The following is a 49952-nucleotide window of genomic DNA, read 5'->3' as shown; positions in this document are numbered from 1 at the left end:
AACCCCGGCCCTCCCCCGCAAGCGGGAGAGGGAGCGACAGTCTCATCGGCGCCGCCAAGATTGGCGACGGTATTGCGTTTTCGTCCGGCGACTGACGCCCACCTGTTTCACCGAGGCTGCCCTTAAGCCCCGAGCCCGAGATCCTCAGCCATGATCGAAACCCGCGCCACCGACACCTTCTCAGCCCTTCGCCAAGCCGCGTCCGAGCGCATCCTCGTGCTCGACGGCGCCATGGGCACCATGATCCAGGCGCTGAAGCTGGACGAGGCCGGCTATCGCGGAGCGCGCTTTGCCGACTGGCCGCGCGACGTGAAGGGCAACAACGACCTTCTCAGCCTGACCCAGCCCGACGCGGTGCGCGCCATCCACCTCGAATATTTCCGCGCCGGCGCGGACATGGTGGAGACCAACACCTTCTCCGGCACCGCCATCGCCCAGGCCGACTACGGCATGGAAGAGCTGGTCTATGAGCTGAATTTCGAGAGCGCCCGCCTCGCCCGGGAGGCCGCGGACATCGCCCAGGCCGAGGACGGCCGCCCGCGCTTCGTCGCCGGCGCCTTCGGCCCCACCAACCGCACCGCGTCCATTTCTCCCAACGTCAATGATCCCGGCTTCCGCGCCGTGACCTTCGACGACCTCGCCCGCGCCTATCACGAGCAGGCCCGCGGCCTCGTGGACGGCGGGGCGGACATCCTGCTGGTCGAGACCATCTTCGACACGCTGAACGCCAAGGCCGCCGTCTTCGCCATCGAGCAATTGTTCGCCGAGCGCGGCATCCGCCTGCCGGTGATGATCTCCGGCACCATCACCGACCTCTCCGGCCGCACCCTCTCCGGCCAGACGCCCGCCGCCTTCTGGTATTCGCTCCAGCATGCCCGGCCCTTCTCCATCGGCCTCAACTGCGCGCTGGGGGCCAGGGAGATGCGCGCCCATGTGGCCGAGATCGGCCGGGTGGCGGACACGCTGGTGTGCGCCTATCCCAATGCCGGCCTGCCCAACGAATTCGGCATGTATGACGAGAGCCCGGAAGCCATGGCCGCCCTCGTGGGCGAGTTCGCCGCCTCCGGCCTTGTGAACATCGTCGGCGGCTGCTGCGGCACCACGCCCGCCCATATCCGCGCCATCGCCGAGGCGGTGAAGGGCAAGGCGCCCCGCACGGTGCCGCAGATCCCGCCGCGCCTGCGTCTTTCCGGCCTGGAGCCGTTCGAGCTGACGCCCGAAATTCCCTTCGTCAACGTGGGCGAGCGCACCAACGTCACCGGCTCCGCCCGCTTCAGGAAGCTCATCACCAACGGCGACTTTGCCGCCGCGCTGGCGGTGGCGCGGGACCAGGTGGAGAGTGGTGCCCAGGTTATCGACATCAACATGGACGAAGGCCTCCTCGACAGCGAGGCGGCCATGGTCACCTTCCTCAACCTCGTCGCCTCCGAGCCGGACATCGCCAGGGTGCCGGTGATGGTGGATAGCTCCAAGTGGGAGATCATCGAGCAGGGGCTGAAGCGGCTTCAGGGCAAGGGCATCGTCAATTCCATCTCCATGAAGGAGGGCGAGGACGCCTTCCGCGAGAAGGCGCGCCTTGTGCGCAGCTACGGCGCCGCCGTGGTGGTGATGGCCTTCGACGAGGAGGGGCAGGCCGACACGTTCGAGCGCAAGACCGCCATCTGCGCCCGCGCCTACCGCATCCTCACCCAGGAACTGGGCTTCCCGCCGGAAGACATCATCTTCGATCCCAACATCTTCGCGGTGGCCACCGGCATCGAGGAGCATGCGGGCTATGGCGTCGCCTTCATCGAGGCGACCCGCTGGATCCGCCAGAACCTGCCCCACGCCCATGTGTCGGGCGGCGTCTCCAACCTGTCTTTCTCGTTCCGCGGCAACGAGCCGGTGCGCGAGGCCATGCACGCGGTGTTCCTCTATCACGCCATCCAGGCGGGGATGGACATGGGCATCGTCAATGCCGGCCAGCTCGCCGTCTATGACGAGATCGAGCCCGCCCTGCGCGAGGCCTGCGAGGACGTGGTGCTGAACCGCCGTCCCGACGCCACCGAGCGCCTGCTGGAGATCGCCGAAGGCTTCAAGGGCGCGGCCGGCAAGGAGAAGCGCGAGGCGGATCTGGCCTGGCGCTCGTGGCCGGTGGAGAAGCGGCTGGAGCATGCCCTCGTCAACGGCATCACCGACTTTGTGGAGACCGACACGGAAGAGGCGCGCCAGTCGGTCGCCCGCCCGCTCCACGTCATCGAGGGTCCGCTGATGGCGGGCATGAACGTGGTGGGCGACCTGTTCGGCGCCGGCAAGATGTTCCTGCCCCAGGTGGTGAAATCCGCCCGCGTGATGAAGCAGGCGGTGGCCTATCTCATGCCCTTCATGGAGAAGGAAAAGGAGGAGATGGGCGTCACCTCCGCCTCGGCCGCCGGCAAGGTGCTGATGGCAACCGTGAAGGGCGACGTGCACGACATCGGCAAGAACATCGTGGGCGTCGTGCTCCAGTGCAACAATTACGAGGTCATCGACCTCGGCGTCATGGTGCCCATGGCCAAGATTCTCGAGACGGCCAAGGCCGAGAAGGTGGACGTGATCGGCCTTTCCGGCCTCATCACCCCATCGCTGGACGAGATGGTGAACGTCGCCGCCGAGATGGAGCGCGAAGGCTTTTCCCTGCCGCTCCTCATCGGCGGGGCCACCACCTCGCGCGTCCATACGGCGGTGAAGATCTCGCCCCGCTACGAGCGGGGGCAGGCGGTCTATGTCACCGACGCCAGCCGGGCGGTGGGCGTGGTCTCGAACCTGCTCAATCAGGAGACGCGTTCATCCTACGTGGCGGACATCCGCGCCGAATACGAGAAGCTGGCCGAGGCCCATGCGCGCGCCGATGCCAACAAGCAGCGCGTGCCCCTCGCCAGGGCGCGGGAGAACGGCCTGAAGCTGGATTTCTCCACCTATGAGGCGCCGAAGCCCTCATTCCTCGGCACCCAGGTGTTCGAGGACCACGACCTTGCGGACCTCCTGCCCTTCATCGACTGGACGCCCTTCTTCCAGTCCTGGGAGCTGACCGGGCGTTACCCGGCCATCCTTCAGGACCCGGTGGTGGGTGAACCGGCCCGTGCGCTGTTCGCCGACGCGCAGGCGATGCTGGAGAAGATGGTCGCCGAGAAGTGGGTGAGCGCCCGCGCCGTGGTGGGCTTCTGGCCGGCCAATGCCATGGGCGACGACATCGTCCTGTTCCGCGACGACACCCGCAAGACGCCGCTCGCCACCCTCCACACCCTGCGCCAGCAGCTGGCGCGGCGGGAAGGGCGCTTCAACCTCGCCCTCGCCGATTTCGTCGCGCCGCTGGAGACGGGCGTCGCCGATTATGTGGGCGGCTTCGCGGTGACCTCCGGCATCGGCGAGGAGGAGCGGGTGGCGGCCTTCAAGGCGGCCAACGACGACTATTCAGCCATCCTTTTGAAGGCCCTGTGCGATCGCCTCGCCGAGGCGTTCGCCGAGCGCATGCACCATCTGGTGCGCACGAGGCTGTGGGCCTATGCCGCCGACGAAGCGCTCGGCAATGACGACCTCATCGCCGAGCGCTACCGCGGCATCCGCCCCGCGCCCGGCTATCCGGCCCAGCCCGACCATACCGAGAAGGCGACATTGTTCCGGCTGCTGGAGGCCACGAACAAGGTGGGCATCCACCTGACGGAGAGCTTTGCCATGTGGCCGGGGGCGGCGGTGTCGGGCCTCTATTTCGCCCACCCCGAAAGCGCCTATTTCGGCGTCGGCCGCATCGAGCGCGACCAGGTGGAGGATTATGCCGCGCGCAAGGGCTGGAGCGTGGAGGACGCCGAGAAGTGGCTCGCCCCCATCCTCAATTACGATCCGGCGCGGGTGGAGGCGGCGGAGTAGGGCGGGCGCATCGCGCGCCCGGTCCCGGACCCATGCCGCGCGACCCTGGGGATTATCCGCGCAGGGCGGCCAGAACCCCGAAGGGCGGGCGGCCTATACCGCCCGCATAGGCGTTCGCCAGCCTGACGAAGCCGGCCACATGGATCTCCTCGGCTCGCGCCGTCTCCTCCACACCCGCGGCGTCCAGCAGGGCGCCTGCGTCCACCCCCAGGGTCTTCAGGCTCTGGCGCAGCATCTTGCGGCGCTGGCCGAAGGCGGCTTCCGTCACCTTCTCCAGCGCGGAGAGCGCGCACGGCAAAGGTTCCGCCCGCGGCACCAGATGGACCACGGAGGAGGTCACCTTCGGCGGCGGTACGAAGGCGGAGGGGGCGACATCGAAGGCGATGCGCGCCGTGGTCCGCCAGCCCGCCAGCACCGCGAGCCGGCCATAGGCCTTCGAGCCCGGCGCGGCGACGATGCGTTCCGCCACCTCCTTCTGGAACATCAGGGTGAGGGATGAGAACCAGGGCGGCCAGGGATCGGCGGAGAGCCAGCCCACGAGCAGCAGCGTCGCGATATTGTAGGGCAGGTTCGCCACCACCCGCACTTCGCCCGCTCCTTGGCCGTCGCCGACGAGGGGGAGCACGTCCACCTTCAGCGCGTCGCCGGAGATCACCTCCAGCCGGCCGGGATAGTGTTCGGATATTTCCGCCAGCGCATCGAGGCAGCGTTGATCGCGCTCGATGGCGATGACGCGCTTCGCACCCAAAGCGAGCAGCGCCCGCGTCAGCCCGCCCGGGCCCGGGCCGACCTCCACCACCGTCGCCCCCTCGAGGGGGCCGGAGGCGCGGGCGATGCGGCCGGTGAGGTTGAGGTCCAGCAGGAAGTTCTGGCCCAGCGATTTCTGCGCCGAGAGGCCGTGCCGCCGGATGACGTCGCGCAGCGGCGGGAGGTCGTCGAGGGCGCTCACGCCACACTCGCCGCGCGGCGGCCTTCGCGCTCCGCGCGGACGACTTCCGTATCCGCGAGGCGTCGGGCGAGCCGGAGCGCCGCCATCAGGCTGGAGGGATTCGCACGGCCGGTGCCGGCGATGTCGAAGGCGGTGCCATGATCGGGCGAGGTGCGGATGAAGGGCAGGCCCAGGGTCACGTTCACCCCGTCGTGGAAGGCCAGGGTCTTGGCCGGAATCAGCACCTGGTCGTGATACATGCCCACCGCCACGTCGTAGCCGGCCCTTGCCTCGGGGTGGAACAGGGTATCGGCGGGCAGCGGGCCGCGCGCGTCGATACCCTCGCGCCGCAGGGCGTCCACGGCGGGGCGCACGATGGTCTCGTCCTCGGTGCCGAGGGTGCCGTGCTCGCCCGCATGGGGATTGAGGCCGCAGAAGACGAGGCGGGGTCGGGCGATGCCGAAGCGCCGTGCCATGTCGCCGGCGACGATGCGGCCGGTCTCCACCAGAAGGTCGATGGTGAGATGGCCGGGCACGTCCGCATAGGGCAGGTGGATGGTGGCCGGCACCACGGCGAGCTGCTCCGACCAGATCATCATCACCGGATGGGGCGGGGGGCAGCCGGGGCGCGTGGCGCGGGCGGCGAGGAATTCGGTGTGGCCCGGAAACGGGAAACCGCCCGCATACATGACCGATTTCGCCAGCGGATTGGTGACCAGAGCCGCGGCGCGGCCGGCCTGGACGAGGCCGAGCGCCGCCTCCAGGCTGGCCACCACGCAGGGGGCGCTGGAGGCATCCGGCCGGCCGGGCGCGGCGGTGGAGGCGGGGCCGACGGGCAGCACCGGCAGCGCCTCGGCGAAACGGCCGGCGGCGTCTTCCGGCCCGGTCTCGGCGAGGGGCACGGTGAGCCCGAGATGCCGGGCGCGGGCGGCGAGCGTTCCGGGATCGCCCGCGACCATGAAGGCGGGCAGGCGCGCCTCGCGACGCCGAACGAAGGCGGCGAGGACGATATCGGGGCCGATGCCGGCGGGATCGCCGAGGGAGAGAACCAGGGGGGCAGGCGCGACCATCACAACGTTTTCCGCAAAAGTAAGTACCGGCTTTGCGTCACGAAAACGCGCTGCGACGACAGACGGAAAGCCGGTGCTCCGCGCCAGCCCCTCATGACCAAGGTCGGACCGAAGGGCCCGGTTTGCAAGCCGGGCGATGCATGGCCGAAAGCTCTTCCCTTGCGCCGTGGGTCAGCGGCGATACTCGATGAGCGACTGCTTCCGCAGCTCCGCCATGAAGCGCTTGGATTCGGCGGTGAACTGGCTGGACGAAAGCTCGTCCTTGATCTCCTTCTTCTGCGAGCTCTCGCCGCGCACCTCGCGCTTGCCGCACATGGCGAAGGTCTCCACCCCGGATTGCGCGACTTCCGGCGGAGTCAGCCGACCCACCTCGGTCTTGTCGAGGACCTGCTTGAGCGGGGCCGGCATCTCGGAGGACAGGCGCGTCACCTTCGGCCGCACCACCACTTCCTTCAGCGACTTGACCATCTCCGCGCCGGCGTCGCAATCGGTGAAGCGGCCGCGCAGGGCGTTGGCCTCGGCAAGGCGGGCGCCATAGTTGCCGGCATTGCGCGGCACCACGAACACGATGGGCATCAGCGTGTATTCGGTGGCGATCATCTGGGTCTGGCCGCGCTTCTGCAGGGCTGCGATCACATCCGCGTCACGCACGTTCACCGTGCCGGAGCGGGCGCGCACATACTGGCCCCACACATAATCGGCGAGCAGCTTCTGCTTGAAGGTGCGGTCGTCGAGCCCCTGCTGCTTGAAGCCGGCGGAAAGCTGCTCGGGCGTGCGGCCGGAGCGCTCAGCCACGGACGCGAACAGGCGGTCCACGTCCTTCTGGTCCACGTCCATCTTCAGGCGGATGGCCTGCTGGATCTTGATGCGCTCGTCGATGAGATCGTCGAGCGCCTGCTGCGACGTCATGCTCTTGCGCTCGATCATCTGGTTCAGGCGCTGGCGCTGGGAGACATCATAGGTGGTGATCGGATCTCCGTTCACCATCACGATGATCTGCTGGGCATGGGCGGGCGCGCCGGAGCCGAGAGCAAGGAAGGCCAAAGCGAGGGCGGAAAGGAAGAAGTGGCGGAACGTCATGGTCCTGTCCGAAGGTCACTCGGCGACTTGTGTCCCCTTCCTGTGGCGGCATTGCGGCCCGCAGCGCGAACCGCAGCCGAAGCGGCCGTCGTCGCGGCCGGCCTCGGCCTCACTGGCTGGTTTCGCTGCTGGAGCCGAAGGAGGTGGAGAAGCCACCCTCACCAAGCGTTCTCAGCCCGATACGGAACATCACCTTGTTCACCGGAGCCGCATTGGGCCCGTTGACGGTGTAGTCGGTGATGTAGTTCATGGCGAGGGTGAAGCAGTCGTCGATATAGCTCAGGCCCACCAGCGTATAGTCGAAGTCGCCGCCAACGAAGTCATAGCGCACGGCGCCGCGCAGCGCCCAATTGTCGGTGAGCTTGTAGGAGGCGTTGGTGTAGATGCCTTCGCGCTTGTCGTAATAGCCCAGCAGCGGCTGCGCCTCGTAGCGGCCGTAGGTGACCGCCACGTTGAACCGGTCGATCTCCGCCCGACCCTGCAGCTCGAAGCGCTGCATGGAGAGGTTGTCGTTGTCGAACCGGAAGCGGGTCACGAATTCGAGATACTTGGTGGGCGAATAGCCGAACTTGGCGATGTAGTCGGACGCCGTGGTCTCCAGGCCCGATTCGAGGCCCGTATTGGCCATGTCGCCATAGGCGAACGAGTTCCGGCCGAACAGATTGTAGGACTGGCCGATGACCGCGGTGACCAGGCCGGCGCCATGGATGGCGGCGGTGTAGGTGACACCAAGGTTGACGCGGCTGCCACCCTCGACCCGGTCGTAGCCGGAATACTTGTTGACCTCGAACAGGTTGGTGTCGTCGAACACGAGGCTCTGGGCATCCTCGTTCGGGAACTGACCGATGTCGGTCTCGTTGGGGCGGATGATCACCTGGGCGCGGGGCTCGATGATCTGGGTGCCCCAGCTCTCGGCCGAGATGAAGGGGTATTTGTAGTCGAGGCCCACCGCCGGCATGCCGCGGATCAGGTCGTCGCTGCCCGACTGGAGCGCGTTCTGGCCGGGGAGGGTGGCGCCGTACATGTAGCTGTAGGGCAGGAAGCCGGTGTCCACCGAGGCGACGTCCACCCGGGCCGTCACGAACGGGGTCCAGATCTGGCCTGCGGAATCGGTGATGGCCTTCTTCCAGTAGAGCTCGGCCGACAGGCGCGTGTAGTCCCCCGGCGCGCCGCGCAGCAGGCACTGCTCGGGATTGGGGCTCATGAGCGCGCAGGAGCCGGTGGGAATGCCCACGGCGCCGGTGGAGGAGGTGAGCGCGGAGGTGCCGATGAAGTCGGCCTCCTGGCGGGTCAGGCTGGTGAGGTTGACCTTGAGGCCGGATTCGCCGCCCCACAGCGCCTTGTCGAACACCTTGTTGTAGTTGAGCGTGCCGACGATGGGCTGGAGGTCCTGGTTGTCGGTCACCGACATGCCGAGGAAATAGAGCCCGCGCACGTCGAAATAGGAGCGGTCGCCCTGGCCCGTCAGGTAGACGGTCGAGGTCTTGGTGGTGACGCCGTCACCGACGAGGTTGTAGTCGCGCAGGAAGGTGCGGTCGGAGGCGATGGTCGCATCCCAGCCGAAGGTCCAGAACTTGTTCAGCGCGAACGCGCCGGTGGTCTCCACGGCGCCGCGGTTGTCGCGATAGCCGGGCAGATACTCGGTCAGCCCGTAGGACGTGGTGGTGAAGGCGTCCTTGTCCTGCTGCATGATGCCGGCGGCGCGGATGGTGTAGGCGCCGTTGATCAGGCGCTGGCGCCACTCGCCCTGCATCAGCACGCCCTGCTTCGTGGTGAAGGCGGGCGTCAGCGTCAGGTCGCGATCGGGCGCGATATTCCAGAAGAAGGGCGTGGAGACGCCATAGCCGATCTGGCTCGACGAGAAGAATTCCGGCATGAGGAAGCCGGTCTTGCGCTTCACGGTCGGGTCAGGCGAGGACAGATACGGGAAATAGGCCACCGGCATGCCGAAGAATTCTACCCAGGCATCCTGGTAGTAGATCATCTTCTCTTCTTCGTTGTGGACGATCTTCTTGGCCTTGATCTGCCACAGCGGAGGCTTGCTCGGATCATCCTTGCACGGCTCGCAGGCCGTGTAGACGCCGTTCTGGAACACGGTGACGTTGCCGTCGGTGCGGTCGGCACGGGTGGCGGCGAAGTGGGTCTGGTCCGGGGTGTCGAGGCGCAGGGAATCTATGAAGCCCTGCCGGAAGTCCTGGGTCAGCTCCAGATTGTCGGCGGTGACGATCTTGCCGTCCCGGTCCTTGAGCCGGACATTGCCCTGGGCAAAGAGAGTGTTCGCCTTGCGGTCGAGCACCACCCGGTTCGCCTCCAGGGTCGCACCGTCATAATAGATCTGGACGGTGCCGACGGCGGAGACCGTTTCCCTCTGGTAGTCGTATTCGAGCTGGTCGGCGGTCACCAGCATCTTCTGGTTCGGGTCGAGCTTGCGCGCCCCGGCGAAGCCCGCGCCGAGGGTGCTGTTGCCGGTGGGCGCGGCCGACTGCGTCTGCGCGACCGCGGGCGCGGCGGCAAGAGTCGCGGCGGCAATGGTCACGGCCCCAAGGCTCGCAGCCATCAGGAGGAGGCTTGCCGCGGACGCAAGGACACCCCTCCGGCGCGCGCTGCGGCGCCGGGCCCTGGTGGCATTGCCTACGGCGGGGGAAAGCCCGACCGTCATCCGTCCTCCCGGTGCAACAGAACGAGTACCCCCAGAAGAATCCCGGCTACCGCAGGAAACCATGCTGCAGCAACGGGATGAACGAAACCTGCCTCGCCGAGATCCTCAGCGAGCTTGGTCCCAACATAAAGCAGAAAGCCCGCCAGCACGCCACCGAGAATCGTCTGGCCCACCCCGCCGAAGCGGAACACCCGCAGCCCCACCACCGCGGCAATGAGTACCATTGCCACCAGCAGAAACGGCCGCGCCAGAAGGCTCTGGAGCTGGAGGCGGTATTTTGCGGCGCCGAAACCGGATTGTTCTGCACTGCGGATCGCCGCGGGAAGTTGCCAAAACGACACGGTTTCCGGGGCGATCAGGGACTCCTGTATCTGCTTGGGATCGAGATTCGTAGCGATGAGATAGGTATCATAGTGGTGGTTATCGAGGCCGGGAACGAGCACCCGGGCATCGGTAAGAATCCATGCACCATCTCCCAAGGTTGCAGACCTTGCCTCCACACGTTCCACGAGGCGGTCGGCCTTGTCGAACTCGAACACCACCACGCCGTAGAGCTCCCGGCCGCCCTGGCGCGAGGCCTGGGCCTGGATGATGGACTGGCCGTCCACGCTCTGCTGGCGCACCCAGAATTCCTTCTTGCTCTGGGGCATGATTCCGGACGACGCGGAGGTGAAGATCTCGCCCTCGATCTGGTTCGCCCGCTCCTTGAAGTCGGCGGACACGGGGTTGAACACCGTGGTGGCGAACACGCCGATGAGGAAGGCCACCAGCACCGGCGGGGTGATGAACTGCCAGACCGACAGCCCCACGGCGCGCGCCACCACCAGCTCGAGCCGCCGCGACAGCAGGACGAAGGTGGCGATGGCGCCGAACAGCACGGCGAACGGCATCAGTTGCTCGGTGAAGGCCGGAGCGCGATAGAGGGTGACCAGGGCGAGCAGGCCCACCGTCACCTGCTCGCGGTCGGCGGTGCGCCGCGCCATCTCCAGGAAGTCCACGAGCACGATGAGCGTGACGCAGGACATGAAGATGAGCACCACCGCGTTCGCGAACCGCCGCGCGAAATAAAGGCCGAGGATGCGTCCGATCATGGGGTCAGGCCGCCGCCCGCCGCGCGAGGCGCTGCTTCAGCCGGTCCGCCAGCGCGACCAGGGTCGCCGGCGGCGCAAGGCGGATCCAGCCCTGGATGATCATGGCGCAGATGGCCACGGTGGCGATGGGCAGGAGATAGATCAGCGGAACCGCCGCGACCTGCGTCTTCAGCTGGCCGGCAATGGCGAAATTGCCGATCTGGACCAGGCCCATGGCCGGGATGATGGCGCCGAGCGCCGCGCCGCGGCTCTGGCGGGTGGTGCGCGGGTTGGCCAGCGCCGCCGCTGCGATGGCGAAGAAGGCCAGGGGATAGAGCCCGGCGGACAGGCGTTTGTGCAGCTCTTCACGGTAGCGGCCGGGGAAGAACCGCACGTAAAGGTCGTTCTCGGGCGGGCTCAGCACGTAGCTCAGGGGGCGTTCCATGGGCTTCACGTCCTGGCCCTGGGAACTGGGGGCGAGGGACGACAGGTCGAAGGCGTAGCGCTGGAACTCCACCACGGAGGAGTTGGACGCCTTGTCCCGGTCCTTTTCCGCGCCGCCGCGCCGCTGGATCGAGCCGTTTTCCAGCACCAGGAAGATGCCGGCATCGCTCTCGATGATCTGGCCGCGGTCGGCGAGGTAAGTGGATACGCCGTCATCCCGGGCGTCATTGATGAAGATACCGCGCATCACGCCGTTGGCGGCGCGCTCGCGCACATGGAAGACGAGGCCCTGCGACAGGTTCACGAAGCGGCCCGGCTGGGCGACGAAGGACACCACGTCCGCGCGCACCTTGGTCACCTGCTCGCGGAAGGTCGCGAGGCTTGCCGGTACCAGCACGGTGGCGAGCAGGGCGCAGAAGGCGGAAACCAGGAGGGCGAGGACGGTGAGAGGGCGCAGCAGCCGCCACGGCCCCATGCCGGCGGAGGCCATCACCACGATCTCACTGTCGCCGTTGAGCTTGAGCAGGGTGTAGGCGGTGGCGATGAACAGCGCCGCCGGGGCGATCACCAGCACCAGCGTGGGCATGGTGAGGCTGGTGATGGCGACGAAGGCGAGGATGGTCTGGCCCTGGCTGGTGACGAGATCCAGCTGCCGCAGGGCCTGCGTCGCCCAGATCATTCCGGCGAGCACCACCACGACTCCCAGAAACGCCACCGCGGCGGTGGAGAAGATGTAACGATCCAGACGGCCCATCAAAGCGTGCCTCAATGCGCGGAGCCGCCCCTCTCTCGCATTCCCCCAATCGAGCGCGCTCTGGATAACCGGAAGCCGCGCCCGGCGCAAATGCCACCGGGGCAGGCATTCTCGGTCCGGGGAGACCCGCAGCCCCCGGCCGGAACGCTGAAACTGCCGCCGACATCAAGGAAGGAGCCGGTTTGGCGCCCGGATCGCGGTGCGAACCGGGCGGGCGCCGTGCCCCGGCGTCCTCAGCTTGTGCGGCCCACCGTCTTCAAGGCGAACAGATAGACGAGCGCAACCTCGTCCAGCTTGTCGAATCGCCCGGCGGCGCCGCCGTGCCCCGCATCCATGTTGGTTCGCAACAGGATGGGTCGTCCCCCGGTGTCTGCTGCCCGCAGCCGCGCCACCCATTTCGCCGGCTCCCAATAGGTGACGCGGGGATCGGTGAGGCCGGCGAGGGCGAAGATGGAGGGGTAGGCCCGGGGACGCACGTTATCCACCGGCGAATAAGCGAGGATGCGCCGGAAGGCGGCCTCGTCCGTGATGGGATTGCCCCATTCGGGCCATTCGGGCGGGGTCAGGGGCAGGGTGTCGTCCAGCATGGTGGTCAGCACGTCCACGAACGGCACCTCGGCCACGATGCCGGCGAACAGGTCGGGCCGCATGTTGGCGATCGCCCCCATCAGCATGCCGCCGGCCGAGCCGCCCTGGGCGACGATGCGGTCGGCCTTGGTGAAGCCCTCCGCCACCAGATGCTCGGCGCACGCGATGAAGTCGGTGAAGGTGTTGGGCTTGTTGGCAAGCTTGCCGTCGGCATACCAGCGCCAGCCCTTGTCCGTGCCGCCGCGCACATGGGCGATGGCATAGATGAAGCCGCGATCCACCAGCGACAGGCGGCTGGTGGAGAAGCCCGCCGGAATGGTGATGCCGTAGGCCCCATAGCCATAGAGCAGCAGCGGCGCGGAGCCGTCCAGCGGCGTCCCCTTGCGGTAGAGCAGGGAGACCGGCACGCTCTCGCCGTCCGGCGCGGGGGCGTAAAGGCGGCGCGTCACATAATCCGCCGGATCGTGGCCGGAGGGCACCTCCTGCCGCTTCAGCATCTCCCGGCGCCGGGTCGCCATGTCGTAGTCCCACACCTCTGACGGGGTGGTCATGGAGGCATAGGTGAAGCGCACTTTGCTGGTGTCGAAGCCGAAGCCGGGGTGAAGCCCCAGCGCATAGGCCTCCTCGTCGAAGGCGATGGCGTGCTCGTCTCCCGATGCGAGGTCGCGGACGATGATGCGCGGCAGTCCCGCCTCCCGCTCCAGCCGGGCCATGTGGCCGGCGAAGACGGTGTGGCTCAGGATCATCCGCCCGGCCCGGTGGGGCACGAGATCGCGCCAGTTCGCGCGGCCCGGCGTGGCCGTCGGCGCGGTGACGAGCTTGAAGTCCTCCGCCCCGTCCGCATTGGTGAGGAGGATGAGGCTGTCGGCGCCGGCGAGATCCGGATGGTGCTCCACCTCGTAGCGCACGCCGGTCTCGCGCGGGGCGACGCAGCGCGGGAGGGGCGCGGTTTCGGCGAGGTCCAGCAGGTGGACTTCCGATGTCTCGTGGTCGCCGCAGGCGATGAGGCCATAGCGGTGGGACTGGGTCTCGCCCAGCGAGACGAAGAAGCCCTTGTCCGGTTCCTCGTAGATGAGGGAGTCGGTGGCGGGATCGGTGCCCAGCACGTGGCGGAACACCTTGGACGGCCGGTGCTCGGCATCGCGGCGGATATAATAGAGCACCGTTCCGTCGGCGCTCCACAGCAGGTCGCCGGTGGTTTCCTCGATCACGTCCGGCAGGTCGGCGCCGCTCGACAGGTCGCGGATGTGGATGCCGTAGAGCTCCGAGCCGGAGGTGTCCGCCGCGAAGGCGAGCCGGGCGTGGTCGCGCGTGTGGCGCCAGTGGCCGAAGTGGAAATAGGCCTTGCCTTCCGCCTCCCTGTCGCCGTCGAGCAGGATGGCCTCCGGTCCGTCCGGCAGGGGCTTGCGGCAATAGAGCGGATGCTGGCCGCCCTCCCGGTGCCGGGAGAAATAGGCGAAGGGCCCGTCGGGGGCGGGAACGGAGGCATCATCCTCCTTGATGCGTCCGCGCATCTCGGCGACGAGCGCCGTCCGCGCCTCGCCCATGGGGGCGAAATAGGCATCGGCGAAGCTGTTCTCCGCCTCCAGATAGGCGCGGATGTCGGCGTCGAGCACCGATGGGTCGCGCATGACGGCGCGCCAGTTCTCGGCGCGCAGCCAGGCATAGTCGTCCGTGAGGGCGACGGCGTGGACGGTGCGCTCGCTCGGCCGGCGCGGTGCGCGGGGCGGCTCAGGCGCCACGGTTGTCCCCGTCGTCGGGCGCGAGCTTGAGTGCCGTGCCGTTCATGCAGAAGCGCAGGCCCGTGGGGGCCGGTCCATCCGGGAAGACGTGGCCGAGATGGCTTTCGCAGCTGGCACAGCGGACTTCGATGCGCCGCATGCCGTGGGAGGTATCCTCGTGGGTCACCACCGCATCTGGCGAGACCGGCGAGAAGAAGCTCGGCCAGCCGGTGCCGGAATCATACTTCGCCTCGGAGCGGAACAGGGGCGTTCCGCAGGCGACGCAGGAATAAAGGCCCGGCCGCTTCTCGTCCCAGTAGGGGCCGGTGAAGGCGCGCTCGGTGCCGTGCTCGCGGGTGATTCGATACTGCTCGGGCGTGAGGCAGGAGCGCCATTCGCTCTCGCTCTTCACCACCTTCGCCTCGTTCTCGCTTTGGACCGCGTGGGACGGGGCAGGATTGGGCATGGGAAACCCTCGGTTTGGTTTTGTCGAGAGGTAGGCATTCCCCGCGGCAACGGCAAGGCTGCGCCGGAGGCGTCACATCTTTTTTGGCTGGCGTTGGCTGTCGATGGCGCGTCCGTGACGGGCGGGCGCCGGCCGGCTCGATCGGGCCGCAAGCGGCGGCCGGTCACGCGACCAGCGCCAGGGAAGCTGAATCCGGCGCTTGGGAAAGAGTTGGCCGGCGTTTCACTACGGGAACGGTAGCCGGACGGCTCCTTCTATGCGCAAAACGCGCTCGTCGTCTGTCATGTATGCAAGAAGAGCAAACGTTTTCGCGAAATACTGGTTGCAAAGCCAATGTCTCGAATCTAACAAAGATGCAGCTCCTTCCTCGCCGGAGTATTGCGGGGGCGGCTGAGCGGGGAGGGGCACAAGGTTCGCCGCCGGTGGCGCCGGACCGGCGGAGGTTAAAAGAGCTGCTGATGTATCTTCGGTCCTCATCCGAAGGTGGCGCGGTTCTGGTTCAACTTTGTGCGCAAGGTCTTGTGGGCGTGCGAAGCGGGCTCGAAAGGCGCTGCGTGCGCGGACCTGCCGGAAATCATCTATCGAGGCGAATAAAACCAAACGCGAAGAAGGTCCCATGAGCGAAACCACGGAATCGACCGCCTTTATCGAGCTCGCGACGGACATCGTTTCGGCCTATGTCAGCAACAACACGGTGGCCCCCGCCGATCTGCCGGCGCTCATCAATGACGTCTACGCGACGCTGCAGCGCCTCAACGGTGGAGAGGCCGAAGCCGCCGCCGTCGAGGCGGCGAAGCCCGCCGTGCCGGTGAAGAAGTCGGTCCATCCCGATTTCATCATCTGCCTCGAGGACGGCAAGAAGTTCAAATCCCTCAAGCGCCACCTGCGCACGCGCTACGACATGACGCCCGAGCAGTATCGCGAAAAGTGGGGCCTGCCGGCCGACTATCCCATGGTCGCGCCGAACTATGCGGCCGCCCGTTCCGAACTCGCCAAGCAGATGGGCCTCGGCCAGCAGCGCCGCCGCGGCCGCTGAGATCCGGCCGCTCGCCCCACCTCCGGCCCGGATTGATCGGGAGCCGTGGAACTGGGGCGGTTGCAGGACCGGTCCGTCGCAGAACAAAGGCCCGGCGCCGGTGTCGCCGGGCCTTTTTGGGTTCAGGAGTGTGTCGGGCTGAGGTTCAGGGCCCAGTCTTCGACCGCGCCGAGCGTGCCTCGCTCAGGTGCCCCCGCCGTTGACGGCGGAGGCACGAGGCAGGCCCGCAGGCCCCTCGCCTCACTCGGCGGCGATGCGGACCTGGGGCTGGGCGTCGCGCACGGCGGCGTCCACGTGGCTCTCGAACCGGGTGAAGTTCTCCCGGAACATCTCGACCAGCCGGCGCGCCGTGGCGTCGAACTCCGCCTTGTCCGCCCAGGTCTTGGACGGATAGAGGATGTGCGGCTCGATGCCCGGCACGGAGGTGGGCACCTCGAAGCCGAAATAGGGGTCGGTGCGGAAGGCGGCACCCTTCAGCGAGCCGTCCAGCACCGCCGTGAGCAGGGTCCGCGTGACCTTGATGGGCATGCGCCGCCCGGTGCCGAACTTGCCGCCGGTCCAGCCCGTGTTCACCAGCCAGCAGTCCACCTTGTGCTTGGCGATCAGGTCGCGCAGCAGGTTGCCGTAGACCGAGGGATGGCGCGGCATGAAGGGCGCGCCGAAGCAGGTGGAGAAGGTGGCCTCCGGATCCTTCACCCCCTTCTCGGTGCCGGCCACCTTGGCGGTGTAGCCCGACAGGAAGTGATACATGGCCTGCGCCGGGGTCAGCCGCGCGATGGGCGGCAGCACGCCGAAGGCGTCGCAGGTGAGCATGACCACGTTCTTCGGCATGCCCGCGAGGCTGGTGGCGCTGGCATTGGGGATGAACGACAGCGGATAGCAGGAGCGGGTGTTCTCGGTGAGGCTGCCGTCGTCGAAGTCCGGCACATGGGTCACCGGATCCAGCACCACGTTCTCGAGCACCGTGCCGAAGCGGTTGGAGGCGGCGAAGATCTCCGGCTCGGCCTCGGCCGAGAGGCGGATGGTCTTGGCGTAGCAGCCGCCCTCGAAATTGAAGACGCCGCTCTCGCTCCAGCCATGCTCGTCGTCGCCGAGCAGGGTCCGGTTGGGGTCGGCGGAGAGGGTGGTCTTGCCCGTGCCCGACAGGCCGAAGAAGATGCATACGTCCCCGTCCGCGCCCACATTGGCCGAGCAGTGCATGGGCATGATGCCCTTTTTCGGCAGGATGTAGTTGAGCGCCGTGAACACCGACTTCTTCATCTCGCCCGCATAGGACGAGTTGCCGATCAGCACGATGCCGCGGGTGAAGTTCACCGCGATCACGGTCTCGGAGCGCACGCCGTGGCGCGCCGGGTCGGCCTTGAACGACGGCAGGTCGATGATCGTCATCTCCGGCACGAAGCTGTCGAGCTCGGCCCGTTCCGGCCGGCGCAGCATGGTGCGGATGAACAGCGAGTGCCAGGCGAACTCGGTATAGACGCGTACCTTGATGCGGCAGGCCGGATCGGCGCCGCCATAAAGGTCCTGCGCATAGAGCGACTTGTCCTCGGCCGCCGCGAGGAAGTCCTGATAGAGCGTCTCGAACTGCTCGGGCGAGATCGCGCCGTTATTGTCCCACCACACCTCGTTCTCGGTGTCGGCGTCGCGGACCACGAACTTGTCCTTGGGGCTGCGGCCGGTATGGGCGCCGGTTTCCGCCACCAGCGCGCCACCGGAGGACAGGCGGGCTTCCCGGTTTGCCAGGGCATGCTCGTAGAGCGCGGGTTCCAGCAGGTTCCAGTGAACCGCGGTAAGGTGCTTCAACCCGAAGCTGGCGGCGCCGCAGGCGCTGTTCCGGTGACCGGTTTCGAGCACTGAATGGTCCCTCCTGATGTTCCCGCCGGCCGAAGCCGGGCTCATGCGGCCCGGGACGCCATCCTGCATCCTTCAAGACTGCCGCATTCCATCAAGCTATAAGGAGACGTCGCCAAAGGAAACACAGCCAAATGTGAACCTTTGGAGAGAAGTCCGCCTGGGTGGAAATGACGCGGTTCCGGTCTAAAACGTTTTGAGCTCTCCAGGGTGCTGAATAGACGCGATTTTAGCTGCGTGCGATGGGCGCACGCCATTGGCGCCAAAATCTCTTTTGCACCCGCCCGCTCAGGCTCGATTTGAGCCGGGGCTGGCGGTCAGGCCAAGGCAAGGGGCACCGGTTCGGGCGCAAGTTTCAGGATTTTGATTTTTCGCAATTTGCCTGCGCCGCCGGGACCGCTTCGCTCCGGGTCGAATCACAACTCATTGATTTGGGGAATCAACTTTGCGGAATGGATGGATACCATCCGTTCCGGTTGATCCATCAAATGCCGGGACTGAACATCAGCCTGGACCTGAGCCTTCAGCCTTGCCTGGGGCGGTAGTCGCCGGTGACGGGATCGCGCTCCAGCGGCACGGCCTTCACCTCGCCCGTATCGGCCGCGCGGTGGCGGTCGAGGGCCGCGTTGATGCGGTGCGTCTCCGCGGCGATCACCTTCACCAGGGCGGCGGCGCCGAGGGCGCCCAGCGCGACGACAAGGAACGGGGGCACGGCAACGTCTCCTTCCGGCCTATGGCTTTGCGCCAGATGAGCATGCCGCCATGGCGAAATAACGCCGCCGGGGTGCCGGTCTCAAACACAGGCAGCCCTCAGACACGAAGCTCCTTGGCGGTGATGGCTTCGGGCCTCGGCCACAGGGAAGCGTCATCGAAGAAGCCGGACGCGCGATCCCATCCAAGCTTCATCAGATGGTCGATGAAGGAGGGATCGCGGTCGAGCTTGGAAGCATAATCGTATTTGTCGAGGCCCGCTTCGACGAGCCGGATGGTCACCTTCCGGTAATTGCCGTCGCCCAGCGGCAGCGTGCCGTCGCCGAGCTTGGCCTGGGCCGCCAGCAGCTCATTGATGGTGTGGACGAAATGGAGTTCCTGCGCCAGCGCGATGTTGCCTGAGAGCTCGTTGCGGCGGTCGATGATCTCGGCGGTGGTCACGGGCACCGAGAGCGATGCCTGAGGGTTGATCTGGATGATCCACAATTCGTCGATCTCTTCGCGGATCAGCTCGCGAACCGGCGGATTGACGCTGAACAGGCCATCCCAGAGCATGAAGTTCTCGAACGGGACCGCCTCGTACAGGAACGGCACCGCGGCCGACGCGATGAGCGCGTCATAGGTGATCTTGTCGCCGCCGATGACCACCCTCTGGCCCGAGAGCACGTCCGTCGCCCCGATGAGCAACTGGGGCGGTGCGGCAGGGCGGCCCTTGATCTCGTCGAGCCGCAGATGGTCTTCCAGCCAGCCGCGCATGATGGACGCGGCCGGGGCGGGGACGAAATAGGGGCTGATTTCCATGGTGACCGGCAGGCGCGCCGCAGCCAGGCTCAGCGCATTGGTCAGGTAGGAGGGCAGATCGTCCGCCTTCAGGGTTTCCCAGAACCCGCTGAGCCGTCGCATGGCCTCATCCGGGCCGCCGCCCTCGCAGATGAGGCCGGCCCATGCCAGCGCCGCGCACATGGCGCCGCCCGAGGTTCCGCTGATCCCCTTCAGCTCATAGCCGGCGCGCAATTCCGGCGACAGAAGCCGGAGCAGGACGCCGGCGGCAAAGGCAGCGTGGCTGCCGCCGCCCTGGCAGGCAATGGCGATCTTCGAAACCATGCAATCGCTCCATCAAACGGGCGGGCATGAGTATCGGCACCACCGGATGTGTCGAACAACCTCCGTTTAGAGGATGCAATCTGAGCGGTTTCGGTCTGCGGCCGATGCCGGGGCGCTTTTCCCCGGCTTCGGCGTCCGGCGATCAGGTGGCGCGGGGGCTCGTGAACACCTTGTAGCGCCGGGGCAGGAGGCCCACGCGGGTGCCCGGCTCCAGCGTCTGGCCATGGGGCACCGCTGCTTCGACCACCACGGCGCCGGTCTCGCCGGCCAGCTCCACATCGGCCCGGCGGGTGGGGCCGAAGGTGCGCACCGCCAGCACCTTGCCGGCGAAGGGCGTCGAGCCCGGATCGGCGAGGTCCACGTCGTGCGGCCGGGCGAGGATGCGCGCCGGCCCGTCGGCCACCCCCTGCGGGTCGAGGCCCAGCGCATGGGCGCCGAAATAGAGCGCGCCGCCGCGCACCTCGCCGGGCAAAGCGATGGTCTCGCCGATGAAGTCGTGCACGAAGGCGGTGGCCGGGTCGTCGTAGACCTCGGCGGGGGAGCCCACCTGCTCGATCCGCCCGTGGCCCATCACCACCACCCGGTCGGCGAGTTCCAGCGCCTCTTCCTGGTCATGGGTGACGAGAACGGAGGTGACCGGCAGTTCCTCGTGCAGGTGGCGGAGCCAGCGCCGCAATTCCTTGCGCACCTTGGCGTCCAGCGCGCCGAACGGCTCGTCCAGCAGCAGCACGCGCGGCGAGATGGCGAGCGCGCGGGCGAGGGCCACGCGCTGGCGCTGGCCTCCGGAGAGCTGGGCGGGATAGCGCTCCGCCAGCCAGTCGATCTGCACCAGGGAGAGCAGCTCGTTGACCTTCCCGCGGATTGCGGCTTCCGGCAGCTTGTCGGCGCCGCGCCGCACGCGCAGGCCGAAGGCCACGTTCTCGAACACGTTCATGTGCCGGAACAGGGCATAATGCTGGAACACGAAGCCCACATTGCGCTCGCGCACCGAGCGCGACAGCGCGTCCTCGCCGTCGAAGCGCACCTCGCCCGTGTCCGGCCATTCGAGCCCGGCGATGATGCGCAGCAGCGTCGTCTTGCCGGAGCCGGACGGGCCGAGCAGGGCCACCAGCTCCCCGGAGCGGATGGTGAGGCTCACATGGTCGAGGGCGGTGAAGGTCTTGAAGCGCTTGGTGACGCCAACCACGTCGATGGTCATCTGTCTTCCTCGGCGAGGCGGTGTTCCAGGATGGTCTTGGCGATGAGCGTCACCAGCGCCAGCAGCGCCAGCAGCGACGCCACCGCGAAGGAGGCGACGAACTGATATTCATTATAAAGGATCTCGATGTGCAGCGGCATGGTGTTGGTCAGCCCGCGCACATGGCCGGACACCACCGAGACCGCGCCGAACTCGCCCATGGCGCGGGCATTGCACAGCAGCACGCCGTAGAGCAGCGCCCATTTCACGTTGGGCAGGGTGACGCGGAAGAAGGTGGAGAGGCCCGAGGCGCCGAGGGAGATGGCCGCCTCCTCCTCGCTGGTGCCCTGCTCCTGCATCAGCGGGATCAGCTCGCGCGCCACGAAGGGGAAGGTGACGAAGATGGTGGCGAGCACGATGCCCGGCAGGGCGAAGATGATCTTGATGTCCCACGCCTGCAGATAGGCGGCGAACAGGCCCTGGGCGCCGAACAGCAGCACGTAGATGAGGCCCGCCACCACGGGGGAGACCGAGAAGGGCAGGTCGATGAGGGTGATGAGCAGGCTCTTGCCCGGAAACTCGAACTTGGCGATGGCCCAGGCCGCCACCAGTCCGAAGATGAGGTTCGCCACCACCGAGATGGCGGCCACGATCAGCGTCAGGCGGATCGCGGCCAGGGCGTCCGGCTCGATGAGGGCGGCCACGTAAGCCGCCCAGCCGCGCTTGAGCGCCTCGTAGAATACCGTGATCAGGGGCAGGCCGATGAAAAGGCCGATGAACGCCAGCGCGATGACGGTCAGCGCGATGCGCACCGCCGGCGGCTCGGTGCGCGCCGGGCGCCCGCCGTGATGGGCATAAGCGTGCGACTGCTCCAGGGCCGAGGGCAGGCCCTCGCTGGCGCCGTGGCCGTGGGCGGTATGGTCGAGGGCATTCATCCGTGGCGGCTCCCCCGCAGCTCCGCCCAGCGCTGCAGGCGGTTGATGACCAGCAGCAGCGCGAACGAGGCCAGCAGCATCACCGTGGCGATGGCGGTGGCGTCCGCATAGCGGAACTCCTCCAGCCGGATGACGATGAGCAGCGGCGCGATCTCCGACACGCCCGGCAAATTGCCGGCGATGAAGATGACCGAGCCGTATTCGCCCACGGCCCGCGCGAAGGCGAGGGCGAAGCCGGTGAGCAGTGCCGGCCAGATGGAGGGCAGCACCACCTTGATGAGGGTCTGGGTGCGGGTAGCGCCGAGGCTGGCGGCGGCCTCCTCCAGTTCCTGGTCGAGGTCCGCGAGCACCGGCTGGACGGTGCGCACCACGAACGGCAGGCCGATGAAGATGAGGGCCACCAGGATGCCGAGCGGCGTGAACGAGACCTGGATGCCAAGCGGCGCCAGCAGGGAGCCGACCCACCCGTTCTCGGCATAGAGCGCGGTGAGCGCGATGCCGGCCACGGCGGTGGGCAGAGCGAAGGGGATGTCGATCAGCGCGTCCACCCCCTTCTTGAAGGGGAATTCGTAGCGCACCAGCACCCACACCACGATGGCGCCGAACACCACGTTCACCAGCGCCGCCGCCAGCGCGAGGCCGAACGACACCTGCAGGGCGTGCAGGGTGCGGGCGGCGGTGACGATAGCGATGAAGCGCTCGAAAGAAAGTTCGCTGGTCTTGATGAACAATGCCGAGAGCGGCAGCAGCACGATGAGGCCGAGCCAAGTCAGCGTCAGCCCCATGGTAAGGCCGAAGCCGGGGATGACGCTCTGCTGCCGGAAGGCGATGCGGGACGAAGAGAGGCTCATGGTTAAATTATAAGCTCTGTCGAAGGTCGCGTCTCTCAGGTCCCGGAAACGGCCGCCGCCCGGGAGGGGCGGCGGCCGAAAGGATAAGGAAACGGCTCAGTTGCCGGTGATCTGGTCGAACACGCCACCGTCGGCGAAGTGGGTCTTCTGGGCCTTCTGCCAGCCGCCGAACACCTGATCGATGGTGAACAGATCCACCGGGGCGAACTTGTCCTTGAACTTGGCCGCCACGGCCTCGTTGCGCGGGCGGTAATAGTTCTTGGCCGCGATCTCCTGGCCCTGGGGCGTGTAAAGGAACTTGAGATAGGCGTCGGCGGTAGCGCGGGTGCCCTTCTTGTCCACCACCTTGTCCACCACCGTCACCGGCGGCTCGGCGAGGATGGAGAGGGAGGGGGTGACGATGTCGAACTTGTCGGGGCCGAGCTCGTTGACCGAGAGATAGGCCTCGTTTTCCCAGGCGATCAGCACGTCGCCGATGCCGCGCTCCACGAAGGTGACGGTGGAGCCGCGGGCGCCGGTGTCGAGCACCGGGGCGTTCTTGAACAGCGCCTTCACGAAGTCCTTGGCCTTGGCTTCGTCGCCGCCGCTCTTCTTGAGCGAGTAGCCCCAGGCGGCGAGATAGTTCCAGCGGGCGCCGCCGGAGGTCTTCGGGTTGGGCGTGACGATCTTGATGCCGGGCTTCACCAAATCGTCCCAGTCCTTGATGCCCTTCGGGTTGCCCTTGCGCACCAGGAACACGATGGTGGAGGTGTAGGGCGCGGAATTGTCGGGCAGTCGCTTCTGCCAGTCGGCGGCCAGCAGGCCCCTCTCGGCGATGGCGTCGATGTCATAGGCCAGCGCCAGCGTCACCACGTCCGCCTCCAGGCCGTCGATGACCGAGCGCGCCTGCTTGCCCGAGCCGCCGTGGGACTGGTTGATCTTCAGGGTGTCGCCGGGATGCGACTTCGCCCACTCGGCGGCGAACGCCTTGTTTACCTCGACATACAGCTCGCGGGTCGGGTCATAGGACACGTTGAGCAGGGTGGTGTCGGCGGCGGCCGCCGCGCCGGCTGAGAGCGTCAGTGCCGCCACGACGCCGAGGGACCTACGCAGGAAGGAGCGGCGAGACGACATGGGGGACCTCCAGCGAAGTTCATCCGTCAAACGGATCGTTTGTTCGGTAAAACAAACGATGGCACTGGCCTCGCGAGGGGTCAACACCTTTTATAACAAAATCAATGGAATTAAATTAATTACCATCGCCGACATGGATACCGCACTCGGTCTTGGACTTTCCACGCCAGCGGCCGGCGCGCGGGTCCTCTCCGGGCTTCACCCGCGAGGTGCACGGCATGCAGCCGATGGAGGGAAAGCCGAACTTCTCCATGGGATGCCGCGGCAGGCCGTGGGCATCCATGTAGGCGATGAGGTCGTCGCGACCGAGGGCTGCCAGCGGGTTGAACTTCACCCGCGCCCCGTCCTGCTCCACGAAGGGAATGTCGGCGCGGGTCGAGGCCTGATAGCGCTTGCGCCCGTTGATCCAGGCGGCATAGGGGCCGAGCGCCCGCGCCAGCGGCTCCACCTTGCGCAGGCCGCAGCAGGCATCCGGGTCGTCCGCCCAAAGGCCCTTTTCGGGATCGCGCGCGGCGAGCGCTGCCGGATCGGGGGAAAAGGTGAGGACATTCGTCAGGCCGAGGCGCTCGGCGAGGGTGTCGCGATAGGCGAGGGTCTCCTCGAACAGGTGGCCGGTGTCGAGGAAGAGCACCGGCGTGGCCTTGTCCACCTCGGAGATCATGTGCAGCAGCACCGCCGATTCCGTCCCGAAGGAGGAGACGGCGGCGATGCGGCCGGGAAAGGCGGCAAGCCCCGCCGCGATGATCTCCAGCGGCGAGGCCGCCCTGAGCTTCGCATCGAGCGCCGCAACGTCGAAGCCGACGGCGTCCGGAGAGGTCCCGGGCGAAGGCTGGTCGAACGGGGCAGGGGGGGGGCTGGCGCTATGGCTGGCGGTCATGGGACCTATACCCCCGTTGCCGCCTGCGCCGTGCGGGCATCGCGCACGGTGGGGCGCCGGTCGCCCGTGGGCTGGTAGAACACGGAATAGGTGGCGACCGCCTTGCCGAAGACCTCGGCATCCGCCGCCTTCTCCAGGGCAAAGGCGTCGAAGCCGGCACGCACCATCAGCAGCACCTGGTCGCGCAGCACGTTGCCGACAGCCCGCAGCTCGCCCTTGTAGCCGTAGCGCTCGCGCAGCAGCCGGGCCTGGCTGTAGGCGCGCCCGTCCCGGAACTTGGGAAAGGTGAGGGTGATCAGCGACAGCCGCGACAGGAAGGGCTGAAGCTCGGCCACATCCTTGTCGTTGGGCCAGGCGACGCCGATCTCGCCGTTGCGGGCGACGAGCGCCGGACCCTCCGCCAGCAGGCGGGCGGCGGAGACGATCACCGGCCCATCGGGCAGCGCCGCATCGTCGTCGAGGGCGACGAAGGGGTCGGCGGCGAGCGCCCCGTTCTTAACGAGGGGCATAGGCGCGCTCCTTGAAGGGCTCGATTCCGAGGCGCTCCACCGCCGCCACGAAGGTCTCGGCGGGAGAGGTCCGAAGATTGAGATAGGTATCGACGAGGCGTTCCACCACGTCCACGATCTCGCTTTCCGCAACGGCGGGGCCGATCAGCTCGCCGATGCGGGCCTTGGAATTGCCCTTGCCACCCAGCGTGATCTGGAAGAACTCCTCGTCCTTCTTCTCCACGCCCAGGATGCCGATATGGCCCACATGGTGGTGGCCGCAGGCATTGATGCAGCCGGAAATGTTCACGTGCAGCCGGCCGATGTCGGCGATGCGGGCCTCGTCGGCGAAGCGCTCGGTCAGCTTCTGGGCGATGGGGATGGAGCGGGCATTGGCCAGCGAGCAATAGTCCAAGCCCGGGCAGGCGATGATGTCGGTGAGAAGCCCCACATTGGGGGTGGCGACGCCGATGGCCTGCAGCTTCGCCCACAGCGCCGGCAGGTCCTTCTGCCGCACATAGGGGAAGGTGAGGTTCTGCTCGTGGGCGACGCGGATCTCGCCATAGGCGTACTGGTCGGCGAGGTCGGCGATGGCGTCCATCTGGTCCGCCGTCGCGTCGCCGGGCGGGGCGCCCACGGGCTTCAGCGAGAGCGTGACGATGGCATGGCCCTTCGCCTTGTGCGGGGCTACGGAATTTGAGTGCCAGCGGGCGAAGGCGGCGTCGGTGGCGAGCGCGCGGGCGAGTTCCGCGGGCTGGTCCTCCAACGCATCGAGGTCAGGGACGAGGAAGCGGTCGCGGATGGCGTCGAGGGCCGCGTCGTCCAGCTTCAGGGCGCCGTCGCGGATCTCGGCCCATTCGGCCTCCACCTTCGCCGCGAAGGCCTCGGCGCCCATCTCATGCACCTGGATCTTGATGCGCGCCTTGTAGATATTGTCGCGCCGGCCGCCGAGATTGTAGGTGCGCAGCACCGCCTCCAGATAGGAGAGCAGGTGCTCTTTCGGCAGGAAGTCCTTGATGGTCTTGCCGATGAAGGGCGAGCGCCCGAGCCCGCCGCCCACCATCACCTCGAACCCGGTCTCGCCGTCGCGCTGGTGCAGGCGCAGGCCGATGTCGTGCACGCGGATGGCGGCGCGGTCGTGCCTGGCCGCGGTGATGGCGATCTTGAACTTGCGCGGCAGGTAGGTGAATTCCGGATGCAGGGTGGACCACTGCCGGATCACCTCCGCATAGAGGCGCGGGTCCTCCACCTCGTCCGCCGCGGCCCCGGCCCAGGGGTCGGTGGTGGTGTTGCGGATGCAGTTGCCGGAGGTCTGGAGGCCGTGGATGCCCACCTTGGCGAGGTCGGCCATGGCGTCCGGCAGCTCGTTGAGCTTGATCCAGTTGAACTGGATGTTCTGCCGCGTGGTGAAGTGGCCGTAGCCCCGGTCATACTTGCGGGCCACGGCGCCGAGAGCGCGCAACTGCTGCGAGGACAGGGTGCCGTAGGGAATACATACCCGCAGCATGTAGGCGTGGAGCTGGAGGTACACGCCGTTCATGAGGCGGAGCGGCTTGAACTCCTCCTCGTTCAGCTCACCGGACAGGCGCCGCGCCACCTGGTCGCGGAACTCGGCGACGCGCTCCTCGAGGAAGGTGCGATCGAACTCGTCATAGACGTACATGAGGCCTACTCGCTTGGGCGTCGGGGACCTTGGGCGTCGGGGACCCTTAAGGGATCTCAGGCGGCGCCGGGCAGGGAAATGGTGGGGCCGGCGACGCGGATGCGCTCACGCAGGTTGGCCGGCTGCGGCGTGCCGTCGGCCGCCAGCGTCGCCGGGGCCGGATAGGCGCCGACCGCGGTGTTCTCGTCCGCGTGGGCGATGTCGAGCAGCCGCAGCACCTCGTCGCCGGTGGTGCCCACCGCGGCGTCGGAGATGGTCTCGCTCCAGCTGCCGGCGGCGGTGAGCCACACCGAGACGCCGTCCGCAAGGCGATTGGCGGTTACCACCGTGGGTCCGCTGATCTTGAGCTTGCGCTGCAAGGGTGAGGTCATGAAAAGCCGCTCCGCGCGCCCGATTTCCCAACTCACAACGGGAGAGCGCTAAATAATCCAGTTGACGTGTGTCTTAAGCTAAATTACCGATCAAAAATGCGCAATACGAAAATAACCGCCTCGCGTCAATGTAAATTCTACCAGTTTGGTAGAATTTAAAAGTCGCCGCCGCCAGAAGCGCCCGGTTCCGGGCGCGGTCAAGGCGGAAAGGGGAGGGGTGGTTCTGGCTTGGATTGGCGCCGGGCCGGCGTGCGACCCTAAAGGCGGGCGCGCGAAGGCCGGGGCAGACAGGCGCCTTCAGCGGCGCCACGAAGGAATGACGTCATGACGCGTCTCGATGCGCTGGAAGCGCAGAGCATCTTCATCTTCCGCGAGGCCTTCGCGCAGTTGCGCAAGATCGCCATGCTGTGGTCGCTGGGCAAGGATTCCAACGTGATGATCCACCTGGCGCGCAAGGCGTTCTTCGGCAAGCTGCCGTTTCCGGTGATGCACGTGGATACCGGCCGGAAGTTTCCCGAGATGTACGCCTTCCGCGACCAGTACGCCAAGGAATGGGATCTCGACCTCATTGTCGAGGACTGCCCGCCCATCGAGAGCACCGACCCGACCCTTCCCCCCGCCGCCCGTTCCGCCGCCCGCAAGACGGAAGGCCTGCGCATGGCGCTGGCCAAGCACGGCTTCGACGGCGTCATCGCCGGCATCCGCCGCGACGAGGAGCCGACCCGGGCCAAGGAGCGCTTCTTCTCCCCGCGCGGCACCGACGGCGCCTGGAACGTGCGCGAGCAGCCCCCCGAATTCTGGGACCAGTACAACACCGCTCTGACCCCCGGCGCCCATGTGCGCATCCATCCCATCCTGCATTGGACCGAGATGGACATCTGGGCCTACACCCAGCGCGAGGGCATTCCGGTGATCCCGCTGTATTTCTCCAAGGACGGCAAGCGCTACCGCTCGCTGGGCGACCAGGACATCACCAGCCCGGTGGTGTCGGATGCCGCCACGTTGGACGAGATCCTGGCCGAGCTCGCCACCACCAAGACCTCCGAGCGGTCCGGCCGCGCCATGGACCACGAATCCGAGGACGCCTTCGAGCGCCTGCGCACCGCCGGCTACCTGTGAGGCCAGCCGATCGCCAAGCGCGCCGCCTCCCGAGATTTTGAAGAGATCATTGCCATGTCCGCCTTCTCGTCCGCGTCAACGTCCGTCTCCCCGTCCACCTCTTCCGCCGCGGCGCCCGCCGCCCCGGAGGGCGCGCCGGAGCGCGAGCTCCTGCGCATCGTCATCGTCGGCCATGTGGACCACGGCAAGTCCACCCTGGTCGGCCGCCTGCTGCATGAGACCGGCTCGTTGCCCGACGGCAAGCTGGAGATGCTGAAGGAAGTCTCCGCCCGCCGCGGCATGCCGTTCGAGTGGTCGTTCCTGCTCGACGCGCTGCAGACCGAGCGCGACCAGGGCATCACGGTGGACACCAGCCAGATCCGCTTCAAGACGGCGAAGCGCGACTACGTCCTAATCGACGCGCCCGGCCACGTGGAATTCCTGCGCAACATGGTCACCGGCGCAGCCCAGGCCGATGCCGCTGTGCTGCTGGTGGATGCCGGCGAGGGCGTGCGCGAGCAGACCCGCCGCCACGCCTTCCTGCTGCACCTGCTCGGCCTGCGGCAGGTGACGGTGGTGGTGAACAAGATGGATCGCGTCGCCTTCGGGCAGGAGGCGTTCGCGGCCATCGAGGAGGATGTGAGCGCCTATCTCGGCGGCTTCGGCCTGCGCCCCACCTTCGTCATCCCGGTGTCCGCGCGCGACGGCGACTTCATCTCCGAGCGCACGGCGCGCCTGCCCTGGTATTCCGGCCCCACCGTGATCGAGGCGCTGGACGCCTTCACCGCGCCGCCGAGCCTGTCCGACCAGCCGCTGCGCTTCCCCATCCAGGCGGTCTACAAGTTCGACGAGCGGCGCATCCTCGCCGGGCGAATCGAAAGCGGGCGCCTCTCGGTGGGCGACGAATTGGCCTTCGAGCCGTCGGGCGCCACCGCGCGGGTGAAGTCCATCGAGGCGTGGCCGGGGCCGGCCCCGGCATCGGTGGAGGCCGGCCAGTCGGTGGGCATCACCCTCGACAAGGACATCTTCGTCACCCGCGGCGACATCGCCGCCCATGGCGACCAGCGCCCGCGCGCCGCTAAAAGCCTGAAGGTGCGCCTGTTCTGGCTGGACGACGCGCCGCTGAAGGCGGGCGATCCGGTCATCGTGCGCCTGTCCACCGCTGCCGCGCCGGGCGTGGTATCCGCCGTGACCAGCGCCGTGGACCCCGCCAATCTCGTCACCGAGGGCCAGGCGAGCCTTGGCCGCAACCATGTGGGCGAGGTGGAAATCACCCTGCGCCAGGCCTTGCCGGCCGATCCCTACCACCTCAATGCCTTCACCGGCCGCGTGGTGGTGGAGCGCGAGCGGCGCATCTGCGGCGGCGGCATCATCCTGCACGCGGCCCGCGAGGCGCGCCTGGAGGCGCCGAAGCGCGGTCCCGTGGTGGCGGTGGATTCCGCCGTCACCCCGGCCGAGCGGGTCACGCGCTTCCATCACCAGGGCGCGGTGCTGTGGCTCACCGGGCTGCCGGCCGCAGGCAAGTCCACCGTGGCCCGCGCCATGGAGCGGCGCCTGTTCGACCTCGGCGGCTCGCCGGTCTATCTCGACGGCGACACCCTGCGGACCGGTCTCAATGCCGACCTCGGCTTCTCGCCGCAGGAGCGCTCGGAGAACATCCGCCGCGTGGCCCACATGGCGTCCTTCCTGGCCCGGAACGGCCACATCGCCCTCGTCGCCCTGGTCTCGCCCACGCGCGCCGACCGGGAGCAGGCGCGGGAGGTGGGTGGTCGCTTCTTCCACGAGGTGTTCATCCGCGCCGCGCTGGAGGTGTGCGAGGGGCGCGACCCGAAGGGGCATTATGCCAAGGCCCGCAAGGGCGAGATCGCCAGTTTCACCGGCGTCTCCGCGCCCTATGAGGAGCCTGAGGCGCCGGAACTGGTGCTCGACACCACCGGCGACATCGCCGCCTCGGCGGCGGCGCTGGAGGCCTATCTGGAGGAGGCGGGCATTCTCTTCCCACCGGACGCCGATTCGCCGATCTGAGGCCGGGGGAGTGCAGCACCGAGCGTCGGCGCCGGGCCTGGAAAAACTCTCGGCCTGCGGCCGTCTTGTGGCGATGCGCTGGCTTTGGCAGCTTGGCGGTCCCAGTCTGCAAGGCAGCCGCCGCATTCCGCGTGCGGGCTGAGCCGATAAACGCCCGAGGAACGCCCCCAATGAGCGCCCCCACCAGCGCCGCCGCCGATGAGCATCCCATCCGCCTCGACATCGCCGACGGCATCGCCCGCATCCGCTTCAACCGCCCGCAGGTGCTGAACGCCATCAACGAGGCGGCGGTGCTGGCCTTCAAGGCGGCGGTGGATCAGGTGGCCAAGGACGAGAGCGTTCGCGTCGTGGTCCTGTCCGGGGAGGGAAGGGCCTTCATGGCCGGAGGCGACGTGGGCCGGTTCCATGAGGCGGGACGCGACGCGCCGAAGGTGGTCAGCGCCATCATCGATCCGTTTCATCACGCCATCGTCTCGCTCGCCGCCATGCCGGCGCCGGTGATCGCCAGCCTCCACGGCGCGGTGGCGGGGGCGGGCGTCTCGGTGGCTCTGGCGGCGGACCTCGCCATCGCCGCCGACGACATCAAGATGACGCTGGCCTATACCCGCATCGGCACCTCGCCGGACGGCTCGTCCACCTTCTCGCTGCCGCGTGTGGTGGGCCTGCGCAAGGCCATGGAGATCGCCCTGCTTTCCGATACGGTGGAGGCGGCGGAGGCGTTGCGGCTGGGCCTGGTGAACAAGGTGGTGCCGGCGGCCGACCTTCAGGCCGAGACGGAAGCGCTGGCAAAGCGCCTCGCCGCCGGGCCGACGCTGGCCTATGGCCGCATCAAGCACCTGCTGCGCGCGTCCTTCAACCACAGCCTGTCCGACCAGCTCCACGCCGAGAGGGATGCCTTCATCGCCAGCGCCGGCACCCATGATTTCGCCGAAGGCGCGACGGCTTTCGTGGAAAAGCGCACGCCGCGTTTCGAAGGGCGGTAATCCGGCCGGTCCGGGCCCCGCCTGCCGGCATCCGTCGACGGGCGGGGCGCGGCCATTCCATAAAAACACATGATAAAAATGTTTATTGACGATAATCACTTTTCATATAAAATAGCTGGAAATTATGGGAAGTGAATTATGACCATTGCACGCGGGCGGGTCCTCCGGGACAGCTTCCTCTTCCTCCTGGCCTATGGTGTCATTGCCGTGGCCGTCGTGTTCGGCTGAGCGCGGCTCCTTCGGGTTGCCCGCGCACGGCCGGTTCCCGCCGGCCGCCTTCCGTTTTCCCCGCCTGATGGGTGCGGCATACCGCGCCATGTACAAGCCTTTGTCGGGCTTGGCATTTCGTTTCCGCTCCGGCACCCTTCCGCAATGCAACCTGCAAACGGGGCGGTGAGGACGCGATGGGACTGTTGATCCCTGCCGGTGTCGAAGGGGCCGAGCCCGGCCGGGCGGCGGCGCGGGCCAGCGGGGTTGCGCCGCGCCTGCACGAGCGGGCCTTCGATATCCTGGCGTCCCAGATCGTCTCCGGCGCGCTCCGTCCCGGCGAGCGACTGCTGGAATCGCGGGTGGCCGAGAAGTTCGGCATATCCCGTGCGCCGGCCCGGCAGGCGCTGGCCCGGCTGGAGCAGCTCGGGCTGGTGCGCCGCGCCGAAGGCCACGGCTTCCTGGTGGAGCTTCCCATCGGCCCGGTGCCTTCGGTTCCGGACCAGGCCCCGGCGGGGGACATCCACCTCGCGCCCGAATCCACCTGCGAGCGCATCTACAAGGAAGTGGAGCACGAGGTGGTCACGCGCAGCGCCTTCGGGGCCTTCCGCGTGGTGGAGAATCACCTCGCCGCCGCCTATGGGGTGAGCCGCACCGTGGCGCGGGAGGCGCTCTCGCGCCTCCACCAGCGCGGTGTCGTGCGCAAGGATGCGCGGCTCCACTGGTATGCGCCGGCCCTGACCCCCGCTTATGTGGCCGAGCTGTTCGAGATGCGCGCCATCCTGGAGCCCGCGGCCCTGCGCCTCGCGGCCCCGCGCCTGCCGCCGGCCATCCTCGCGGCGCTCAGGGGCAACCTCGCGCAGGCCATGGCGGACCCTTACGCCGTGGACGGGGCGCGCCTCAGCGCGCTGGAGGAGGAACTGCACATCAGCCTGCTCGGCCATTGCGGCAACGCGACGCTCATGGACGCCCTTTCCACCTACCAGACGCTGCTGGTGGCGCTGACCTTCCTCTACGACGCCGCGGCGCGGGCGCCGGGGATGGAGCCCTTCCTGGCCGAGCATCTGGATGTGGCGGAGCGGCTCTCCGCCGGCCATGCCGACGCGGCGGTGGAGGCGCTGAAGAACCATCTCGACGGTTCCTTTGCCCGTGCCATGGAGCGGCTGGAGCGCGTGCGCCAGATGCCCGCGCCGGGACCTTTGCCCTATCTGTCGCCCCTGTGAGGGCCGCGCCCGCCCGCCTTTACAGCGGGGCGGTGGCCGTCACATGGCTGTGACCGCCCTCCTCGCCACCGAAGCCGCACCTATTTGTTGATCCAGACGGGTGGCGCGCGGCGTGAACGGGGTTAAGATCAATCTGTTCGCCGGCGCAGTTCTCCGTCTGCTTGCCGACGGGTCGTCGCAGGCGTCTTGGTGGAGAAATCCCATGTCCCTCGTTGCCGGTTCCGCCCTTGCCCTCGCAGCTCTTGTGGGGGCGATGGTCCTTGCCCAGCTCGCGGCGCGGCAGAAGCAGGCGGTACCCGTGCGCGTGCGGGCTCGCCGCAGCCGGCGCTGAGGCCGCGTTTCCGCTCCCCGCTTTCGGGGCGGGGGTTGCCCGCTCGGGCTTTCGGACGCAGTGCGGGCCGCTGACCCTTTGAACCACAATTGATCTGGTCTTTAGAGCGTGATCCGATCACGCTCTAAAGAGGGTGGCTTCGTCCCGGCGTCGAAGAACGTCCGGCCCTCGCCGCAAGGGCGCAACACGCTGGCCCATGGGGTGCTGGATATGGGGACCGACATCGAGATCCGCGTCGAGCGGGTCTCGCAGCTCTTCAACATGCTCGATCCCTACCCGTTCCGGGAGCGGGACCTCGATCCGGAAGCCGAGGCCTATATCGTCGATTGGGCAAGCGAGCTGCCCCACGGCGCCCCGGTGCGCATCGTCGTGCACCTGCCCGCCGTCGAAGCCGCGTCCCCGGAGGCGCAAGGCCTGCCGCAGGCCATGCGGCGCTACTTCATCGAGCGACAGGCCGCGTTCGGGCGGGAGCTGAAGGAGCTTTTCCGCGTCGGCAGGGTATCCCTCGCCATCGGCGTCACCGTTCTCGCCCTGTGCCTGCTGCTCGCGAATATCTTCGGCGACCGGACCTTCGCGAAGAGCCTCTGGGGCTTTGCCGCGGAGGGACTCATCATCGTGGGCTGGGTCGCCCTGTGGCGGCCCATGGAGATCTTCCTCTACGACTGGTGGCCCATCGCCCGGCAGAGGAAGCTCTACCGGCGTCTCGCCGAGGCCACGGTGGAGGTGGTGCGGGCCGGGGAGGCGGGTCCCTAGTGGTTCGACCGCGACAGATGGAATCCATCCGTCGCGAGCAGGTCGAACCACAACTCTTTGATCCACTAGAACGCGATCCGAGCAAATTGCACAAATTTGCTCTGTGAATTGCCATCTAAACTCAAGAAAGAGAACGCGCTGCGGCGGGAACCTGCGGGCCGGCTCGCGGCTTTCAGACATACCGGCATTCAGAAGACCGGTCCCATGGAGGACCCCCGATGCCCCGCGCTGCAGACGTCCCCACTCTTTCCATCTCTCCCGAAAGCGTGTGCTACCTGATCATCAAGGCGCGCGCTTTCGACGCCAAGGATGCGGTGACCGATCCCGATCCTGGCTCCGACGGTCCCGACGACGGCATGCGCGCCGTGCTCGAGGACCATGCGGACGATCCGGTGCTTCAGGAGCTCGCCAGCGCCATCGCCGTCCTGAACGAGGATCAGCAGATCGACCTCGTCACCCTGGCCTGGCTCGGCCGCGGCGACGGCGACGTGGGCAACTGGGATGAGCTGCGCGAGGAAGCGACGCGTGCCCACAACCGGCGCACGGCGCAGTATCTCCTCGGCATGCCGCTGCTCGGCGACTATCTGGAGGAAGGCCTGTCCCAGCTCGGCCATTCCTGCGAAGATGTGGAGATGAACCGGCTTTGAACGACAAAAGGAATGCGTCGACCGGTCAGGTCGCGATGCGACCTGACCGGTGAGAGCCTGTGCAAAGGGGCCGTCTTCTGCTTCAGGCGGCGGCCAGCGCGGCGCGGGCGTGGCCGCGGATGCGCTCCACCATGGAACGCAGGCCGTTGGAGCGCTGCGGGGTCAGGTGCCCCTCCAGTCCGATCTGCCGGAAGATGCCGAGAATGTCGGTCTCCAGGATCTCCTTCGGGCTGTGGCCCGAAACGAGGTGGAGCAGCACCGCCACCAGTCCGCGCACGATATGGGCGTCGGAATCGCCCTGGAACTCGATGATGGTGCCGGCTGGTGTCTGCTTCAGGTCAGAGATGAGCCAGACCTGGCTGGCGCAGCCCTGGACCTTGTTGGTCTCGGTGCGCTCCGCTTCCGGAAAGGGCGGCAGCTTCTTGCCGAGTTCGATGACGTGCCGATAGCGGTCTTCCCAATTGTCCAAGAATTCAAAATCGGCAATGAGGTCGTCTGCGTTCATGAGGCCAATTCCTCGTCCCACCTGTTGCGCCCGCCCGGCAAACGGAAAGGGCGCCTCTTCATCCTTGCGATGCAGCATAACACAGCCGGCAATAAAATGCGGTCTCTTTGATTCGAGTGGGCGGGGCTGCGGGGCCTCAGGCCGGCCGGCGCGGCGGCAGGGGGGCCATGGCAGGAGTCGGCGCGGGCGCGCCGGGCAGGGCGTTCTGGGGCACGAAGGTGCGGCCGTTCTCGCCGCCGCCCCAGGTCGGCAGGAGATCCTTCGGCAACAGATCCTGCGGCGAAAGGTCGAGCGCCCCCGACTGGCCGCCGCTTTGGAGGCTGGCCGGCGGCTGCGGCGGCGCCTCGCCCGCGGGCGCGGAACCGATGGAATCGTGCAGCCATTTGGCGCCCACCTGCGCCTTTTCCACGAGGTGGCTCGCCATCTGCCCGCCCACGGCGCAGGCCTGCGGCTGTCGCTCGCAGAAGCCCTTGAAGTCGGTGACCACGGCCTGCACGGCGCCGAAGGCGTCGAACACGCTCACCTCCTTGCCGTCGGTGCCCTTGAGGCCGAGTGGCAGGAGCAGCAGCACGAGGCCGAGCCAGAAGGCGAGGCGCAGCAGGAAGAACATGGCTCCCTCTTCAAGATGCGCGGGCGGGATCCCGGCGCCCTTGCAAAATACCAGAGGCGGGCTTCCCGTGGACCGGAACGGGGGCCCGGGCGGGCGGACTTTTCAAGACATCGTTAACGCTGAAAGCCGGCGGTGCCGCACCGGTTTAGCGTTCGCTTAAAGCCTGCCGTGGCAGGGTCTGTGCCGCGGCGTCGGGATCCCCGGCACGCGGATTTCAGGCATCCGGCCCGTTCCTGCGGGCATCTACAGGGGGCGACGTGCGTCACCTCGGCACCGGCGAAGCGGCGGAAGGTCCTCGTCCCGTCCCCATGCGGGGCGCAGGCGGCGAGACCCTGCCGCGCCTGGCGGTGCTCGGCCGGGTCACCGGAGCGGCGCTGACGGCCCTCGGCATTCTCGCGCTCGCCTGCGGCGCCGTCGCGCTGCTGGCGGAGGTCACCGGCCTCGTGCGCGGCGCCTTCCTCAACGCGACCGCGCTCATCGCCTCCGGCCTGGTCTCGACGGCGCTGGCAGCGGTGGCCAGCGGGCTCGCCCGTGCCGCCACCCGGGCCAGCGAGGCGGTGCCCGACGATGCCCTCCTCGTCACCCGCCACGGACCCCGTGGCGAGGTGGAGGCCGTGGAGGCGGTGGAGGGGCCGTTCGCCGGGGCGCCGGCCTCGACCTTCGCCGGCATGGCTCTGTTCGATCGCGTGCTGGTGGCCGACCGCCCCGCTTTCCTGTCGGCGGTGCAGGCTGCGGCCCACGGCAGGGCACAGCGCTGCGAACTGCGTCTGCGCTTTGATGCGCGCTCCGATGCGGCGCCGTCCTTCATGACCGTTGAGGCGCGATTTTCGGCCCAGCGCTCCGGTCGGGTCCGCATCGTGTGGCGCGCGCCCTGGCAGGCGGCCGCCGCCGAGCGGCTGAAGGCCGACGCCGCCGCCCGCGCCCGCGCCGCGGCCGAGGAGGCCAACGCCGCCAAGAGCCGCTTCCTCGCCGCCATGAGCCACGAGCTGCGCACGCCGCTCAACGCCATCCTCGGCTTTTCCGAGCTGCTGGCCATCGAGAGCGGCGCCCCCCTCGATGACGCGCGCAAGGCGGACTACGCCCGCATCATCCACGAGAGCGGCCAGCACCTGCTCGGGCTGGTCAACGACATCCTCGACCTGTCGCGGGTGGAGGCGGGGGCCTATGAGCTCGATCGCGAGCGGGTGGATGTGACCGCCCTCGTCGCCGGCTGCGCCGAGATGGTGGCCATTGATGCCGGGCGCGCCGGGGTTGCGGTGAAGACCTCTTTTGCTTCCCGCCTGCCGGTGATCGACGCCGACCGGCGGGCGTTCAAGCAGATCGTGCTCAATCTCCTGTCCAACGCCGTCAAGTTCACGCCCGAGGGCGGCCGCGTGCAGGTGAGCGTGCGGCCGGACGGCGATGCGGTGTCCATCCGTGTGCGCGACACCGGTCCCGGCATGCGCCCGGAGGATGTGGCGCGGCTCGGCGAGCCCTTCTTCCAGGCCGGAGACTGCACCCAGCGGGCCCGCGGCAGCGGCCTCGGCATCGCGGTGGTGAAGGGGCTCGTGAAGCTGCACGGCGGCGATTTCCGGGTGGAGAGCGCGCCGGGCCGGGGGACCTCCGTCACGGTGACCCTGCCGTGCGCGGCGGAGCCGGCGGCGCGGGGTGAGGGCGTGGTGGCGCCCTTTCCCGGGCGCCTCGACGACGCGCGGGCCAAGACTGACGGCATGAAGAGGATGGCATGAAGCTGGAACCGGTCCTGGCGGGACGACACGGAGAGGATGCGCCCGCCGAGGCGGCGGATCTCGTGGCCGAGGTGCGCGCGGGCGAGGAGCGGCGCCTGCGCCGCCTCGACGTGATGGCTGGCGCCGTGGCGGTGGTTGCCTCCGGGGTTTTTCTCGTCAACCTGCTCCTGCTGCAGGCCCCGCCGCCCGGCGCGCCGCTGCCGGAGGCACGCCCGGCGGGCGCGGTCCAGGCCCTCGATCGCGCGAAGACCGGCCGCACCACGGTGCCCCTGCCGCCGCATGGTCCCGGCACGCCCGCCGCCTCCGCCGGTGGCGCCACCAACGGTGCGCTGGGCTACCTGTCCATCCGCACCACCGTGACCGGAACCCCGGTGCCCCTCGTTCCCGCCACGGCCGGCTCCGGCCGCTCCACCACCGAGGCCCATGCCGATCCGGTTCCGCGCCGGCCGCCGGCGAGCGTCGGCGCGGGGGGCGACGTGACCGGCGCGGTGCGTCCGCCCACCGACGTGCCCGCCTCGCCGCGCATCCTTGCGGTGCAGAAGGCGCTGGCCAAGCTCGGCTACGGCCCGCTGAAGGTGGACGGCCGGCCCGGCGGCGAGACCCGTACCGCCATCCAGCGCTTCCAGCGCGACCGCAACATGGCCGCCGACGGCGAGATCAGTGACAGGCTGGTGCGCGAACTGGCCTCGGTCTCGGGCGTCACGGTCAACTGAATGCGGCTCAAGAGCGCCATCTTCGTTTCCGCCCTCATCCGCCGCGCCCAGGTGGAAGGCGCCTATGGTGTCGTGGTGCGGCGGGGCGCGGAGGAGGCGGGGGCCATCTTCGTCAAGGTCTCTCGCCTCGACGGGACCGCCGCCCTCTATGGCCCCGCCCCGCAGAGCGCCTTCGACGAATCCTTTCCCTCCGACCGCCTGTTCTCGGTCCTGGTGGAGCCGGGCCGGCCCGAGGCGGATGCGGACGCGCGCGTCGCCCGGGAGCTGAAATTCGACCCGGACATCTTCGTGGTGGAGATCGAGGACCGCGCCGGCCGCCATTTCCTTGACCTGGAAAAGGAATGATGGCGCGCGGCGCCCCAGGCCGGAGCCTGTCCCGCCCACATTGGTTCATCCGCGGTTAAGGTGCACGAAACCATAAGGACGCCAGCGACGTTGTGATCACGGCTCTCCACGGAGGAACAGAGCATGAGCACGGTCATTGCGTTCCCCGATGTGCATACGCTGGCGCCGCGCCGCGGCCCTGGCAGAAGCCGGGATGCGGAGGAGGTCCGGCCGGAAGGCGCGGACATCGTGATCCTGCCGGTGGTGCGCGTGGAACGGTATGAAGCGCAGCTGCCCGGCCCGGTGCCGCGCACCAGCGGCCGGCGGGCCCGCTGATCCGCCCGGTTTCCGACTGGGCGCGTGGCTTTCCCGCGAACCGGTCGAAGGGTCTGAAAGCGCGCTCTAAATTCAAGAAAGAGAACGCGTTGCCCGATCCGCTTGCGATGCAAGCAGATTGGCGCGTGCTCTAGTTCGACGGCGCGCAGGTGGCGGCTTCGATCTGTCGCCGCACTATGGCCCGCGTGCCCCGCTCGCGCACGAAGGCGCGCACCGCGACGATGCCCTCGAGCGAGGGCGATTCGATCACCAGCCGGTCCGCTGCGGTGATTTCCTCGTCTTCCGGCAACGCCGCCTTCTGGCTCGCGGTCATGAGGTCGAGCTCGATCACCTTGCCGGCCGCCTGGTCGCTGAGCGCGTAGAAGGCGAGGCCCTCCGCCGTGAAGAACGACACCGAGGTGTAGTCGGCCGTCGCCGGCACCCGCACCTTCAGCGGCGCTTCCGACAGATCATACAAACATACCGCCGAGACGAAGGCGGGGTCCATCATGGGCAGCACCTGCTCGTGGGGCGAGGGGTCCGGCAGCAGGGTGAGCGCATTGGATTCCATCAACTCGGAAAGCCGGGCATAGGCATTGCGCTCGGCGAGCGCCGGCATGGCCAGGATGGAGACGATGTGGGCGATGGCCCCGAGCACCACCGCGAAGGCCGCGAACAGCAGCGCCTGACCGGGCGAGCCGAAATGCGGCCGTGAGAGGCGCGGGCGCGGCAGGCTGCCGGCGATCCGGCCGAAGAAGCGCGACAGGCGGCGGGAGAGGCGTGCGGCGACGCCGGAAGCCTCCTCGCGCAGATCTTCGAAGGTCGTCACAGGCAGGCCTCCCGCGTGATGCGCGGCAGCACGGCGGCATCCGCGGCGCCGGAGGCGAAGGAGAAGGGCGCGTCATAGAGCCGGAGCGCCACCTTCAGCCGCGGCCGGGCGCCGGTGGGCAGCCAGTTGCCGGCGCGGGCGCGGGGGGACAGGCGCACGTCGATGGCGCCGTCATCGCGATACACCACCTCGGCGCTGGTGAAGCCGGAGCGGCCCGCATCGTTGGCGATGAGGTGGCCATCCTGGTCCATGAGGGTGAGCGTCCACAGCCGTGCCTGCGGCAGCACGCCGACGATGCGCGTCTCGCAGCGCCCGTCGAGGGGGGCGCCGGTATCGTCCGTGGTGGCGAGGAAGAGCAGGCCGTCGGCCAGTTCCAGCGGCAGTTCGCCCGAGCGGGCGAAGGCGGCGCGGGCATAGGGATCCGCCTTGACGGTGCCCGCGCGCGGCCACCCCAGCCACGCGCCCGCGTGCACCACGTCGAGCCCGCGCGAGTGGGTGACGGAAAACCAGGTGACGCCGAGCCCGAGAATGGTGGCGACGAGAAGTGTGAAGGCGAGAGGCAGAAGGCGCACGGCACATCCGGGGGCTGTCGGCCCCCTATCTAGAGCACAATGCCGGCCGGCGCAAAGCGGTGGGCCCGCTTCAGCCGGGACGTCGCATCTTGAGGCTGGCGAGACGCGCGCGGCTGTCCTCGGGAAGGGGCAGGGGACGGCGGGTGACCATGTCGAACAGCACCAGCACCGTTTCCGCCGTCGCAGTGCAGCGTTCGTCCTGGAAGATGGCCTGCGCCAGCGTCATGGAGCTGTTGCCCACGGACAGCACGCCGGTACCGATGAGCGCCTCGCCCGGCCACAACATCTCCGCGCGGTAATCCAGCACCAGGCGGGCGAGCACGAAGCTCGCGTGCTCCGGCGCGACGGCGGCAGCCCCGCCCCAGAGCAGCCGGGTGCGTCCGGTCTCCAGGAAGGTGGAGAAGACGGCGTTGTTCACATGTCCGAGCTTGTCGGTGTCGCCATAGCGGATGGTGTCGCGCGCCGTGACGGGGAAATCTTCAAGGCGGGGAAGGGGCGGCTTCTCGCGCGTGCTCATGTGGTGCTCTTCCCCTGGCGGCGGGCGTCCTTGCCCAGCGCACGCCAGCCGATGTCGCTGCGGAAGAAGCCGTCCGGCCATTCGATCCTGGCGATTCCCGCATAGGCCCGGTCGCGGGCCTCGGCCAGCGTCGCTCCGGTGGCGGTGACGTTGAGCACGCGCCCGCCATTGGACACGAGCGTGGTGCCCTTGAGCCGGGTCCCGGCCTGGAACACCAGGACACCCTCCAGCGCCGCCGCCGCATCGAGGCCGCCGATGGCACTGCCCACCTGGTGCGGGCCGGGATAGCCGCGCGAGGCGTAGACCACCGTCATGGCCGCATCCTGCGACCATTCCGGCGTCACCTGCGCGAGGCGGCCGGTGGCGGTGGCGTGCAGCACCGCGACGAGGTCACCGGTGAAGCGGGGCATCAGCACCTGACATTCGGGATCCCCGAAACGACAATTATACTCCACCAGCTTCGGGCCATCGGCGGTCAGCATCAGTCCGGCATAGAGCACGCCGCGATAGGGCGTGCCGGCCGCCACCATGGCGCGGGCGGTGGGGATGAGGATCTCGTCCAGCGCCCGGCGCTCCAGCTCCGGCGTCAGCACGGGGGCGGGGGAATAGGCGCCCATGCCCCCCGTATTGGGGCCGAGGTCGCCGTCATAGGCGCGCTTGTGGTCCTGCGCGCTGCCGAAGGGCACCACGGTCTCGCCGTCCACCAGGGCGAACAGGCTGGCCTCCTCGCCCTCCATGAATTCCTCGATGAGCACTTCGGTGCCGCCGCCGGCGAACACCTGCTCCACCGCGTCCACTGCTTCTTCCTCGGAGAGCGCGACCACCACGCCCTTGCCGGCCATGAGGCCGTCCGCCTTCACCACGATGGGTGCGCCCTGCCGGCGCACATGGGCGGCGGCCTCGGCGGCCGAGGCGAAGCGCCCGAACGCGGCGGTGGGAATCGAATTGGCCTTGCACAATTCCTTGGTGAAGAGCTTGGAACCCTCCAGCCGGGCAGCGGCGGCCGTGGGGCCGAAGGCTGCGATGCCCGCCGTTTCCAGCCGGTCCACCAGCCCCGCCACCAGGGGCGCCTCGGGCCCCACCACCACGAAGTCGATGCCGTGGTCCCGACACCATTTCACGATGGTATCGTGGGCCGAGAGCGGGATACCCTCGATCAGCTCTGCATGCTCGGCGATGCCGGGATTGCCCGGTATGGCGTAGAACTGGCCGATACTCGGGCTCTGCGCCAGCTTCCAGGCGAGGGCGTGCTCGCGCCCTCCCGATCCGAGCAGCAGGATGTTCATACGGCCTCCCCCGTCCGTTGCCCCAGGGCTCGCTCGCACGCGTCGTCGCAGCGTCTCTCGCGAGTGTCTCCTGTCACAATCGCCTATCGGCTCGGGGGCGCGCAAACAAGAGGCACGGCTCTGCGCTCGCCGCATGGGGGCATGTCCCGCTATGCTTATTTCTTAACCAAGCGATGACTGTGATTCGATGGTGGATATCGCCGAACCCCGCGCCAATGCCCCGGAATGGAGCGTTTCCGAGCTCTCTGCCGCGCTCCGGCGCACGGTTGAGGACGCGTATGGCCACGTGCGGGTACGCGGGGAGATCTCCGGCTATCGCGGGCCGCACGGCTCGGGCCACGCTTATTTCAGCCTGAAGGATGCCGGAGCCCGGCTGGACGCGGTGATCTGGAAGGGCACCTTCCAGCGCCTGCGCCTGAAGCCCGAGGAGGGGCTGGAGGTGGTGGCCATCGGCCGCCTCACCACCTATCCGGGCAAGTCGGGCTACCAGATCGTCATCGAAGCGCTGGAATTCGCCGGCGCCGGCGCCATCATGGCCATGCTGGAGGAGCGCAAGCGCCGCCTCGCGGCCGAGGGCCTGTTCGATCCGGCGCGCAAGGTTGCGCTGCCGTTCCTGCCGCAGGTGATCGGGGTGGTCACCTCACCCACGGGTGCGGTCATCCGCGACATTCTCCACCGCCTCTCCGACCGCTTCCCGCGCCGGGTGCTGGTGTGGCCGGTGCGGGTGCAGGGCGAGACCTCGGCGGCGGAGGTGGCGGCGGCCATCCGCGGCTTCAACGCCTTGCCGCAGGGCGGCGCCATCCCGCGCCCGGACGTGATCGTGGTGGCGCGCGGCGGCGGCGCGCTGGAAGACCTCTTGGGCTTTTCCGATGAAGAGGTGGTGCGGGCGGCGGCCGAAAGCGCCATCCCGCTGGTCGCCGCCGTGGGCCACGAGACCGATGTGACCCTCATCGACTTCGCCGCCGACGTGCGCGCGCCCACCCCCACCGCCGCCGCCGAGATGGTGGTGCCGGTGCGCTCCGAGCTGATCGCGGCGGTGGAGGACCTGGGCGGACGGCTCGTCGCCGCCCCGGTGCGCCTTCTGGAGCGCCGGCGGGCGGACCTGCGCGCGCTGTCCCGCCTTCTGCCCGGCGCGGAGAACCTGCTTTCCGTGCCCCGGCAACGGCTCGATGCCGCGAGCGAGCGCCTGCCGCGGGCGCTGAGGGCCAACGCCGCCGCCCATCGCCTGCGCCTCGTCGCGGCCCGCGCGCGGCTGTCGCCGGAGGCGCTGAAGCTGCGCCTGGAACGCGCCGGCGACCGGCTGGAGACGCTGGAAGGCCGGCTGGTGCGCGCTTTCACCGTCGCGCGCGAGCAGCGGGCGGCGCGGCTGAAATCGGCGGGCCAGCTGCTGGACGCCCTGTCCTTCAAGGGGGTGCTCCGTCGCGGCTTCGCGCTGGTGCGCGATGCCCAGGGCCAGCCGGTGCACCTTGCCGCCGGCATCGGGCCGGGCACGGCGCTGGACCTTCAGTTCGCCGACGGGCACGTGGCGGCGGTCACGGGAGAGGCGGTGCCGGCTGGAACGGCGCCGATGCCCGCGCGGCCGCGCCCGGCCAGGTCCAGGAAGCCGCCCAAGGTGGAAGGGCCGACCCTGTTCGACCCGTGAGCCGGCGCCCCTTTCGCGCCGCGGGGCGAATGGCTATGTTAAAAGTTCTTCTTTCAGGACGATGACGGCGGTGATGAACAGATTCGAACGCTTCCCCGAGCCCCATGGCGAGGCGGAGGTCCGCTACCTCGACGGCGAGTTCCGCATTCTCCGGCCGGGCAGCTTCGTGCGCTGCGCCGTGACCGGGCAGGCCATTCCGCTGGACGAACTGCGCTACTGGAGCGTGGACCTGCAGGAGGCCTATGCCGGTCCCGAGGCGGTGCTGACCCGCGTCAAGGAGCGTCCGGCCGGCTGACGCCCCACGGAAATCCTGCCGTTGAAAAGAAAGGGCGCGCCGGTGGCGCGCCCTCTTTCGTTCAAAGCCCGCTTGGGGAGCACCTTGGCTCAGCCCTGCGGCTGCAGCGTCTCCAGGAAGCCGATGGGCGCGCCAGAGGCGGGGCCGGTGAGCTCGCCCTCCCACATCACCTTGCGCCCGCGCACGAAGGTCCCCACGGGCCAGCCGGTGACCTCCTTGCCGTCATAGGGCGTCCATTTGGAGCGCGAGGCGATCCAGCCCGCCGTGATGGTGGCGCGGCGCTTCAGGTCCACCACCGTGAAGTCGGCGTCATAGCCCACCACGATGCGTCCCTTGCGGGCGATGCCGAACAGCCGGGCGGGCCCGGCGCTGGAGAGGTCCACGAAGCGTTCCAGCGTCAGGCGTCCGGCGGCCACGTGGTCCAGCATCAGCGGCACCAGCGTCTGCACCCCGGTCATGCCCGAGGGGCTTTCGGGGTAGGGCTTGGCCTTTTCTTCCAGCGTGTGGGGGGCATGGTCGGAGCCGAGCACGTCCACCACGCCGCTCTCAAGCGCCGCCCACAGGGCATCGCGGTGGCGGGCGTCGCGCACCGGCGGGTTCATCTGCACCAGCGTGCCGAGCCGCTCGTAGCATTCGGGTCCGGCCATGGTGAGGTGATGGGGCGTCACCTCCACCGAGGCCACGTCGCGGGCGTCGGCCAGGAAGTCCATCTCCTCCGCCGAGGTCACGTGCAGCACGTGCACCCGCGCCCCGGTCTCGCGGGCGAGATTGACGAGGCGGCGGGTGGCGGTGAGGGCCGCGATCTCGTCGCGCCACACCGGGTGCGAGGAGGCGTCGCCGGGCACGCGCAGGCTCTTGCGCTCCTGGAGGCGCGGCTCGTCCTCGCAATGGAAGGCGGCGCGGCGGCGGATGACCTTGAGGATGTTGCGCACCCCGTCATCGTCTGGCACCAGCAGGGAGCCGGTGGACGAGCCGATGAACACCTTGACGCCGGCGGCCCCCGGCAGGCGCTCCAGCTCGGGCAGGTCCTTCACGTTGTCGTGGGTGCCGCCCACATAGAAGGCGAAATCGCAGTGCATGCGGTTGGTCCCGCGCGCGATCTTGTCCTCCAGCGCGGAGACGGAGGTGGTCTGGGGAATGGTGTTCGGCATCTCGAACACGCCCGTCACCCCGCCCATGACGGCGGCGAGCGACCCGGTCTGAAGATCTTCCTTCTGCTCCAGCCCCGGCTCGCGGAAATGCACCTGGGTGTCGATGACGCCGGGCAGGATGTGGAGGCCCGTGGCGTCCACCACCTCGCCCGCGCTTGCGCTGCCGAGGGCGCCGATGGCGCGGATGCGTCCGCCTGTCACCCCGATGTCCGCAACGGCAATGCCGGCGGGGGTCGCGACCGCGCCGCCCTTCAGCAGCAGATCGAAAGTCACGGGCATCGGACAGGCTCGCTCTTGATGGGGACAGGCAAGCGGCCTTAAATCTGGTTTTTATTTTTCTGACAAGGACGGCCCCCATGCCCGTCATTCATTTGACCGATCGTGTGCTCATTCGTGCCACCGGCCCGGAAGCCTCCAAGTTTCTCCATGGCGTGATCACCTGCAACGTGCAGACCATGGCGAAGGGCGACTCGCGCTACGGCGCGCTGCTGACCCCCCAGGGCAAGATCATCTCCGACTTCCTGTTCTATTCCGAGGGCGAGGATGTCTTCCTGTTCGACGTCCCCTCCGAGCGGGCCGAGGACCTGCTGAAGCGTCTCATCTTCCACCGCCTGCGGGCCAAGGTCACATTCGAGAAGGCCGACGACCTCGCCGTCGCCGCCGTGTTCGGCGATGCGGGGGAGGTGCCCGAGGGCGCGCTCTATGCCGATCCGCGCTTCGCCGCCCTGGGCCAGCGGCTGGTGCTGCCGCTGGCGGCGGCGCAAGCCCTGTCGTCCGACGCGGCGCCCTATGAGGCGCACCGCATCGCCCTCGGCATTCCCAAGGGCGGCCCGGACTTCATCTATGGCGACACCTTCCCCCACGAGGCCGACATGGACCAGCTGGGCGGGGTGGATTTCAAGAAGGGCTGTTATGTGGGGCAGGAGGTGGTGAGCCGCATGGAACACCGCTCCACCCCCCGCAACCGGCTGGTGGAGGTGCTGTTCGACAGCCCGCTCGCCACCGGGCAGGAGATCATGGCCGGCGACAAGAGCGTCGGGCAGGTCCTGTCGGTGACGGACGGGCGGGGTATCGCCACGGTGCGCCTCGACCGCGCCACCGACGCCAAGGCGGATGGCGTGCCGCTCCTCGCCGGGGAGGTTCCGGTGGAGCTGCGCCGCCCCGAATGGGCCGGCTTCTCCATGGAATGGGAGAAAAAGGTGAGCGAGCTCGACCGCAAGTTCAAGGGAAGCTGAGGGTGGCAGGGCCAAAGGCGGAAGACGCGAGCAAGACCGCGCCGGTGGCGAAGTCCGAGCGCGCCCCGCTGCTCCAGCATGGGGACGGGCGGGCGCGCTGCTTCTGGTGCGGGACCGACCCGTTCTACATGGCCTATCACGACGACGAATGGGGCGTGCCCGAGCGCGACAGCCGCGCCTTGTTCGAGAAGCTGCTGCTGGACGGCTTCCAGGCCGGCCTCTCCTGGATCACCATCCTGCGCAAGCGGGAGAATTTCCGCCGCGCCTTCGACGGCTTCGATCCGGAGAAGATGGCCCGCTACGATGCCGCCAAGGTCGAGGCGCTCATGGCTGACGCGGGCATCGTGCGCAACCGGGCCAAGGTGGAGGGGGCGGTGGCCTCCGCCCGCGCCTATCTCGACCTTCAGGACAAGGGCATCGCCTTTTCCGACCTCCTGTGGGAGGCGGTGGACGGCGAGACGCGGGTGAACCGGCCGCGCCGCATCGCCGACGTGCCGGCGGAGACCGCCGAGTCCCGCGCCTTGTCCAAGCGTCTGAAGGGAATGGGCTTCAAGTTCGTCGGGCCCACCATCGTCTATGCCGCCATGCAGGCCTGCGGACTGGTGGACGATCACCTCGCCGGCTGCCACTGCGCCAAGGGGTGAAGTTCCGCGACAAAGGGCCGGGGATGGCGGCGGACTTTATGGCGCGCGCCCCTTTCATCGTCGGCAGGCGACGCCTATATTCGGGATGCCGGCGCAAGCCGGATATGGCGATAAATGGGTGTCGGAATAAGCCTTTCGGACCCGGGGGCGGTACCCGGCGCCTCCACCAGAGCCCAACTTCCCCTTACAGGGTGGCGGGCTCCGGCGGGGGCGAAATAGGATCGACGAGGGTGTAAAGGGCATACTTTCGCTCGGCATGGTTCCGCCGTCATCGGGCCGAACTGATAGTTGCGAATGACAACTATGCTCCGGTTGCTCAGGCCGCGTGAGCGGTTTGACGATCGAAATCAAAGTCCTACCGGGTAGCACTGGCTAGGCGGGGTTCGGAGGCACCTGGCAACAGAAGCCTCCACTTCCCTTCCATCCGGCCGGAAGAGGGAAGGTTTGAAGCTCCATAGCCAGACCGTCCGGATACGGCGCGCCCGTATGGCCCCCCGGAAGGTGCCCGGAGCCTTCAGGATCATGGGGCCGGACGGGGAAGTGCTGCGGGCTCATGTCGGTCGATCACATCCGCTACGATCTTCTCGCCCAGGAGGCTCTGCGCTCCGTGGTGCGCCGTGTGCTCCTGGATGTGGCCAAGACCGGCCTGCCGGGCGAGCACCATTTCTACATCTCCTTCGACACCCGCGCGCCGGGCGTCCGCCTCTCGCAGCGCATGCGCGAGAAATATCCCGAGGAGATGACCATCGTTCTCCAGCACCAGTTCTGGGATCTCATCGTCACCGACACCACCTTCGAGGTGGGGCTGTCGTTCGGCGGCATTCCCGAGCGGCTGCTGGTGCCCTTCTCCGCGCTCAAGGGCTTCTTCGACCCCTCCGTGAAGTTCGGCCTCCAGTTCGAGCTCGCCGCCAACGAGAGCGAGGCGGAGGAGACCGAGGATGCGCCGCTGGACGCGCCCCGCTCGGCCAACGCGCCTGCGCCGGTGAAGCCGTCGCGGGGGGCCGCCTCCGAGCCGGCGCTGGCGAGCGCCGCACCCGATACCGAGACCGCCGCAGCCGGTCAGGAGGCCGGCGAACGGCCTGCGGGTGGCGCCCAGGTGGTGCAGCTCGACGTTTTCCGCAACAAGAAATAGGCGACCCCCCGGACGGCAGTCGTGACCGCCGAGACCGACGTGGTGGTGATCGGGGCCGGCGCCGCCGGCCTCGCCGCCGGCACGCGGCTGCGCGCCGCCGGCATTGCCTTCCGCATCATCGAGGCGGCCTCCAGTCCCGGCGGACGCGCGGCGACCGATTTCACCACCCTCGGCGTGCCGTTCGACCTCGGCTGCCACTGGCTCCATGACGCGCGGGCCAATCCCTTCACCGCGCTGGCCGCGCGGCTGGGCTTCCGGGTGGGGGCGAACAATCCCAATCCGCGACTGCTGCACCTCGGCACCCGCTTCGCCACCACCGCGGAACGGGCCGAGGCGGATGCCGAGGTCGATGCGGTCTTTGAAGCGGTCATTGCCGCCGGCCTCGCGGGCCGGGACACGGCCGCCTCCGCGGCCATGGCGCCGCCGGGCCGTTTCGGTCCGTTGGCCCGCCATTGGCTGGAACTGATGTCGGCGGCGGGGCCGGATGCCATCTCCACCGTCGATTTCGCCTCCTATCACGACACCGACGACAACTGGCCGGTGCTCGACGGCTACGGCGCCCTGGTGCTGGCGGCGGCTGGCGCCCTGCCGGTGACGCTCGATTGCCCCGTGACCCGCGTCGATCGTTCCGGCGCGCGCCTGCGGCTGGAGACGATGCAGGGCACGCTCACCTGTCGCGCGGCCATCATCGCGGTCTCGACTGCCGTCATGGCCTCCGGCCGGCTCGCCTTCGCTCCTGCCTTGCCGCCAGACCTTGCGGAGGCGTTTGCGGCCCTGCCGCTCGGCTTCGCGGAGAAGGTGGCCCTGCTGTTCGAGGACGACGTGTTCGGCGTGCCCGAGCGCACGGCCGTCGATGCCATCGACCCTGGCCATCCCGCCCGTGCCGGGGCGTCGGTGCTGCTGAGGCCCGGCGGGGTGCCGGCGGCGCTGATCCATGTGGCGGGGCCGGAGGCGCAGGCCATCGCGGCGGACGGGGAGGGGGCGCTTGTCACCTTCGCCCTCGACGTGCTCGGTTCGGCCTTCGGTTCCGCCCTGAAAGCGAAGGTGAAGCGCAGCCGGGTCACCCGCTGGGCCGACATGCCCTATATTGGCGGCGCCTATTCCTGCGCCCTGCCGGGACGGGCCGCCCTGCGTGCGCGGCTGCATGAGCCCCTCGACGGGCGGATCTTCTTTGCCGGGGAGGCGTTGGGGCGCGCGGCCTTCTCCACCTGTCACGGCGCCCATCTCAGCGGCCTCGCCGCCGCCGATGCCGCCCTTGCCGCCCTCCGGCGCGCCCCGTGATGGAGACCCCAGATGATGCCCCGCCATCCCCTCGCCCTCGTGGTCGCGGTGTCGCAGAACGGGGTGATCGGCGCGGACGGCGGCTTGCCGTGGCGCCTGCCCTCGGACCTCAAGCGCTTCCGCGCCATCACTTGGGGCAAGCCGCTGCTCATGGGCCGGCGCACTTATGAGTCCATCGGCCGGCCGTTGCCGGGGCGCACCTCCGTGGTGGTCAGCGCCGATCCGGCCTTCACGGTGCCCGAAGGGGTGCTGAAGGGCGCGAGCCTCGATGAAGGGCTGCGCCTTGCCGACGAGGCCGCCGACGCCATGGGGGCGGACGAGATCATGGTCATCGGCGGTGCCCGCCTGTTCCACGACACGCTGCCGCTGGCGCGCACGCTACACCTCACCGAGGTGCATGCGGCCCCCCCGGGGGACGTTTATTTCCCAGCCTTCGATCGGGCCGGGTGGCGTGAGGTGGCACGGGAAGGCCCCATCCAGGGCGACAAGGATGAGGCGGCTTTCACCTACGTGACGCTGGTGCGCCCCGCCGCCTGACGCCGCTCCGCGCGCGCCGGTTTCAGACACGCCGTTCCGGCTTTTGGACGCGCGGAGGTGGGCACCCTCGCGCGCGTCATCGCTCTTCTCCCGGCTCCGTCTCCGCGCTGGGGCCCCTGTGGGCGGGATGCCCCTCGGGGTCCTGGCTACTGCGCGCCGACCAGACCCGGTGGACGGGGCAGGTCGCCGAAGCCGCGGGTTGGGGGCAGGTTGGTCTCCGGCGGCAGGGGGGTAAAGACGCGCGGCGCCGGTTCCGGCTGGGCGCGCTCGGTCCGGCGCGGCGCCTGGCGCACCGCCGGCCCATGCCGCTCGGCGGCGGCCTCCGGCGTCGGGCGGGCGTCCTGGCGGGATGCGGCAGGCTGAGCCGGCGCGGATGGGGCCGGTGCAGGTTGCGTCTGGGCCTGCGGTTCGGCCGGAGTTGCCGTTCCGGCCGCGCCGGGCGCCGCGGGCGCGCCGAAGCCGACGGGTGGCGCCTCCCGCCGCTCGATGGCCCGCTCGATGGCCTGGGGCCGGGGAACTGGCGGCGGC

Annotated in this window: 46 protein-coding genes, 1 other RNA gene and 1 pseudogene; 21 read left to right on the top strand and 27 right to left on the bottom strand. The window is 68.6% G+C overall.

Annotated features, from left to right (window positions below; all coding sequences use genetic code 11):
* Nucleotides 1-150: 150 nt before the first annotated feature.
* Nucleotides 151-3885, top strand: a complete 3735-nt coding sequence (gene metH / locus K9U40_RS06245) for a methionine synthase (RefSeq protein ID WP_282889345.1) — start codon at nucleotides 151-153, stop codon at nucleotides 3883-3885.
* Between the two features lie 52 nt (nucleotides 3886-3937).
* Here the strand turns inward: metH and rsmA are convergent, their stop codons facing one another.
* From rsmA to msrB, 8 genes are all read right to left on the bottom strand, one after another.
* Nucleotides 3938-4834 carry a 16S rRNA (adenine(1518)-N(6)/adenine(1519)-N(6))-dimethyltransferase RsmA gene (rsmA, locus tag K9U40_RS06240; RefSeq protein WP_282889344.1) on the bottom strand — a complete coding sequence of 299 codons (897 nt, stop codon included), beginning with the start codon at nucleotides 4832-4834 and terminating at the stop codon, nucleotides 3938-3940.
* Nucleotides 4831-5883 carry a 4-hydroxythreonine-4-phosphate dehydrogenase PdxA gene (gene pdxA / locus K9U40_RS06235; RefSeq protein WP_282889343.1) on the bottom strand — a complete coding sequence of 351 codons (1053 nt, stop codon included), beginning with the start codon at nucleotides 5881-5883 and terminating at the stop codon, nucleotides 4831-4833. The genes rsmA and pdxA overlap by 4 nt, the downstream gene beginning before the upstream one ends.
* 171 nt (nucleotides 5884-6054) lie before the next feature.
* Nucleotides 6055-6963: a peptidylprolyl isomerase gene (locus K9U40_RS06230; protein WP_282889342.1), complete on the bottom strand. Its 909-nt coding sequence runs from the start codon at nucleotides 6961-6963 to the stop codon at nucleotides 6055-6057.
* Between the two features lie 109 nt (nucleotides 6964-7072).
* The gene (locus K9U40_RS06225; RefSeq protein WP_282889341.1) at nucleotides 7073-9520 is read right to left on the bottom strand and encodes an LPS-assembly protein LptD; all 2448 of its coding nucleotides are present in this window, start codon (nucleotides 9518-9520) and stop codon (nucleotides 7073-7075) included.
* Between the two features lie 98 nt (nucleotides 9521-9618).
* Nucleotides 9619-10713: an LPS export ABC transporter permease LptG gene (gene lptG, locus K9U40_RS06220; RefSeq protein ID WP_282889340.1), complete on the bottom strand. Its 1095-nt coding sequence runs from the start codon at nucleotides 10711-10713 to the stop codon at nucleotides 9619-9621.
* A gap of 4 nt (nucleotides 10714-10717) precedes the next feature.
* Entirely contained in the window at nucleotides 10718-11890 is a 1173-nt protein-coding gene (gene lptF / locus K9U40_RS06215) for an LPS export ABC transporter permease LptF (protein WP_282889339.1), read from the bottom strand.
* 233 nt (nucleotides 11891-12123) lie between these two features.
* The gene (locus K9U40_RS06210; RefSeq protein ID WP_282889338.1) at nucleotides 12124-14220 is read right to left on the bottom strand and encodes a S9 family peptidase; all 2097 of its coding nucleotides are present in this window, start codon (nucleotides 14218-14220) and stop codon (nucleotides 12124-12126) included.
* Nucleotides 14210-14665 carry a peptide-methionine (R)-S-oxide reductase MsrB gene (gene msrB, locus K9U40_RS06205; protein ID WP_282889337.1) on the bottom strand — a complete coding sequence of 152 codons (456 nt, stop codon included), beginning with the start codon at nucleotides 14663-14665 and terminating at the stop codon, nucleotides 14210-14212. Before msrB ends, K9U40_RS06210 begins: the two co-directional genes overlap by 11 nt.
* Nucleotides 14666-15281: 616 nt before the next feature.
* Here msrB and K9U40_RS06200 point away from each other — a divergent pair.
* Complete coding sequence (locus K9U40_RS06200) at nucleotides 15282-15701, top strand: MucR family transcriptional regulator (RefSeq protein ID WP_282889336.1); 420 nt, start codon at nucleotides 15282-15284, stop codon at nucleotides 15699-15701.
* A 240-nt stretch (nucleotides 15702-15941) separates the two neighbouring features.
* Here K9U40_RS06200 and K9U40_RS06195 read toward each other — a convergent pair whose 3' ends face one another.
* The 11 genes from K9U40_RS06195 to K9U40_RS06145 all read right to left on the bottom strand — a co-directional run bounded on the left by K9U40_RS06195 (nucleotide 15942) and on the right by K9U40_RS06145 (nucleotide 26842).
* Nucleotides 15942-17555 (bottom strand): phosphoenolpyruvate carboxykinase, encoded by a 1614-nt coding sequence (locus K9U40_RS06195; RefSeq protein ID WP_282889335.1) that lies wholly within the window; start codon nucleotides 17553-17555, stop codon nucleotides 15942-15944.
* Nucleotides 17556-18075: 520 nt separating this feature from the next.
* Nucleotides 18076-18264: a hypothetical protein gene (locus K9U40_RS06190; RefSeq protein WP_282889334.1), complete on the bottom strand. Its 189-nt coding sequence runs from the start codon at nucleotides 18262-18264 to the stop codon at nucleotides 18076-18078.
* A gap of 98 nt (nucleotides 18265-18362) precedes the next feature.
* Nucleotides 18363-19367: a patatin-like phospholipase family protein gene (locus tag K9U40_RS06185; RefSeq protein ID WP_282889333.1), complete on the bottom strand. Its 1005-nt coding sequence runs from the start codon at nucleotides 19365-19367 to the stop codon at nucleotides 18363-18365.
* A gap of 142 nt (nucleotides 19368-19509) precedes the next feature.
* Entirely contained in the window at nucleotides 19510-20565 is a 1056-nt protein-coding gene (locus tag K9U40_RS06180; protein ID WP_282889332.1) for a sulfate/molybdate ABC transporter ATP-binding protein, read from the bottom strand.
* Nucleotides 20562-21479, bottom strand: coding sequence for a sulfate ABC transporter permease subunit CysW (cysW, locus tag K9U40_RS06175; protein WP_282889331.1), 918 nt, complete (start codon nucleotides 21477-21479; stop codon nucleotides 20562-20564). Before cysW ends, K9U40_RS06180 begins: the two co-directional genes overlap by 4 nt.
* A complete protein-coding gene (gene cysT / locus K9U40_RS06170; protein ID WP_282889330.1) occupies nucleotides 21476-22330 on the bottom strand; it encodes a sulfate ABC transporter permease subunit CysT in 855 nt (284 codons plus the stop codon). The genes cysW and cysT overlap by 4 nt, the downstream gene beginning before the upstream one ends.
* Nucleotides 22331-22426: 96 nt before the next feature.
* Nucleotides 22427-23443: a sulfate ABC transporter substrate-binding protein gene (locus tag K9U40_RS06165; protein WP_282889329.1), complete on the bottom strand. Its 1017-nt coding sequence runs from the start codon at nucleotides 23441-23443 to the stop codon at nucleotides 22427-22429.
* 115 nt (nucleotides 23444-23558) lie between these two features.
* Nucleotides 23559-24320: a phosphoadenylyl-sulfate reductase gene (locus K9U40_RS06160; protein ID WP_282889328.1), complete on the bottom strand. Its 762-nt coding sequence runs from the start codon at nucleotides 24318-24320 to the stop codon at nucleotides 23559-23561.
* A 5-nt stretch (nucleotides 24321-24325) separates the two neighbouring features.
* Nucleotides 24326-24829, bottom strand: a complete 504-nt coding sequence (locus K9U40_RS06155) for a DUF934 domain-containing protein (RefSeq protein WP_282889327.1) — start codon at nucleotides 24827-24829, stop codon at nucleotides 24326-24328.
* A complete protein-coding gene (locus tag K9U40_RS06150) occupies nucleotides 24816-26471 on the bottom strand; it encodes a nitrite/sulfite reductase (RefSeq protein ID WP_282889326.1) in 1656 nt (551 codons plus the stop codon). Before K9U40_RS06150 ends, K9U40_RS06155 begins: the two co-directional genes overlap by 14 nt.
* Before the next feature lie 56 nt (nucleotides 26472-26527).
* Nucleotides 26528-26842: a DUF2849 domain-containing protein gene (locus K9U40_RS06145; RefSeq protein WP_282889325.1), complete on the bottom strand. Its 315-nt coding sequence runs from the start codon at nucleotides 26840-26842 to the stop codon at nucleotides 26528-26530.
* 324 nt (nucleotides 26843-27166) lie between these two features.
* Between K9U40_RS06145 and cysD the strand changes: the two genes are divergently transcribed.
* From cysD to K9U40_RS06110, 7 genes are all read left to right on the top strand, one after another.
* Nucleotides 27167-27961 (top strand): sulfate adenylyltransferase subunit CysD, encoded by a 795-nt coding sequence (cysD, locus tag K9U40_RS06140; RefSeq protein WP_282889324.1) that lies wholly within the window; start codon nucleotides 27167-27169, stop codon nucleotides 27959-27961.
* A 54-nt stretch (nucleotides 27962-28015) separates the two neighbouring features.
* On the top strand, nucleotides 28016-29965 hold the full coding sequence (gene cysC, locus K9U40_RS06135) for an adenylyl-sulfate kinase (protein ID WP_282889323.1): 1950 nt from the start codon (nucleotides 28016-28018) through the stop codon (nucleotides 29963-29965).
* Between the two features lie 170 nt (nucleotides 29966-30135).
* A complete protein-coding gene (locus K9U40_RS06130; protein WP_282889322.1) occupies nucleotides 30136-30948 on the top strand; it encodes an enoyl-CoA hydratase/isomerase family protein in 813 nt (270 codons plus the stop codon).
* A gap of 404 nt (nucleotides 30949-31352) precedes the next feature.
* Nucleotides 31353-32378, top strand: a complete 1026-nt coding sequence (locus K9U40_RS06125) for a GntR family transcriptional regulator (RefSeq protein ID WP_282889321.1) — start codon at nucleotides 31353-31355, stop codon at nucleotides 32376-32378.
* A gap of 202 nt (nucleotides 32379-32580) precedes the next feature.
* Nucleotides 32581-32709 (top strand): hypothetical protein, encoded by a 129-nt coding sequence (locus K9U40_RS06120; protein WP_282889320.1) that lies wholly within the window; start codon nucleotides 32581-32583, stop codon nucleotides 32707-32709.
* A 108-nt stretch (nucleotides 32710-32817) separates the two neighbouring features.
* Nucleotides 32818-33462, top strand: coding sequence for a hypothetical protein (locus tag K9U40_RS06115; RefSeq protein ID WP_349239414.1), 645 nt, complete (start codon nucleotides 32818-32820; stop codon nucleotides 33460-33462).
* 218 nt (nucleotides 33463-33680) lie between these two features.
* Nucleotides 33681-34109, top strand: coding sequence for a DUF3775 domain-containing protein (locus K9U40_RS06110; RefSeq protein ID WP_282889319.1), 429 nt, complete (start codon nucleotides 33681-33683; stop codon nucleotides 34107-34109).
* Nucleotides 34110-34191: 82 nt separating this feature from the next.
* Here K9U40_RS06110 and K9U40_RS06105 read toward each other — a convergent pair whose 3' ends face one another.
* The gene (locus K9U40_RS06105; RefSeq protein WP_282889318.1) at nucleotides 34192-34614 is read right to left on the bottom strand and encodes a SufE family protein; all 423 of its coding nucleotides are present in this window, start codon (nucleotides 34612-34614) and stop codon (nucleotides 34192-34194) included.
* Nucleotides 34615-34750: 136 nt separating this feature from the next.
* A complete protein-coding gene (locus K9U40_RS06100) occupies nucleotides 34751-35224 on the bottom strand; it encodes a DUF5330 domain-containing protein (protein ID WP_282889317.1) in 474 nt (157 codons plus the stop codon).
* Between the two features lie 257 nt (nucleotides 35225-35481).
* Here K9U40_RS06100 and K9U40_RS06095 point away from each other — a divergent pair, with 257 nt between their 5' ends.
* The 4 genes from K9U40_RS06095 (at nucleotide 35482) to K9U40_RS06080 (ending at nucleotide 38324) form a co-directional block, all read left to right on the top strand.
* Nucleotides 35482-36951, top strand: a complete 1470-nt coding sequence (locus K9U40_RS06095) for a sensor histidine kinase (protein WP_282889316.1) — start codon at nucleotides 35482-35484, stop codon at nucleotides 36949-36951.
* A complete protein-coding gene (locus K9U40_RS06090) occupies nucleotides 36948-37664 on the top strand; it encodes a peptidoglycan-binding domain-containing protein (RefSeq protein WP_282889315.1) in 717 nt (238 codons plus the stop codon). The genes K9U40_RS06095 and K9U40_RS06090 overlap by 4 nt, the downstream gene beginning before the upstream one ends.
* Complete coding sequence (locus tag K9U40_RS06085) at nucleotides 37665-38009, top strand: DUF1491 family protein (RefSeq protein WP_282889314.1); 345 nt, start codon at nucleotides 37665-37667, stop codon at nucleotides 38007-38009. It abuts the gene before it with no gap.
* A 123-nt stretch (nucleotides 38010-38132) separates the two neighbouring features.
* Nucleotides 38133-38324 (top strand): hypothetical protein, encoded by a 192-nt coding sequence (locus tag K9U40_RS06080; protein ID WP_282889313.1) that lies wholly within the window; start codon nucleotides 38133-38135, stop codon nucleotides 38322-38324.
* 130 nt (nucleotides 38325-38454) lie between these two features.
* Here the strand turns inward: K9U40_RS06080 and K9U40_RS06075 are convergent, their stop codons facing one another.
* The 4 genes from K9U40_RS06075 to purD form a co-directional block, all read right to left on the bottom strand.
* Entirely contained in the window at nucleotides 38455-38985 is a 531-nt protein-coding gene (locus K9U40_RS06075; RefSeq protein ID WP_414115032.1) for a DUF1254 domain-containing protein, read from the bottom strand.
* Nucleotides 38986-39128: 143 nt separating this feature from the next.
* Entirely contained in the window at nucleotides 39129-39704 is a 576-nt protein-coding gene (locus K9U40_RS06070) for a DUF1214 domain-containing protein (RefSeq protein ID WP_282889311.1), read from the bottom strand.
* Between the two features lie 70 nt (nucleotides 39705-39774).
* Complete coding sequence (locus tag K9U40_RS06065) at nucleotides 39775-40221, bottom strand: acyl-CoA thioesterase (protein ID WP_282889310.1); 447 nt, start codon at nucleotides 40219-40221, stop codon at nucleotides 39775-39777.
* Nucleotides 40218-41507 (bottom strand): phosphoribosylamine--glycine ligase, encoded by a 1290-nt coding sequence (gene purD, locus K9U40_RS06060; RefSeq protein WP_282889309.1) that lies wholly within the window; start codon nucleotides 41505-41507, stop codon nucleotides 40218-40220. Before purD ends, K9U40_RS06065 begins: the two co-directional genes overlap by 4 nt.
* Nucleotides 41508-41694: 187 nt before the next feature.
* On the opposite strand from purD, the gene xseA reads away from it, so the two are divergent.
* Nucleotides 41695-43149, top strand: coding sequence for an exodeoxyribonuclease VII large subunit (xseA, locus tag K9U40_RS06055; protein WP_282889308.1), 1455 nt, complete (start codon nucleotides 41695-41697; stop codon nucleotides 43147-43149).
* 73 nt (nucleotides 43150-43222) lie between these two features.
* The gene (locus tag K9U40_RS06050) at nucleotides 43223-43444 is read left to right on the top strand and encodes a DUF2093 domain-containing protein (protein ID WP_149575511.1); all 222 of its coding nucleotides are present in this window, start codon (nucleotides 43223-43225) and stop codon (nucleotides 43442-43444) included.
* Between the two features lie 89 nt (nucleotides 43445-43533).
* Here the strand turns inward: K9U40_RS06050 and K9U40_RS06045 are convergent, their stop codons facing one another.
* Nucleotides 43534-44874, bottom strand: a complete 1341-nt coding sequence (locus tag K9U40_RS06045; protein ID WP_282889307.1) for a dihydroorotase — start codon at nucleotides 44872-44874, stop codon at nucleotides 43534-43536.
* Nucleotides 44875-44951: 77 nt separating this feature from the next.
* On the opposite strand from K9U40_RS06045, the gene K9U40_RS06040 reads away from it, so the two are divergent.
* From K9U40_RS06040 to K9U40_RS06015, 6 genes are all read left to right on the top strand, one after another.
* A complete protein-coding gene (locus tag K9U40_RS06040) occupies nucleotides 44952-45830 on the top strand; it encodes a YgfZ/GcvT domain-containing protein (protein WP_282889306.1) in 879 nt (292 codons plus the stop codon).
* A 2-nt stretch (nucleotides 45831-45832) separates the two neighbouring features.
* The gene (locus tag K9U40_RS06035) at nucleotides 45833-46474 is read left to right on the top strand and encodes a DNA-3-methyladenine glycosylase I (protein ID WP_282889305.1); all 642 of its coding nucleotides are present in this window, start codon (nucleotides 45833-45835) and stop codon (nucleotides 46472-46474) included.
* Nucleotides 46475-46522: 48 nt separating this feature from the next.
* Nucleotides 46523-46888, top strand: a transfer-messenger RNA (tmRNA) gene (gene ssrA, locus K9U40_RS06030).
* 139 nt (nucleotides 46889-47027) lie between these two features.
* Nucleotides 47028-47606 (top strand): SspB family protein, encoded by a 579-nt coding sequence (locus K9U40_RS06025; RefSeq protein ID WP_282889304.1) that lies wholly within the window; start codon nucleotides 47028-47030, stop codon nucleotides 47604-47606.
* Nucleotides 47607-47627: 21 nt separating this feature from the next.
* Nucleotides 47628-48887, top strand: a complete 1260-nt coding sequence (locus tag K9U40_RS06020; RefSeq protein ID WP_282889303.1) for a flavin monoamine oxidase family protein — start codon at nucleotides 47628-47630, stop codon at nucleotides 48885-48887.
* Between the two features lie 15 nt (nucleotides 48888-48902).
* Nucleotides 48903-49424 (top strand): dihydrofolate reductase, encoded by a 522-nt coding sequence (locus K9U40_RS06015; protein ID WP_282889346.1) that lies wholly within the window; start codon nucleotides 48903-48905, stop codon nucleotides 49422-49424.
* 146 nt (nucleotides 49425-49570) lie between these two features.
* Here K9U40_RS06015 and K9U40_RS06010 read toward each other — a convergent pair.
* Nucleotides 49571-49952, bottom strand: a pseudogene (locus tag K9U40_RS06010) (hypothetical protein); the annotation flags it as partial.

This window comes from Xanthobacter autotrophicus (genome assembly GCF_030015065.1).
Lineage (GTDB): Bacteria > Pseudomonadota > Alphaproteobacteria > Rhizobiales > Xanthobacteraceae > Xanthobacter > Xanthobacter autotrophicus_D.
The sequence above is the reverse complement of the archived record's forward strand: the minus strand, read 5'-3'. Positions and strand labels throughout refer to the sequence as shown.

Excerpts from the sequence above, each read along its gene's own strand:
- metH (WP_282889345.1), top strand. The coding sequence starts at position 151 with ATGATCGAAACCCGCGCCACCGACACCTTCTCAGCCCTTCGCCAAGCC.
- pdxA (WP_282889343.1), bottom strand. The coding sequence starts at position 5,883 with ATGGTCGCGCCTGCCCCCCTGGTTCTCTCCCTCGGCGATCCCGCCGGC.
- K9U40_RS06230 (WP_282889342.1), bottom strand. The coding sequence starts at position 6,963 with ATGACGTTCCGCCACTTCTTCCTTTCCGCCCTCGCTTTGGCCTTCCTT.
- K9U40_RS06225 (WP_282889341.1), bottom strand. The coding sequence starts at position 9,520 with ATGGCTGCGAGCCTTGGGGCCGTGACCATTGCCGCCGCGACTCTTGCC.
- lptG (WP_282889340.1), bottom strand. The coding sequence starts at position 10,713 with ATGATCGGACGCATCCTCGGCCTTTATTTCGCGCGGCGGTTCGCGAAC.
- lptF (WP_282889339.1), bottom strand. The coding sequence starts at position 11,890 with ATGGGCCGTCTGGATCGTTACATCTTCTCCACCGCCGCGGTGGCGTTT.
- msrB (WP_282889337.1), bottom strand. The coding sequence starts at position 14,665 with ATGCCCAATCCTGCCCCGTCCCACGCGGTCCAAAGCGAGAACGAGGCG.
- K9U40_RS06200 (WP_282889336.1), top strand. The coding sequence starts at position 15,282 with ATGAGCGAAACCACGGAATCGACCGCCTTTATCGAGCTCGCGACGGAC.
- K9U40_RS06185 (WP_282889333.1), bottom strand. The coding sequence starts at position 19,367 with ATGGTTTCGAAGATCGCCATTGCCTGCCAGGGCGGCGGCAGCCACGCT.
- K9U40_RS06180 (WP_282889332.1), bottom strand. The coding sequence starts at position 20,565 with ATGACCATCGACGTGGTTGGCGTCACCAAGCGCTTCAAGACCTTCACC.
- cysW (WP_282889331.1), bottom strand. The coding sequence starts at position 21,479 with ATGAATGCCCTCGACCATACCGCCCACGGCCACGGCGCCAGCGAGGGC.
- cysT (WP_282889330.1), bottom strand. The coding sequence starts at position 22,330 with ATGAGCCTCTCTTCGTCCCGCATCGCCTTCCGGCAGCAGAGCGTCATC.
- K9U40_RS06165 (WP_282889329.1), bottom strand. The coding sequence starts at position 23,443 with ATGTCGTCTCGCCGCTCCTTCCTGCGTAGGTCCCTCGGCGTCGTGGCG.
- K9U40_RS06160 (WP_282889328.1), bottom strand. The coding sequence starts at position 24,320 with ATGACCGCCAGCCATAGCGCCAGCCCCCCCCCTGCCCCGTTCGACCAG.
- K9U40_RS06155 (WP_282889327.1), bottom strand. The coding sequence starts at position 24,829 with ATGCCCCTCGTTAAGAACGGGGCGCTCGCCGCCGACCCCTTCGTCGCC.
- K9U40_RS06150 (WP_282889326.1), bottom strand. The coding sequence starts at position 26,471 with ATGTACGTCTATGACGAGTTCGATCGCACCTTCCTCGAGGAGCGCGTC.
- K9U40_RS06145 (WP_282889325.1), bottom strand. The coding sequence starts at position 26,842 with ATGACCTCACCCTTGCAGCGCAAGCTCAAGATCAGCGGACCCACGGTG.
- cysD (WP_282889324.1), top strand. The coding sequence starts at position 27,167 with ATGACGCGTCTCGATGCGCTGGAAGCGCAGAGCATCTTCATCTTCCGC.
- cysC (WP_282889323.1), top strand. The coding sequence starts at position 28,016 with ATGTCCGCCTTCTCGTCCGCGTCAACGTCCGTCTCCCCGTCCACCTCT.
- K9U40_RS06130 (WP_282889322.1), top strand. The coding sequence starts at position 30,136 with ATGAGCGCCCCCACCAGCGCCGCCGCCGATGAGCATCCCATCCGCCTC.
- K9U40_RS06125 (WP_282889321.1), top strand. The coding sequence starts at position 31,353 with ATGGGACTGTTGATCCCTGCCGGTGTCGAAGGGGCCGAGCCCGGCCGG.
- K9U40_RS06120 (WP_282889320.1), top strand. The coding sequence starts at position 32,581 with ATGTCCCTCGTTGCCGGTTCCGCCCTTGCCCTCGCAGCTCTTGTGGGG.
- K9U40_RS06110 (WP_282889319.1), top strand. The coding sequence starts at position 33,681 with ATGCCCCGCGCTGCAGACGTCCCCACTCTTTCCATCTCTCCCGAAAGC.
- K9U40_RS06105 (WP_282889318.1), bottom strand. The coding sequence starts at position 34,614 with ATGAACGCAGACGACCTCATTGCCGATTTTGAATTCTTGGACAATTGG.
- K9U40_RS06100 (WP_282889317.1), bottom strand. The coding sequence starts at position 35,224 with ATGTTCTTCCTGCTGCGCCTCGCCTTCTGGCTCGGCCTCGTGCTGCTG.
- K9U40_RS06090 (WP_282889315.1), top strand. The coding sequence starts at position 36,948 with ATGAAGCTGGAACCGGTCCTGGCGGGACGACACGGAGAGGATGCGCCC.
- K9U40_RS06085 (WP_282889314.1), top strand. The coding sequence starts at position 37,665 with ATGCGGCTCAAGAGCGCCATCTTCGTTTCCGCCCTCATCCGCCGCGCC.
- K9U40_RS06080 (WP_282889313.1), top strand. The coding sequence starts at position 38,133 with ATGAGCACGGTCATTGCGTTCCCCGATGTGCATACGCTGGCGCCGCGC.
- K9U40_RS06065 (WP_282889310.1), bottom strand. The coding sequence starts at position 40,221 with ATGAGCACGCGCGAGAAGCCGCCCCTTCCCCGCCTTGAAGATTTCCCC.
- purD (WP_282889309.1), bottom strand. The coding sequence starts at position 41,507 with ATGAACATCCTGCTGCTCGGATCGGGAGGGCGCGAGCACGCCCTCGCC.
- xseA (WP_282889308.1), top strand. The coding sequence starts at position 41,695 with ATGGTGGATATCGCCGAACCCCGCGCCAATGCCCCGGAATGGAGCGTT.
- K9U40_RS06050 (WP_149575511.1), top strand. The coding sequence starts at position 43,223 with ATGAACAGATTCGAACGCTTCCCCGAGCCCCATGGCGAGGCGGAGGTC.
- K9U40_RS06045 (WP_282889307.1), bottom strand. The coding sequence starts at position 44,874 with ATGCCCGTGACTTTCGATCTGCTGCTGAAGGGCGGCGCGGTCGCGACC.
- K9U40_RS06040 (WP_282889306.1), top strand. The coding sequence starts at position 44,952 with ATGCCCGTCATTCATTTGACCGATCGTGTGCTCATTCGTGCCACCGGC.
- K9U40_RS06025 (WP_282889304.1), top strand. The coding sequence starts at position 47,028 with ATGTCGGTCGATCACATCCGCTACGATCTTCTCGCCCAGGAGGCTCTG.
- K9U40_RS06015 (WP_282889346.1), top strand. The coding sequence starts at position 48,903 with ATGCCCCGCCATCCCCTCGCCCTCGTGGTCGCGGTGTCGCAGAACGGG.